Origin of the sequence: Burkholderia sp. AU16741, from assembly GCF_002223345.1 — a bacterium.
GTDB lineage: Bacteria > Pseudomonadota > Gammaproteobacteria > Burkholderiales > Burkholderiaceae > Burkholderia > Burkholderia sola.
In genome coordinates this window covers 401639-457540 of the sequence record NZ_NKEZ01000008.1, presented here as the reverse complement: position 1 = coordinate 457540, position 55902 = coordinate 401639, and the positions used below count along the sequence as shown (strand labels likewise).

Genomic DNA, 55902 nt, shown 5'->3' with positions numbered 1-55902 from the left:
TCAGACCGACCGCCGAAAACCCCTTGTGGAGCATGATCGGCTTCGCGATGTTCAGGATGTGCTGGCGGACTTCGGCGCCTGAAGATGCATTCATGATGGCGTATGGTAACAACGATTAGACCGGTCGTCTAGCAACGTCGAGCCGGCATGTTGAGCGGCACTTTACCCGATCCCTGTCTCCTGCCCAATGCCTGCCCGGTGCTTCGCGGGCCGCGTCACATCGGCGCCTCGAATTCGTCGCGGGCATTTCATCGATTTCCCGCATAAATACGCGCGGCGCGTGTGCCGACGACCCGCAAGGATGCGGCCGGCATTGCACTCGTGTGCAACGCGCCGAACCGTCGTTGCCTCCTCTCGACCCGTGACCAGGAACGCTCCATGACCGCTTCGAAACCCGCCCGACCGACCGCGCCGAATCGCCGCCGCTTCATGCAGCGCGGCGCCGCGCTGACCCTGTCGCCGCTCGTCGGCACGCTGGCCGCTTGCGGCGGCGACGGCAGTCCGGCCGCCGCGTCGTCGTTCGCCGCCACCGGCGCCGCGAATACGTCGGCACGCAGCTACGGCATTGCCGATCGCTCGATCACGATCAACGTCGTCAATGCGATTGCATCGACGACGCTCACGTTCGGCAATGCGTCGAGCCAGAGCGGCTCGACGCCGCAGGCATCGCGAGCGTCGGTCGCGACCGGACAATCGACCGCCGTCAGCGCATCGAACAGCTGGGGCGACTGCACCGGATCGTTCAGCCTGGCCGGCGGCGATGCATCGTTTGCGATCGCGTATACGCATCCGTTCGGCTCGCAGCCGACCACCGTCAGCGTCACGCCGTCGGCCGGCTACGTATTGGGCGCCGACGCCGCGACGTTTCCGGGCCACGACTCCGTCGCGAATCTCAACCTGTACCGCGGTGTCGCGACCGCGAACGGCGCATGGGTCGTCCCGCTCGCGCAGCTCGCGACGCCGCCGGCCAACAACTGCCAGGATTTCGCGAACAGCATGTTCGGCAGCAACGTGCGCACGGCCGCGGCGATCCGGTCCGCGTATCAGGGCACCGGCGCGCTCGGCTACGTGCCGCCCGCCGATTTCACCGGCGGCCAACTGGCGGGCTTCGTCGCGCAATGGGTGCGGCGCTGGCAGAGCGGCGCGTCGTACACGGTGCTGCCCGGCGCCGATGCGCAATTGATCGATGCGCTGAAGCAGTACGTGTCCAGCGCGTCGAACGCCGGCCCGCTGACGATGTGGGTGCCGCAAATCGCGTGGCAGGCCGGCTCCGATCCGGCGGTTTTCTCGCTGACCGGCTATCGCGCGTTTCCGTTCGTCGATGCGCAGGGCAACTGGAACGCCGCCACGCTGTCCGCGTTCCTGACGCTGCTGGCGGCCGGGTCGCACCTCGTCGCGATCAGCGCGAGCAGCGACCTGCCGGCGGGCGTGACGATGCAGGCGTTCGACAGCTTCATGGGCGCGAGCGGGCTGTCGACGTCGACGGATATCGGCAATTCACACTACGCATCGGTCGTGAACACGACGGGGCGTTATTACCTGAGCGTCGGCAACGATTTCGCGCCGGCGAACTGCGGGCTGATCCTGTCGTTCCTGTACGGGCGCACGGTGAACGACCTGCTCGCCGGCGCCGGCACGTACAACACGTTCATCCAGCTCGAAGGCTGGCAGGCCGGCGGCTCGCGCCACAACGCCGACTACGCGACCTATCAGCAGACGCTGTGGAACATCTCGACGTACGGCGCATCCGCGTATAGCGAGAAGCGCGCGACGTCGATCTTCCTCGCGCCGGCGGGCTGGACGCCGCAGGTCTATCAGACGACGCGGATGATGCCGTACGTCGGCGCGTATGCGCAGTCGAATGGCACGCCACAAGGCTGGTTGAATACGTCGCTGGTGACGATTCCGGCGGACGCGCCGCCGCTGCCGGCGCGGTATGTGCTGAGTTGAGTCGAACGGACAGACGGGCGTTCGGGGGCGGCAGACATCCCGCCTGCGTTGCTTCGTGCGGGCGTGCGTCGCCGACGGTCGGCCCACGCACACGGTTTCGCCGTCAGCGCGGCGCCTTGTCGGCGCGCTTTCTCGTGCGCGCCCGCCGCTCGCTCCGCTCGGCGGCCGGGATGGTCTTGACGCCGCGCAACGGCGGCCGGCGCACCAGCGCCGCCATCTCGCGTCTCAGCGCATCGAGCTCGGTGCTGCGCGCCAAGCCGGTCGCCAGTGCGCCGTCGAGCTGCCCTTGAAGCACGCCACAGCGATGCAGCGCGTCGCCGAGTTGTGCCTGCAGCGCGGTCATTTCCTTCCGCTGCTGCGCATCGCGCTGTTCCGCCCGCGAGGTCGCCGCGTCGAGTTCCTTTTGCAAGCGCGCGGCCGCGAGCCGCTCGCGATCGATTTCCTGAAGCGCCCGCTTCTCCGATGCGCGCAGCCGCTCTTCCGCGCGGCCAGCGTCGTCGCGCAACCGGTCGAGCTGGGTGGTGAAATCCGCACGGGCCTGCGCGAGTGCACGGTCGCCCTCCGCGTTGTCGGCCTTCAGGCGTGCGATATCCGCTTGCATGGCTTGCCGCGAGGCATCGTCCGCCGCCCTCGCCTGCTCCAGTTCCTGAATGCGGACCTGCGCGGACAGCAGCGCGGCCGTGCGTTGCTCCAGCGCGCTTTCGGTGCGGGCGAGTTCGGCTTGCAAGGTCGCCACTTCCGTTCGCGCCTCTGCCCGCTCGGCCTCGACTTCCGTGCGCAGCGCGTCGAGTGCGGCGGCTGCGTCGGTACTCGACCGGTTCCACAGCGCCGCGACCAGTTCGCCCGCTGCCGCCTGGAGATCGGCCGGCAGGTCCGGATGCTCGATGCGCACACGGCTCTTTTCCCGCAGCTCGGCCCAGAACTCGCCGAGCACGGCGGTCGGCGTGCTCATGCTGCCCTTGCGAACGAGCTGGTACAGGCGATTGGCCGTCGGCGTGATGCCGAAACGGAAGAACAGCAGTGCGCAGGCTTCGCGGTACAGCTCGCGGGTTTTGGGGAAGTTGGCCTTGAGGCGCTCGATTTCGGCGGTCAGGCGGGGTTCGTCGGCGGCGAGATCGGACATGGCAGGCTTCGAGGGAAATTTCGTAAATAATATAACGTAAACCGTTAAATATCTAATTTCATTAGCGCGTTAATTTGACATTATTTCTATAATGTTGAGAGTTTGTAGGCAGAGACGTGCAAATCCGTTCCGCTTGTTACGGCGGCGTGGCACGGTGCGGCAACCAAACGTTGGAATTCTCTATCGGGTCATGGGGCGTAGATTCGTCGAGGGTCCCGGGGAATCCGCCAGATCGGAACGGCGCCCTTTGCGCGCCGGCTCACCGAGTGCGATGGCGTTACGCGTTACACGCCCCGCCCGGCAACATAGGCATGCATACGATGGCCACTCCGGGCGCGACGCGTTACGGGAGTGGCGTTCAGCACCCCCGGGCGGCCTCCCTGAAGAAATCGGTCACCCGGCTGTCATTCGCGTGCCACCGTCGGCCGGTAGCGTTCGAAGTCGTCCCCGATTCCGACAAGCGATCCGCCATGCAGCGCCCGTCGCGTACCAAGTCCCACGTTTACGCAGCCACGTCTCGCGCCCTCGCCGTCAGTCTTGCGATCAACCTGCTGCTGCTCGCCGCCGAGGCGACGGCGGCATGGTTCGCGCATTCGTCGGGGCTGCTCGCGGACGTCGCGCACGCCGCGCTCGATCTTGCGGCCGATGCGCTGCTCCTCGTCGCCTGCCGGTTGGACGCACGCCTGCCTCCGGAGCGCCGCCCGACCTACGAGCCGCTCGCGCTCGCGGGCCTCGGCGCGTTGCTGGCCGTAACCGGCGCGCAGATGATCTGGCATGCGCTGACGCGGTTCGATACGCCGCCCGCCGTGCAGCCGGGCGCGACCGCCTTCGTGCTGGTCCTCGCCACGCTCGCCGGCAAGGCCGCGCTGTCGTACTGGATGCTGCGCAAGGCGCGCGAGACCGGCTCCGCGCTGCTCGAGGCGAGCGGCTGGCACGTGCGGACCGATGCGCTGTCGTCGTTGCTCGCGGCGCTCGCGATGAGCGCGGCGCTGGTCGGCTTCGGCCGTCTCGACGACCTCGCGGCGCTCGCGATCGGCGCGCTCGTGATCCGCACGGGCGCCGGGTTCGTCCGGCGCGGCTGGGCGCAGTGGCCGGCATGGGCGGACTGGGCGAATCGCTCGACGCGCGGGTCGTGAGCGCCGCAGGTCTCGCCTGACGTCCGGTTCGCGCCGCTGCCTGGACGATCGGCCTCCGCGTAACAGGCTATCGCTTGTTTTTCGTTAATACAGGCTATGATTTGTATTTTCACAATACATGCCATAGACTGTATTTTCCGATTACAAACGATCGCCTGTCATCTCGCGGAGCGCCCGATGGCCTTTCCTGTCCAGACCCTGACCCAGTTGCGCCCGATACTCGTCGGCTTTCGGAAATCCGCGGGGCTCACGCAGGCGCAACTGGCCGCCCGCCTAGGCATCACCCAGCAATCCTATGCCCAGCTCGAAGCCAACCCGTCGGCGGTCAGCATCGAGCGGCTTTTCAAGGTGCTGAACGCGCTCGGCGTTCGCATGATGCTCGGCCTGGACGAACGGGATGCACCGGCGGAAGCGGCCGATTCGACCTCCAGCGCCGAGCCGGCGGCGCGCCGCAAGCCGGTCGCGAACAAGCGCGGCACCACGGCCGCCAACGCCCCGACCGGGGCCGCGGCCGACGCCGCGCGAAAGCGCCCGGCCGCGACGACTCGGGGCAGACCACGCGTGTCGAAGCGGGAGGACTGGTGACGATGGCCGCACGCGCCCGCCACGACCGGCTCGACCTGTGGATGAACGGCATTCCCGTCGGGTACTGGGAAATCCGCCGCGGCGTCGAGCGTCTCGTCTATCTGCCGGACTGGCTCGACGATCCCCAAGGGCGGCCTCTGTCGTTGTCGCTGCCCTTCACGCCCGGCAACCAGCCGCACCAGGGCGCGATCGTGGCCGACTACTTCGACAACCTGCTGCCTGACAGCGAGCCGATCCGCCGCCGCATCGCGCAGCGTTACCGGCTCGGATCGACGGCGCCGTTCGACTTGCTCGCGTCGATCGGCCGCGACTGCGTCGGCGCACTCCAGATGCTGCCGCCAGGCGAGACGCCGGTCGATCTCGAGGCCATCGAAGGCGCGACGCTCGACGACGCAGCCGTCGCCGACGTGCTGCGCCACGCGACTGCCGCGCCGCTGCCCGGCCGCGCGGAGCCGGACGCCGACCTGCGCCTGTCGATTGCCGGCGCGCAGGAAAAGACCGCGCTGCTGCGTCGGCGCAATCGCTGGCTGCGGCCGTCGGGCAGCACGCCGACAACGCACATCTTCAAGCTGCCGCTCGGTCGTGTCGGCAACATGCAGGCCGACATGCGCACGTCCGTCGAAAACGAATGGCTGTGTTCGAAGCTCGTCGCCGCGTACGGCCTGTCGGTCGCGCCGTGCGAGATCGGCCGGTTCGACGACCAGAAGGCGCTGATCGTCGAGCGCTTCGACCGGCGTCCGTCGCGCGACGGCTCGTGGATCCTGCGACTGCCGCAGGAGGACATGTGCCAGGCGACCGGCACGCCATCGGGGGCGAAATACGAATCGGACGGCGGCCCCGGCATCGAGACGATCATGGGCATCCTCGCGAATTCAGCCGATGCGTCCCGCGACCGAATGAATTTTTTCGTCGCCCAGCTCGTGTTCTGGGTGCTGGCGGCGATCGACGGCCACGCGAAAAACTTCAGCATCGCGCACCTGCCCGGCAATGCGTATCGCAGCACGCCGCTGTACGACGTGCTGTCCGCGCATCCGATCATCGGTACACGCCGCAACCAGATTCCGCCGCGCCGCGCACGCCTCGCGATGGCCGTCTGCGGGAAGAACCGGCACTACGTGATCGGCGAAATCCAGCCGCGCCACTGGATCGCGCAGGGCCGCCGCGTCGGCCTGACCGAAGACGACGTGCGTGCCGCGATGGCGGCCGTCGCCGCACGGACGGAGCCCGCGATTGCCGAAGCCGCCGCGCAGATCCCGGCGGATTTTCCGGCGGACGTGGCCGACGCGATCTTCGACGGCATGCGTCGGCACAGCCGCAAGCTCGCGGCGGCCGATCCTGCGTGACGAAGCGACCGGCAGCAACAGGGCGCCGGTCTTCGCTGCGCGAGTTCAATGGCTGTCGGGCCGGTTCCTGTCGCCGCTGTGCAATCACCCGCCGCGGTGCGTACGGCGAGGCCGCGCACCGGCCAGCGTTTCCGGCACACGTGCTGCGCCTGGCCGATGCGGTGGGCCACGATTTCGCCGTGGCCTGCAAGATCGGCGTGGCCGAGGGCGCGCGGCAGCGTAACGGCAGCCGGCGCCTGAACGTTCAGCCGGCGTCGCGTGCGCGGGCGAGTGCCGCGAGGTTGCCCTCGCCGAACCCGTGGTGCCCCTTGCGCTGCACGATCTCGAAGAAGATCTCGCCGGGCTTGCGCTTCACGAAGGTCTGGAAGAACAGCTTCGGCACGCCGTCGCTGCCGATTTCGCCGTCGACCAGCACCGCGCGGCGGCGCAGCGCATCGAGATCGACGCCATGCGCCGGCAGCCGCGCATCGACGTCGTCGTAATAGCGAGCGGGCGGCTCGATGAACTCGACGCCGTTGGCACGCAGCGCATCGACGCACGCCAGGATGTCGTCGGTCGCCAGCGCCACGTGCTGCACGCCCTCGCCCGGATGGTCAGGCAGGTACGCATGCATCAGCTCGGTGCGCCGCGTACCTTCCTCGTAGACCGGAATCCGTACCGCGCCGCACGGCGACACCATCACGCGCGATTCCTCCGACACATGCCAGTGCGCGTCGATCTGGTGGATCTCGCGGAAATGCAGCAGGTCATGGTAGAAATCCAGCCACTCCTGCATGCGACCCGCGCCGACGGTTTGCGTGAAGTGATCGACCTGCTGCAGGCCGACGCCCGCGCAATCGAGATCGGTATGCGCGGTCGCGATGTCGATCGGCCGGAAATCGATATCGAAGATCGAGATGTCGCCGACGCCGCCGCGCTGGCCGTCCCGCCCGCGCCAGCGGTCGACGAAATACAGGTGCGAATCGCCGATGCCCTGGATCGCCGGAATCTTCAGTTCGCCGACGCCGACCTTCTCGCCTTCGAACGCCCACGCACCGAGCTGGATCGCGCGCTCGAACGCACGCCGGGCGTTCGCCACGCGCAACCCGATCGCGCAGACCCCCATCCCGTATTCCTCCGCATAGCGCGCGGCGAACGAATCGGGCTCGGCGTTGATCAGGAAATGCATCTGCCCCTGCCGGTACAGCGTGACGTTCTTGCTGACGTGCCGCGCGATCGCCTTGAACCCGAGCTGCTCGAAGCGCTGTGCAAGCGCATCCGGCACGGGCGCCGCGAACTCGACGAATTCGAGGCCGGCCATCCCGAGCGGATTGGCGGCCGGATCGGCAACGGGCGGCGTATCGCTGGACAAGGGGGGGGGAATTGCCGGGCATTCCAGTCTCCGGGGGCATGCGGTCGATGGGGGGAATGGTGCCTGTCGCGTGCGGCGTGCGCGGCCGATGTGGCGGCCGCGCCTCCGCCCCGGACGGGCGAGTTGTCGATGCAGCAGATTTTAACCAGATCGTTCACGGCGGCACACCCCGGCCGAACGGGATATCGTCGCGCCGCCTAGTGCAAACCCGGAAATCGTTCGATAATCGCACGGAATTGAACGATAATCGCGCACATTATCCGATTGGCTAATTGCCGACCCGCGGCGCGGGCCCTATTCTCCGTTCACCCATCGACTTCAATGCAGCATCGGACGCGGCGCCGCCACGATTCCACGATGCGCCGTGCCAGGAGACATCGCCATGACCCCCACCTTCGACACCCTCGACGCCGCCGCCGGCGCCCGTGCGCGCAGCCAGGCCCGCAAGGCCGCGATCGGCAGCTTCGTCGGCGCCGTCGTCGACTGGTACGACTTCCTGCTGTACGGGATCGTCGCCGCGCTGGTGTTCAATTCCGAGTTCTTTCCGAAAGTCAGCCCGACGATGGGCACGCTCGCGGCGTTCGCCACCTTCGGTGTCGGCTTCCTGTTCCGGCCGCTCGGCGGCATCGTGTTCGGCCACTACGGCGACCGGCTCGGCCGCAAGCGGATGCTCGTGCTCACCGTGATGCTGATGGGGCTGTCGACGGTCGCGATCGGCCTGCTGCCGGCGTTCTCGACGATCGGGTGGTGGGCGCCCGTGCTGCTGGTGCTGATGCGCGCGATCCAGGGGTTCGCGGTCGGCGGCGAATGGGGCGGTGCGGCGCTGATGGCCGTCGAAAGCGCGCCGAAGCAGAAGAAGGCGTTCTACAGCAGCGGTGTGCAGGTCGGCTACGGCGTCGGGCTCGTGCTGGCCACCGGCATCGTCTCGATCCTGAGCCATACGCTCGGCGAGGCCGCGTTCAAGTCGTGGGGCTGGCGCCTGCCGTTCGTGTTCAGCATCGTGCTCGTGCTGATCGGGCTCTGGGTGCGCAAGAACATGGACGAATCGCAGGAGTTCGTCGAGAAGGTCGAGCACGGCAACCGCAAGCTGCGCCTGCCGGTGCTGGAAGCGCTGACGCGCCACCCGAAGGCGTTCATGCTGATCGTCGCGCTGCGGCTCGCCGAACTGTTCACGATGTACATCGTCACCGCGTTCGCGCTCAGCTATTCGACGACGAACCTCGGCATGTCGCGCGACCTGTTCCTGAACATCGGCCTGCTGGTCGGCGCGGTGAGCTGCGTGACGATCCCCTGCTTCGCGTGGCTGGCCGACCGCTACGGCCTGCGCCGCATCTATCTGATCGGCGCGCTGATCGGCCTCGCATCCGCGGTGCCGTTCTTCGTCGCGCTGGAGTCGCGCTCGATCGCGTGGATCGTGATCTTCTCGATCCTGCTGGCGAACGCCGCGCACGACATGGTCGTGAGCGTCCAGCAGCCGCTGTTCACCGAGCTGTTCGGCGCCGAATACCGCTACAGCGGCGCGGGCGTCGGCTACCAGTTCGCGAGCGTCGTCGGCGGTGGGTTCACGCCGTTCATCGCGGTCGGGCTCGTCAGCGTGGCCGGCGGTTCGTGGCACCTCGTCGCCGGCTACCTGGCGATCGGCTGCCTGATCTCGCTGGTGGTCGCCGCGCGGATGCGGGCCGCGCAATGACGTAATGAGCGCGTGGCCGGCCCGATACGCGGCCGGCCATTTCGCCATGCCGGCGCCGGCCGGTACTCCACCTGCTGCATCGCGGACGCGACGTCAAACACTGTCAGTTGCGCGCGCCGATTCCCCTTTTCCCCTCCGAACATTCCACGCCGCGTGCCGACCAATGGCATCATATGGGCCTACGTCAGTCACCGATACGCCCCCATATCATGTCGAATCTCATCGTCCACGGCGGCACTCCGCTGCGCGGGGACATCAAGCCGTCCGCGAACAAGAACGCCGTCCTGCCGATTCTGTGCGCCACCCTGTTGACCGATCAGCCGCTGCGTCTCGTCGGCGTACCGGACATCACCGACGTGCGCAAGATTCTCGATATCTTCCGCACGCTCGGCAGCGACGTGTCGGTCGATTTCACGACGGGCCTGCTCGAGCTTCACCATCGCAACACGACGTTCGATCCGGCCGTCCATCGGCTGCCCGAGGCGATGCGTTCGTCGATCATGCTGATTCCGCCGCTGCTCGCGCGCTTCGGCGTCGCGCGCCTCGAGAACGACGTGAAAGGCTGCACGCTCGGCGTGCGCGAGATCGATCCGCACGTCGAGGTGTTCGAACGTTTCGGCGCGCACATCGAGCGCACGCCCGATTCGCTGATCGTCCGTACCGACGGCCCGCTGACGGCCAACGATCACTGGCTCGACTACGCGTCGGTGACGACCACCGAGAATTTCGCGTTGTGCGCGACGGCCGCGAACGGCACGTCGACGCTGATGAACGCGGCCTCCGAGCCGCACGTGCAGGAGTTCTGCCAGTTCCTCGCGATGATCGGCGTCGCGATCGAGGGCATCGGCACGTCGCGGCTGTGCGTGACGGGCGGCGGCAAGCTCGGCGGCGGCGAGTTCCGCTTCGCCGAGGATTTCCACGAAATCGCGACGTTCCTCGCGCTCGGCGCGATCACCGGGGGCGACATCACGGTGCGCAATTCGTCGCCCGAGCATTTCCCGCTGATCGACCGCACGTTCGCGAAATTCGGCGTCACCGTCACGCACCGCGACGGCTGGTCGCGGGCGGAACGCGACGGCCCGCTGCGCGTACGCCGGCCGTTCACGCAGAACATCCTGACCAAGGTCGAGGCCGCGCCGTGGCCGTACCTGCCGGTCGACCTGCTGCCGATCTTCATCGCGCTCGGCGTACGCGCGGAAGGCAGCGCGATGTTCTGGAACAAGGTCTACGACGGCGCGCTCGGCTGGTCCGGCGAACTGTCGAAGTTCGGCGCGCACGTGCTGTTGTCCGACCCGCACCGGCTGATCACGTTCGGCGGGCTGCAACTGACGCCGGCGCGCGTCGAGAGCCCGTACATCATTCGCGTCGCGATCGCGCTGCTGATGGTGGCCGCGAGCATCGAAGGCCGCTCGGAAATCATGAACGCGCTGCCGATCCGCCGCGCGCATCCGCATTTCGTCGAGAACCTGCGTTCGGTCGGTGCGAACGTCGAGTGGACGAGCAGCGAGTAAGGTCGTGACGGATGCGGCGCGCGGAAGGGTCGCGTCGCATCCGGTTTCTCCGCTTTTCATGCCGTATCGGCCGCTTCCATGCGCGGCCGTACAGCGCTCTGCCATCGCCAGCTTTCCGTTCACGTCAGCACGCTACGTGCTGCTTCACGCCTCTTCCCGTAGTCGGCGCCAGGCTGACGATGCGTCATCGGGACATCGGCTTCCACGACCCATCGGCTTTTTCCCGCTCGCGGAAAACCAGATTCAGACCTGTCCAATTGCCGAAACGTGAGCCCGGCCATAGGCTGCCTTCCTGACCCGGCGGATAGCGCCAAAAACCGCGCACCCGCGCTCCAGCAGGAAAATGCGTAGCCCATGGAACCCCGATTCACCCTGGCGCAGATGCGCGACGTGTGGATCGACGCGTATCGTCACGCCGACGTCGAACAACTCGATTTCGTCGCTAGCCCGGGCTTCTTTGTCCAGCACGAAGCTCGCATTCGCACGAAGGCGCAATTTCTTGCGCGAATGCGCGTAGTCGCGGCCGAGCGCCCGTCGGACAGATCGGGTATCGCATATCGGGACGAAACCATGCAGATTGTCACGCGCGGGCAACGGGCGACGATAACGAACATCGGGGCGGTACGGATCAATCACACAACCGATTCGCGCTTCGATTTCGTCGAGCAGTGGTGCGTGATCGACGCGCGATGGCGCATTGCCGCGCTCTGCCACGAACACAGGTAAGCGCCGACCGCGCCGCAACTGCGCTCCGACGCTTGAATGGGTCGACTCAATCCGACTCGTTTGCGTCGTTCCGCCTGAACCTGAAATCGCCCGGCAGCTTGCCTCTGAAACGCCTCAACCGATCTCCCGTTCCCCCACCGCTCGCGCGATAATCGCCCACTCCTGCGCGAACACCGCGCGCCACCGCTCCCCCGTGATGACGAAAAAGCCCGACCTCGACCGACGCGACTGGATTGCCGGTCTCGAAAAAGGCCTGATGATCCTGGAGGCGTTCGACAGCCAGCACGCACGCATGACGCCCACGCAGGCCGCCGCACGCACCGGCCTCACGCGCACGGCCGCGCGGCGCTACCTGCTGACGCTCGAATCGCTCGGCTACGTGTACACCGACGGCAAGCTGTACGGCCTCACGCCGCGCGTGCTGCGCGTCGGCTGGTCGTACTTCGATTCGGCGCGGCTGCCGCGCACGGTCCAGCCTTATCTGCAGCAACTGAGCGCGTCGCTGAACGAATCGGCGTACGTCAGCGTGCTCGACGGCTGGGAGCTCGTGTTCATCGCCCGCAACGGCGTGTCGCGCGTGATGACGACGGGCTTCGTGCTCGGCGCGCGCGTGCCGGCGCCGCTGACGTCGCCCGGTGTCGTCCTCCTCGCCCATCATCCCGATCGCGAAGCCGTGCGCGCATGGCTTGACGAGACCGAACTGCCGCCGTTCACGCCGCATACGATCACCAACAAGGCGCGGCTGCTCGAACAGGTCGACCACGCGCGCGACGCCGGCTACGCGGCGATCGAACAGCAATTGCAGGTCGGCGTACGCGGGATCGCGGTGCCGCTGAAGAACCGTCACGGCGAAGTCGTCGCCGCGCTGAGCACGAACATGCCGATCGGCGCGGAGACGACCGACGCGGCCGTGCGGCGCGTGCTGCCGCATCTGCAGGAAGCCGCACTCGCAATGCTCAACGTGCTGTAGCGGCCGCCGTCACCCGATCCGCCACCACCGCGGCAGCAGGTTGCGCACCTCGCGCCGTCGGTAACGGTCGTCGATCAGGTGCACGACGCCCTCGTCGTGCTCGGTGCGGATCACGCGCCCGGCCGCCTGCACGACCTTCTGCAGCCCCGGATACAGGTACATGTAGTCGTAACCGTTGCCGAAGCGCGCGTCCATCGCGCGCCGCATCTGCTCGTTGATGTCGTTGACCTGCGGCAGCCCGAGCGTCGCGATGAACGCGCCGATCAGCCGCTCGCCGACCAGGTCGACGCCTTCCGAGAACGCCCCGCCCAGCACCGCGAAGCCGACGCCGCGGCCGCCCGCGTCGAAGCGCGCGAGAAACGCGTCGCGCTCGCTTTCGGCCATGCCGGGCGCCTGCGCCCACACGGGGACGTCCGGATGGCGCATCTGCATCAGCGCGACCACGCGCCCGAGATAGTCGAAGCTGCTCAGGAAGCCGAGATAGTTGCCGGGGCGTGCCGCGTATTGGGCGGCGATCAGGTCGGCGATCGGTTCGAGCGAACGATCGCGGTCGCGCCAGCGCGTCGACACGTGGCTCGCGACGCGCACCGTCAGTTGCTCGGCGCGAAACGGCCCGTCGACGTCGAGCCAGCCCGTATCGCCGGGCAGCCCCAGCGTGTCGCGATAGAAATGGAACGGGCTCAGCGTGCCGGAGAACAGCACGGTCGCACGCGCGGCTTCGTAGCGCGGCGCCAGGAAACCGGCCGGGATCACGTTGCGCACGCACAGCGTCGACTGGACGCGGCGCCGGCGGCCGGCCGTGGCGACGCCATCGAGCGCAGGCTGCCGCGGCATCGGCTCGCCATGCAGCGTCGCGTCGAAGATCGACGCGCTGTCGAACGCTTCGGCCAGCACGCCGAACTGGATCGCCTCGAAATGAAAACGCAGCAGCGCGTCGCCGTTCGCGCGCGGCGCGTCGGTCAGGTGCTCGCCGATCGCCGCGACGAGGTTCTGCACGGCCGACACGATCGGGCCCGGCACCTCGGGATAGGCCGCATAGCGCTCGGCCTGCGCGCGATTGAGCGTGCCCCACGCGCGGGCGAGCCGGTCGAATGCCTTGCGCAGCGCGGCCGGCGCGGCGTCGCGCGCGGCCGCGAACGCGAACGGATCGAGCGACGCGCTGTACATCTTGCGGGCGCGGTCGAGCAGGTTGTGCGCTTCGTCGACGAGCACGCCGACGCGCCACTGGTTCTGCTGCGCGAGCGTGTGCAGCATCGCGCTGCCGTCGTAATAGTAGTTGTAGTCGCCGATCATCATGTCCGACCAGCGCGCGAGCTCCTGCGCCAGGTAATACGGGCAGACGTCGTGGGCGAGCGCGGCGGTGCGCACGGTATCGCGATCGAGCAACCCGGCCTCGATCGCCGCATCACGCGCGGCCGGCAGCCGGTCGTAGAAGCCTTTCGCGAGCGGGCACGATTCGCCGTGGCATGCGAGATCCGGATGCTCGCACGCCTTGTCGCGCGCGACGAGTTCCAGCACGCGCAGCGGCAGCGCGGGTGTGCCGGCGCCGAGCGTCGTCGCCGCGTCGAGCGCGAGCGCGCGGCCCGGTGTTTTCGCGGTGAGGAAGAACACATGATCGAGCTCGCCCTCGCCGCATGCCTTCAGCAGCGGGAACACGGTGCCGAGCGTCTTGCCGATGCCGGTCGGCGCCTGCGCCATCAGGCAGCGTTCGTCGCGCGCCGCGCGATAGACGGCCACCGCCAGCTCGCGCTGGCCGCTGCGGAACTGCCCGTGCGGGAACGCGAGCGCGCGCAGCGCCGCGTCGCGCGCGGCGCGATGGGCCGTCTCGCGTTCGGCCCAGCCGACGAAGCACGCGCACTGCTCGGCGAAGAATGCGGCGAGCGTGGCGGCATCCAGCGTTTGAGTCAGCACGGTCTCGCGCTCGGACACGATGTCGAAATACACGAGCGCGACGTCGATTGCCTCGAGATCGCGCGCGTCGCACATCAGGTGCGCATAGACCTTCGCCTGCGCCCAGTGCAGCGCGCGATGGTTGGCCGGCATCGCGTCGAGGCTGCCGCGATAGGTCTTGATTTCCTCGAGCCGGTTCGCCACGGGATCGTAGCCGTCGGCACGGCCGCGCACGGTGAGCGTGCCCCACGTGCCCGTCAGCGCGATCTCGGTTTCGTAGCGCGCGCCGCGTTTCGACGTGACCGCGCCGTGGCCGGCGATGCCTTCGAGCGCGGTCGGCGCGGGCGTGAAGCGCAGGTCGAGATCGCCGCGCCGCGCGGTGAACTCGCACATCGCCCGCACCGCGACGACGTAGCTCATGCGGACAACCCCGCCGCCTCGGCGTGCGCGACGCCGTCGCCGGCCCACTCGACATCGACGACGCGCACCGGCATCCGGTGGGCGAGGCAGTAGGCGAGCCAGCGCGTCTGGTTGTCCTGCAGCCGGTCGCCGGGGCCCTTCACCTCGATCAACTCGTAACGACGCTCGTCGGGCCAGAAGCGGACGAGATCGGGCAAGCCGGAGCGGTTGCCGCGGATATCCGCGAGCAGGCGCGTGAACCACAGCCGCAAGTGCTCGGGCGGCAGGCACGCGAGCGCTTCGTCGAGCAGCTGGTCGGTCAGCACGCCCCAGAACACGAACGGCGACTGCAGCCCGGCCTTCGTCGCGAAATGCCGGCGGATCGTGTCGCGGTACGCGCCCGACTCGAGCTGCGCGAAGCAGGCGTCGAAGGCCGCCGCGCGGCGCACGGCGAAATCGGGGGCGTGCAGATCGGCCGGGCCGCGCTGGAACGGGTGGAAGAACGCGCCGGGCACGGCCGCGAACACGGGCTCCCAGCACAGCAGCCCGAACAGCGAATTGATCAGCGTGTTTTCGACGTAGTGGACCGGCGACGCCGGCTGCGCGAGATGGTCGCGCACCGCGAATTCGACGCTGACGGATGCGTCGGGGCGCGCGAGCACGAGCGTCTCGCGCGGCACGGCCGCGGCAGCGGCCGCGCGTTCGACGCGCTGGCCGGCGCGGCGCTGCAGGCGCGGCAGCATGCGTTCGACGCGCTGACGCTCCTCGTCGCTCTCGAAGCCGCCGCGTGCGTCGAGCGCCAGCGCGAGCGCGTCGTCGTCGCGCCCGCAGCGTTCGAGCACACGGATGCGCCGATGGCGGCTGCCGGGCCACGCGCTGCGCGCGTACGCGTCGAGTGCGGCGCACCAGTCGGCACGGCGTTCACACGCCTGGCCGAGCGCGAACAGCAGCTTCGCGCGGCGCGTCGCGAGCCACGGTTGCGCGCAGTCGACCGCGTCCAGCGCGCGGATCAGGTCGTCGAACGGCAGATCGTCGGGCCAGGCTTCGAGCGCGTCGCGGCACATCTGCAGCGCGAGATACGCGTCGACGTCGCCGCGCTGCTGGAACGCGCGCGACGACGGCGCGATCGGCACGCTTTCGTACTGGAACACGCCGAGATCGGCGAGCACGAATTCGCTCCAGTCCTGATGCAGATTGCCGAAGAACATCAGCCGCAGCCGGTCGCACAGCGCGCCGACCGTCACGCGCAGCACCCGGTCGTCGGCCTGCGCGCACCACGCGTCGAGCGGTTGCGCGACGTCGTGCGCGGGCCGCAGCCGCTCGAGCCAGTCGGCCTTGCGCTCGCCCGCATGCGCGGCGAGCGCCGGGAAGATGCGCAGCAGATCGGCCTTGGTGGAGAGCGCGAACAACGCGTCGAGCGTGAGCGCGGGCGCCGGATCGACCCAGCCGAGCGCGACGAGCGGCGCGGCGGCGTCGAGCGTGCAGCCGATCTCGTCGTACACGAGCTTGCTCGCGCGGAAATCGGCCCCGTTGCGCATCAGCATCCGCACGAGCAGCGCGCGCGACGCCTGCGGCAGCGTCGCGAATTGCCGGACGAACGCGTGCTCGTGCGCGTCGAACAGGTCGCCGTAACGCTCGCCGAGCCAGGCGAGCGCGCGTTCGAAATTGGTCAGGTAGTAAAACGCCGGAGGCGTCGGCGAGGCAGGCGTCACGGGGATCGATCACTGTACATTTGTACAGGTCGGAATCATATCAAATGTGACGGGCAATGCCGCACGCGGCATCGCCCTTCCGCCGCCCGGCCCCGGTCAGAACTGGTAATTCACCGACATGTCGAACACGCCGTTGGTCGACTGCTGCGTGATCGGGCTGCGCGCCGCGCGGCCGACGAGCTGCTCGAGCGCGCCGTCCACCGTGACGAACCAGTGCTTGTTCACGAACCACACCATCGTCATGCCCACGCCGGCCGACTTGATCCCGGCTCCCGACGAATAGGCCGGCAGCCCGGAGCGCGCGGCCGCGCCCTGGTTCACGCCGAACCAGCTGTTCATGTAGCGGGAGTCGGCGAACGACACGGTCGGCCCCGCGAACCAGAAGAAGTGCTCGTTGCTGCCGGGCATCGGCATGTACGCGGAGAAATCGCCGGTCCAGCCGTTCGAGCCGCCGATGCTGCGCCGGACGTCCGCGCGCAGCACGAGCGGGAAATCCTTCGAGACCACGTAGTCGGCCGCGAGCTTCATCACGGGCGCCGCGTTGATGTTGTCGAGACCGTTCAGATGACCGAGATCGTCGGCCGAACGGCGCCCGAGGTCATAGCCGACCGACAAACTCACGCGCCAGTTCGGCCCGCGCAGCACGTTCGCGCCGAGGCCCTCGCCCGTCGACAGGAAGAACAGGTCGCGATAGCGAACGTCGAAATTCGGGCCGCCCATCACGCGATAGCGGTCGGCGCCCGCGTAGCGCGGCTGCAGCGTCATCGCGGCGCCGACGCTTACCTGCCACGTGGGGATGTTCGGATCGAAGAGTTTCCGCAGCGGTACGCCCGCCGTGTATTGCCATTCGCCGAGCGGCGAAGGCGTCTGGGCCGACGCGTCGCGGGCGCCGGCGGCGGCGAGCGCCGCGAATGCCGAGAGGCTGGATACGAACCGGCGTGCGCCGGGGGACAGCAACAGGCGAGCAACAGTGGTCAAGGCGGTCTCCGTCGGCTGCACGAAACGAACCTGAAGGAAAGCGCGTCGCGCTTCACCGGCTGCAACGGCAGGCAGCCTGTGGCGCGAACGTAGCATGCGCTGAATTAACGGACATCCTACGCGAGGCGCGCGCAGACGCAAAGCGCCCGTTGTATGCGGGCACTTTGCCGGGATCCGGCATGCGCCGGCGGACAATTGCGGAATCAGAAACGCTCGACGTGATAGTCGCCGGCGAGCGCGGCCGGACTGCGGGTCGACATCATCCGCGAGAAACCGTCGGCCAGCCGGCCGAGCGCGAGCTGCTTCTGGCTCGCGTCCCAGTGCGTGTAGGTGTCGTAGGCGGCATCGTCGAACGAAACGGTGACGGCGACCGGACGGCCACTCGCGCGAAAGCCGATCTGCAGCACACCGCCCGGCAATTCCTCGATGTGATAGCGGAGCGAACGCGATTCGAAATAGCGGCCCAGTACCTGAGCGATCGCGCGCTTGTCGGGCGATTGCACGTGAATGTCCATGACGGTCCTCCTTTCAATGTTCGCGCGGCCGGTCGTGGCGCATGGCCCCCGCCCGGCATCCGCATCGGCGGCGGATTCGACGGCGGGTCGCCTTGCGGCAGCCCGTCGGGCACGGGCGGATCGACCGGGTCGTCGTGCCCGGGCGGCGGCGGATCCGGGTCGACGTCGGGTGTCGTCGGTTCGGGACGGTGCAGCATGGATGGCGTGTTCATGTCACTCCTGCGCGACGGCGCGCGCCTTTCGATGAGGCGAGCCCTCGCAAGCGGCGTGCCTGCTGTCGCGCCATGCCCATTGGCCGGTCGGCTCGTCGTACGCCGCCATGACGAGCCACATCGTGCGCCCCTCGGCGGTCAGCTGCACGGCGAGCGCGAACGGATCGGACGGTTCGCATTGCGCGACGAGCGGCTGCTGCGCGCGTTCCGGGCCGTCGTAGACGGTGTCGGTCAGTTCGCGTACCTCGTCCTTGCCGTCGAATCGGCGCCGCTCCGGCCGATAGACCCGCGATTCGCGCTTCCACGTATCGAAACGCTCGCGAACGTGGCCGAATCGCCACCGCGTACGTTCGCGTCGTAACGTATTCTTTCCCTGGCTTCCTTCATCACGATGCCCTCTCGCCCATTCCGGACGCGTGCCGGCCGGTTCCCGCCGGCTTGCAAGCGCCGTGCCGCGGCCGTCGCGGGTACAAGGCTTGCGTCTTCTCATCGACAAGGAGGTTCGACCATGACCGTACACGCCACCGGCCGCCGCGACGCCGTGTCACCGGCCGCCGGACTGCTCCGGTTCGCCCCGTCGCGTCCACCGTCTGAAGACAAGACGGAGGAGCGCATCGACGAAGGGCTCGAGGAGACGTTTCCGGCCAGCGATCCGCCCGCCGTCGGCGGTGCGACGCGTATCGACCCCGCCAACCCGTCCGGCGAGCGCGAACGGCGCGCCCCGCACGTCCCTTCCCCGCCCCGCGATCACGGCTGACGGCGGCACCCGGCGCGCGTGGCGTGGCAGCGCACCCGCGCGTCGGCCCAATCAGGAGCGATTCGATGAAAGTCCTTGAACGCAGATGGCATGAAATCAGTGGCGCGGCCGGCGTTGCGGCGCTGGCCGCGCTCGAAAGCGCGGTGGTGCTGGCAATCGTCACGATGACGGGCATCGGCCACTGACGTCCCGCATCGATCGGCCACGGCCGCCGCCGTGGAAGATGTACAAGCACGCTGGCAAATTGCTCCGTCGCCCGGTAGCCGGTGCAAGCCCGTTATCAGCGCGAACAGGCCCTGGCGCCAGCGTGCGTGCCCCGTGCGCGGCACGCGCGGTGCTCCCTACTCGTCCCGACCACGAAGGAGGCGTTCATGTATCGCGTCAACGAAATCATGTCGCGCGACGTAGTGTGCGTCGCGCCGACCGACACGATTCGCCATGCGGCCGAATTGATGCAGCGCTTCGATATCGGCGTGCTGCCCGTTTGCGACGGCACCGAACTCGTCGCGATCGTGACCGATCGCGACCTGGCCGTGCGCGCGCTGTCGCACGGTCATTCGCCCGATACGCCCGTGCAGGCGGTCGCTTCCAGGCCCGTGCAGTGGTGCGTCGAGGATGACGGCGTCGGCGACGTCCAGCAGCGGATGGCCGACGTGCAGTTGCACCGCTTACCGGTGCTCGACCGCAGCCGGAAGCTCGTCGGCATGGTGTCGCTCGGCGACATCGCGACGCGCGCCGGCGGCCCGGCGCGCGACGAGTTGGCCAATACGCTCGAGGACGTCTCGTTACCGCGCCGCCGCTGACCGATCGGCGTGCCCATCATCCCGCGGCCTGCTGCCCTGGCGCACTATCCGCGCAATCAAGTTGCGCGCGCCGGGGTGCCGCTTCGACCAGGAGGTTTTCGATGACAACGGACAAACCGTCGCGCGACGCCGCGCGCATCGCCGACGCGAATCCTCGCAAGGCCGTCGGCGGGCCGGGGCCCGACGTCATGACCGCCGGCACGCTTGAAGGCGACCGCGTGCTGACGATGGACGGCGACGACATCGGCAAGATCGCCCACATCATGCTCGACGTGCGCGCCGGGCGGATCGCGTATGCGGTCGTGTCGTCGGGCGGCTTGCTCGGCATCGGCGACAAGCTGCTCGCGGTGCCGTGGAACGCGCTCGTCCTCGATGCCGAACGCCGATGCTTCGTGCTGCCCGTGGATACCGCACGTGTGCGCGAGTCACCCGGCTTCGACAAGAGCCACTGGCCGACGATGGCCGACCCGGAATGGGCCGAAGCGCTGCATGCGTATTACGGCCGGTCGCCGTACTGGCTGATCGAGGAAGGCGAAACGGCGCTCGATTCGCCGCCGTACGAGGCGTCGCCGGGCGGCCCCGAAGACGGCACGAGGCGGCACTGAAGCGAGCCGGGCCTGGCCGCCGGAAAGCGGGTCACTGCGCGGCGGCCACCGTCTTCGCGAGTTGCCGCGCGGCGCCCAGATGCGCGTTCAGCATCGGCAGCGTGCGGGCCGCGAACGCGCGAAGCTGCGGGTCGCGGCCTTCTTTCGCCTCGGTTTCGTAAAGCCGGATCGCCGCTTCGTGCGCGCGTGGCCCGGTGAGGGCCACATACGCCGTATCGAACGCGCGTCCGTCCTTCGCCCGCAATGCCGTCACTGCCGGGTCCACCAGCATGCGCGTCTGGACCGGCACGCCCTTTTGCGCGCCGAGGTGCCGCAATTCGTCCGCGATACGGGCGTGATCGTCGACCATCCGGCGCGCGAAGGCCTTTACGTCCGCGTTCGACGAGCGGTCGAGCGCCAGTTGGCCGGCTTGCCGTTCCACCTTGCCGATCATGCCCGCCTTGTCGACGAACTCGGCGTCGATGCCGGTCGGCCGCTGCGTCATGCCGGGCTCGTCGGCGGTCGGGCCGGGGCGGATGACGCCCGGAGCGACCTGCGCGGACGAAGCCGGCGTCTGCGCGTGCGACGACGCGAGCGCCACAACGCCGGCGATGGCAGTCAGCACGCTGACCAGCGGCCGGGGCGTGCGGTGCTTGATCCGGTTCGGTCCTGTCATGCGGGCCTCCGTGTGAGACGACGGAGCGGGCCAGCCGCGCGGCGGGCCATCACGCGGGACGGTGGGACGACGCGAAGAAATCGGTCCACGCGCCGCGGTGCCATGCGCCCTCGGTGCGCTCCACCGACAGCGCGCCGGCGGCGAGCATCGTCCGCTCCGCGAACGTGATCGTGCGCCGCGTCACATGCGCGGCCAGCACGACGCCGTTTTCGCATTGCTTGAGCGCGCCATGCCCCTCCGGCGCATCGCCGCGCATCCGGCCGAGCGCGCCGCACAACGCGCCGACGTAACCGCCCACGAGGGGCACGCCGATCCACGCGAGCGGCGCATGAAGGCCGCCCAGATACAGCAGCGCGGCCCCGGCGAGCCCGACGATCGCGCCGACGGCCACGCCTTCCAGCGCACCGATCCCGCCCGGCCGCGCGGCGGAGTCCGCATAGACGTCGCCGCCGAGCCAGAACAGCGCGTGCTGTCCGGGCGGATTGAGAAAGAAGACCTTCACGTCGTCCCGATGGATAACGTGGCCGCGCAATTGCTTCGCGCAGCGTTCCGCCTGCTCGAGCCGCGAGAAACGGCCCGCGATGATGGTGTCCATGTCGAACTCTCCTGCCCGGTGACGCGCAGGGTCGCCGGCGCGCGACGCCCGATCGGCCCGGCGCTGGCCCGCGCATCACGTTACTTCCGGCGGATCTGCAGCTTGTCGCGCACGCCGCTCACGCCGCTGACGTCGTGCGCGACACGGATCGCGGTCGCGCGCTGCCGCTCGTCGGGGACGTTGCCCGTCAGTTCGGCCACGCGATCGCGAACCTGCACGTCGATGTCGCCGGAGGCCAGGCCGCGTTCGGCGACGAGCGCGGCCCTGACGCGGGACGCGAGCGTCGCATCGCGAATCTGGCCGCCGACGGCCGACGCCTGGCTCGCGAGCTTCGCACGCGTGCTCTCCTCGGCCGATGCGGTGCGGGGCGTCGCGATCCAGGCACACGACAGTATCAGTATGCTCGCGATCGGCACGACCGGCGTCCTGCGTCGGGTGCGTGCCGGCTTGCTGCCCGTGCCGTCGCGCCGCGTATTTTCCGTTGCGTCCATCGTGTCTCCTTTTCGTATGCGGTCAGCGGTCAGGCGAACAGCGCGCCGCATGGTCCGTGTGCGCCGCTACCGCTTGCGGGGCTTCCCGTCGCCCGTGTCGTTCCGGTCCCGCCTGTCGTCGGGCACGACGTCGACGATCACGCTCGCGAGCGTCGGCATGTCGACCGGCTTGCACAGATACGCATCGAACCCGGCGGCCATCACGCGGCGCCGGTCGGCCTTGCCGGCGTGCGCGGTCACCGCGACGACCGGCAGGTGCCCACCGCCGTTCGGCAGGTGCCGGATCCGGTCCAACAGCCAGTAACCGTCGCCGTCCGGCATCGCGAGATCGGACAGCACGACGCTCGGCTGCTGCCGCTCGACCACATCGAGCGCATCGTGCCCCGACCGCGCGGTCGAGACCTGCGCACCCATCGTTTCGAGCGCGGTCGCGAGGCTCGTCCGCGACGTCGGGTCGTCGTCGACCACCAGCACGCGCTGACCGTCGAGCGCGACCGTATCGGACACCCCCTTCGCGCGCGGCTGCTCCGCCGGATCGTCGGCGTCCCAGCCGGCCGGCAGCGTCACGGTGACGGTCATGCCGCGCCCGGCGCCCGCGCTCGTCGCGACGACCTCGCCGCCGTGCAGTTGCGCGATGTTGCGCACGATCGACAGACCGAGCCCGAGGCCGCGCTTGGGCGACGTGAACGCGCCTTCCGGCCGGCTGAACGTCTCGAAGAGGTGCGGCAGGTATTCCGGCGCGATGCCTTGCCCGGTATCGGAGACCGACAGCCGCACCCGCTCGCCGGCGCGCGTCAGCGACACGTCGATGCGTCCGCCCGGCGGCGTGAACTTGATCGCGTTCGACAGCAGGTTCGACAGGATCTGGCGCAGGCGTTCGCCGTCCGCCGGAATCACGCAGGCCGGCATCGCGTACTCCGTCGACAGCACGAGCCCGTTCGCCTCGGCCGTCGCGTCGAATTCACGCGCGGCGTCGCGCACGATCCGCACGAGATCGACCGGAACGCGTTCGAGGCGCAGCCGGCCGGTCGCGAGGGACGATGCGTCGAGCAAGTCGGCGACCATGTGCGACAGCGACCGCGCGCTGCGATCGATCGCATCGACCGCCTGCTGCGTGAAACCCTGCCCGTCGGCGTTGCGCAGCACCTCGACCCAGCCGTAGATCACGTTCAGCGGCGTGCGCAGTTCGTGCGACACCGTCGCCAGCAGTTCGTCCTTCAGCCGGTTCGACGCGTCGGCCTGCACGCGCGCGTCGCGCGCGCCGCGCAACGAGCGAAGGTAATGGCGTTCGTTGTGGCGGCGTTCGCCCGCCTCGCGCAGCGTCAGCGACAGGCCCGCGCAATTGCCCTGCGCGTCGACGATCGGCGACGCGGCGAAGGTGGCACGAAAACGGCTGCCGTCGGGACGCATGCACAGTACGTCGAGCGGCCCGACGAGCTTGCGCAGTTCCGCGAACGACGCGGGCATCGAATGCCGGCGCAACCAGCGCGGCGCGATCATCGTGACGACGTCGCGTCCGTTCGCCTGGACCGCATCGATGCCGAAGATTCTTGCGGCGGCCGGGTTCCAGCTGATGATCCGGCGCTCGGCGTCGGTCCCGACGATCGCGTCCGGCGACGCATCGACCACGCAGCGCAACAGTCCGTCGTCGGACACCCCGGTGACGGACGACGGTTCGCGCGGCGTGGAAGGACCGCCGTCGACGTCGCCGATCTCGCGCGGGCGATCGTTCGCGAGCAGCGGCTTCACGGCCGCCACCAGCACGCATTCGACGAAACCAATCGCAACGAACGCGCCGGCTTGCGCCAGCAGCGTGGCCAGTGGCGCGTCGCGCCACCACAACGCGGCGATCACGCCGACGCTCGCGACGGTCGCGACGAGGCCGCCGCCGAACGAAGTCAGCCACGCGGCGGCGGCCACGCCTGCATAGAAAGGCAGCGGCGCAAACGGCGCGTGCTGGCCGACAACCTGAATCGCCCACGCCTGCAGCGCGGACGCCAGCCCGACGGCCAGCACGACCCATGCACCCTGCCGAAACAACTCACGGGTCAAAGTCCTCATTGCGTCCTTGCATCGCGCCGGCTCCCATCGTGCGGGGAATGCCGCCTTTCGGCCATCCGGCATACCGTCGAGCGCGCCGGGCGAGCGTGAAGACGCCAGCAAACGTCGTGCCCGGTGGCGGGCGCGTGCGGCGTTCGGCCATGGGTGGCCGGGCCCTGCGCCCGTGCGGCCGGAGCCCGCATGGGCGGCTGTCGGTAGTGCCGGGCGCGCCGGCGCAATGTGTCGCTGGCGGCTTTTTCATCGGGTTTCTGTAAAAAAGCGCCGGTTGTCACTCAAAAGAGGCGTCGTGCAAGGGTGCGCGAAACAACGATGGCCTGTTTCTTTCGCTCGCATCCCGCACATTGGAATTTTCTATACCGCGGCACCTTCACCGTCGTTTCGCTGTCGATGATAAATATTGCAATCAACGGGACGTGTGATGCCGTTTTTCAAAACGGCCCGCGAACGCCTATGGGTGAATCCGCCAACCGGACGAAGCAGCGCGCAGACGGTCGCCGGCTGTCCGGCCGGTCCGCCGCGATGCGCACGCTCCTTGGCCGTATCGAGAAAATCGCGCCGACCGACGCGAGCGTGATGATTGCCGGCGAAAGCGGGGTCGGCAAGGATATCGTCGCGCGCCGGCTGCACGATCTGAGCACGCGGCGCGACGGCCCGTTCGTGCCGATGAACTGCGGCGCGATTCCGGCCGATCTTGCCGAGGCGCACTTGTTCGGGCACGAGAAAGGCAGCTTTACCGGCGCGATCGCGCAGCGCGAAGGTTTCTTCGAAGCCGCGCGGGGCGGCACGCTGCTGCTCGACGAGATCGCGGAAATGCCCGCCGCGCTGCAGGTGAAACTGCTGCGGGCGATCGAGTCGAACACGATCGTGCGCGTGGGCGGCACCGAATCGATTCCGCTCGACGTGCGGTTCGTATCGGCCACCCGCCACAATCCGGCCGACGCCGTGCGCGACGGCCGGCTGCGCGAGGACCTGTTCTACCGGCTCGCCGCGTTCGCGATCTACGTGCCGCCGCTGCGCCAGCGCGACGGCGACGTCGAGACGATCGCGCAGGAATTCGTCGACACGTTGAACGCGCGGCATCGCGCGCACAAGCGGCTGACCGACGCGGCGATCGCCGCGTTGCGCGCGTATTCGTGGCCCGGCAACGTGCGCGAACTGCACAACACGATCGAGCGCGCGTACATCCTGGCGGACGAAGGCATCGACGTCGCCCTGCCGAAGCAGCCGATGCCGGTGGCCGACAGCACGTCGGCAGGCGCGATGGCCCTGCCGGTCGGGGCGACACTGCACCACGTGCAGCAGCGCTTCATCGCGGCGACGCTGCATCACTTCGACGGCGACAAGCCGCGCGCGGCCAAGGCGCTCGGCATCAGCCTGAAGACGCTCTACAACCGGCTCGCGCTGATGCGCGACCAGGACGGTTCGTAAGCCGCGCGGCCCGCCTGCCGCGGGCCGCTACCGCGTCAGGCGACCTTGAACTGCCCGACCGTCGTCGCGAGCGCATTCGCCTGCGACTGCAACGCGGTGGCTGCCGCGGTCGACTGTTCGACGAGCGCCGCGTTCTGCTGCACCATTTCGTCGAGCTGGCCGACCGCGCGGTTCACTTCCTGGATCCCGCGCGTCTGCTCGTTCGCCGCATGCGTGATCTCGGAGATGATGGTCGTCACGTTTGACACGTTGGCCACGATCTCGCGCATCGTGTCGCCGGCCTGGCGCACCTGCCCGGACCCGGCCGACACGCTCGCGACCGTCGATTCGACCAGCACCTTCACTTCGCGCGCGGCCTGCGCGCTGCGTTGCGCGAGGCTGCGCACTTCCTGCGCGACGACCGCGAAGCCGCGGCCCTGTTCGCCCGCCCGCGCCGCTTCGACGGCCGCGTTCAGCGCGAGGATGTTGGTCTGGAATGCGATCCCGTCGATCACGCCGATGATGTCGCCGATCCGGCCCGACGCTTCCTCGATCTTCCCCATCGTCGCGACGACGTCCGACACGACCACGCCGCCGTGCGACGCGATCCGTGACGCGGCCGCCGCGCGCTCGTCGGCCTGGCCGGCGGCCGCCGCCGACTGACCGACGGTCGCGGTGATCTCTTCCATCGACGCGGCGGTTTCCTCCAGGCTCGCCGCCGCCGATTCGGTACGCGACGACAGGTCCTGGTTGCCCGCCGCGATCTCGTTCGCGGCCGTGCGCACCGATTCGCTCGCCTCGCGGATCTGGCGCATCACGTCGTTCAGCTTGTCGACGAAACTGTTGAACGAGCGCGCGATGTCGGCGACTTCGTCGCGGCCGTCCGCCGGCAGCCGCTGCGTCAGGTCGCCGGCGCCCGAGCCGATCGCGGCCATCGCCTGGCGCACCTGCGACAGACGGCGGAACGCGGTCGCGGTGATCGCGCCGATGATCAGCGACGCCACGCCGACGATCACGATCAGCGTGATCAGCGACGCGGTCAGCAGCGAACGCATCCCGGCCGTCGCCTCGTTCTTGTCGAGCAGCACCAGCGCGTACCAGTCGGTGCCCGGTACGGGTTTCGCGCGCACCAGCTTCGCGTCGCCGCCGACGCTGACCTGGACCGGCGCGTTCGCCGCCGCGATCGACGCCACGCCCAGTGCGCCGAGTTCGGGCGACACGTCGGCGACCGGCTTCAGCGTGAGCTTCGCGTCCGGGTGGGCGACGACGTGGCCGCTGCTGTCGATCAGCATCCCGAAGCTCGCCGGCGTCGGGTGGATCGACTTCACGTTGGCGATCACGCTGTCCATCGACAGGTCCGCGGCGACCACGCCCTTCAGCGCGCCGTCGCGCAGGATCGGCACCGCGAACGTGACGACGAGGTTGCCCGTGCCGGCGTCGACGTACGGCGGCGTGACGACCGGCTTGCCGGCCTGCGCGGCCTGCTTGTACCACGGGCGGCCGGTGGGGTCGTAGTCGGGCGGGATGCCGGTCGGGTCGGAGAAGTGGAACGTCTTGTCGGCATAGCCGGCGTAGACGTTGGTGAAGCCGCCGGCCGCGGCCATCTGCTTGAACACCGGTAGCGGATCGGGCGTGAGCGCGGCATCCTGCAGCGACGCGATCATCCGGCTGCGGGTCGCGACCCAATCGGCGATCCCGACCACGTGGCCGCTGGCGACGGAGATCAGGTTGCGGTCGATCGCGTCGTCGTTGTACGAGCGTGCGATGAAATAGTTGATCAGGGTCGTGGCGACGAGCGCGAATACGACGATGGCGACGCACGCGGCAAGGATGCGGGCGCGAATGGACGAGAACATGGCAACGACTCGGTAAGAGAGCGGGAATACCCGGTGGACGAATTCACCGGGTAAACGGCAAAACGCACCGCTTCCTTGAGGTCGTTGTGACGATTCAATGAAACGTATGACGACTGGCGTCCGTGACTGTCAGCGGATCGTCAAGATGGCCGGCTTCGACGCGTGAGCTGCGCGCCGGCCACCGCCCGCTATAGCCGGTGACTCGGACGCGGATCGGCGTCCGCGGGCGCCGCATCGGCCCGGGTGTCGCGGTCGAAAACGTCCTTCTGACGCATCCGCTCGCGCAGGTGCCGGATCGCGAATACATGGATGTAGTCGTGCACCCGCGCACCGGACGACAGCGCGCGCACTTCGTCGTCGAGCATCGCACGCAGCTGATCCGCGCCGATCGCGCGCCGTTCGGCGGCTTCCTTGAGTGAATCGAGCAAATTGTCCTTGGACATCGACAGGCTCCTGACGGTCGAGGAACGAAAAGATGACGGTACTGGAAGCTTAAAGACTGGGCAGACGCGCGGCGTACGATGCGCCAGCGCGGGTTTGCGCGCGATCAACGGCACATTGCGTGCCGCCGCTCGGTCCGTTTCCGAACCGTTCGCACAGGATTCGCGTTGCGCGTGGCTCGCGAACGAGACTGGATGGAAGCCTTGCCACGCCACCCCGGGGCGCGGCATGGGCGACGAGCGGCGGGTGAAACGCCGCGCGACGCCGATGCAGTGGGGAAACTTAGACCGTCCGAAATCCTGCGTCAAGCGCCCGCGGCCATCCATTCGCCGGACGAACGCGGCGGTGCGGCCAGTTGGCCGCCGCGCGTGTCAGCGGATTCCGATAGCGTCGCGCAATTTCCTGACAGCGACTTCAGCGCGCGCCGCTTGGCAGCGGGCGGTCGCCACACGATACTGATCACATGAACCAGGCGTTCATACCGGAACATCGCTCAGTCGGCCATCGAGCCGGCACGCGGGGGCCGGCGCAGGAGACCAACCATGGCACATCGCAATTTACCGGGCCGGGACGGCCAGCGGCACGCGTCGGGCAACGCGCGCGCCCTGCCCGCCCGGGCCGCGTCGGCCGGCAACCGTCCGCCCGACGACCTCCACACCTTGCTCGCGCTCGCACGCGAGGCCGGATTGCTCGTCACGCTCGACGGGCAGATCGGCCGCGAAAAGTATCAGAGCGTCGCGGGGTCGGTCCTCGCGTTGCAGCGATTCGCCGCGGCACTGCGCGCGCGCAACGCAGCCGACGCGCCGGCCGAGCGGGAGCCGCGTCGCAAGGCGCGCCCCGGCTGGCCGCATGCGAATCGTTTGCGCAGCCGCACGTGCAGCACGTGTGCGCCGCTCCATGTCGTGCATCCGCATGCGCGAGTACGTCGCGGCACGGGCCGCCGGCACGACTTGCGCTCGATTCTTCGATCCCTCTGATCTGCGTACGTCACCGGCGTACTGCACGGGGGCCGGGCATCGGTTGCGCGTCACGACACGCGCGCCATGCCGGCGCCTCGCCGTGCATGCGCCATGTCCGCCGCGATCCGTATCGAGGTGAGCGCGCGCGATGACGCGCCGCCTTCCAAACCATGCCTGCGGGGAAATGAATTCGACGGGGCCAGGCGGAAAGCGGACGGGGTGACTTCCACCCCGCCCGTCCTCCAAGGCAACCGTTGGTTGCCTACCCTCGTGCCAGAGAGTTTCCGGTTGGATGACGCGCCGGACAAACACGCGGCGCGGCGTCCGAACATAGTGTGGCGGCGAGTGCGACAGCGATCGCCTTTCGCATGCAGGCGCGGCGATGGTCGCGTTTGCACGACAGGCCAGCCGCGCCACGGGACGCTCCGTCACTGTCTCACGCGATATGCGTTGCGTTTCTGATGCAGGTCAATCCGCGCGCGCTTCGATCACGACGACCCGCGACTCATTGCGCGCCGCGCACCAGCAGCACCGGCACCTGCGCGAGATGCGCGACCCGCCGCGCGACGCTGCCGATCAGCCAGGCGGCGATGCCGCGACGGCCGTGCGTGCCGACCACCAGCAGCTCTGCCCGCCAGTGCACCGCATCGCGCATCAGCGCATGGGCCACGTCGTCGCTGGTCGGATGCGTTTCGACAATGCCCCGCTTGGTCGGATTGCCCGTCGCATGAAACAGCGGGCCGATCTTCGCGAGCGCATCCTCGCCCTCCGCGCGGTACGCATCCTCGAGCGCGCGCACCGGCACGACATCGGTCAGACGAACCGCGCGATCGACCACGTACGCCGCATACAGCAACGTCGTCGGCCCCGCGAAGCCGAGCCCGACACGCACCGCATGCAGCGACGGCTCGCTACCGTCGACCGCGAACATCAGCCGCTGCAGCGTGCCGTCCGACGGCCGTACATAGGCGGTCGGCACGATCAGCAGCGCGCAGCGCGCGCGTCTCGTCAGCGCGTCCGACATCGCACCTTCGACGAGCCGCAACAGCCCGTGATGCGGATTCGCGCCGATCGCCAGCACGTCCGCGTGCCACGTCGACGTCTCGTCGACCAGTGCGTCGGCGACCGAGCCGCCCGTGACCGACGTATCGACGACCACCTGTTCGACCTCGATGCCGCTGTCGGCGAACAGCGCCGCGATCCGCGCGCAGGTGGCTTGCGCTTCGCGCATCATGTCCTCGCGTGCCGACGTCAGCAGCGCATCGATGCGCGGAATGTCGGGCAACACGAGGCGCGGATTGTCGATCGCGCAAATGATGCGCAATCGCATGCCGGGACGCAGCAGCGTGCGCACGTAACGGGCGGCGGTCAGCGATTCGGGCGTCGGATCGACGGCCAGCGCGATCCGCGCGAGCGTCGGGATGGGCTGGACAGGCTGCATGGCGAAGGTCTCCGTGCGTGCCCGTCATCGCCGGGCGACGACGGGGCGCTTCGCGCGGTGGCCGGCTAGCCGCCGCGGTCGCAGGGATCGGCGGGATGCCGCGCGAAGCGCGGACAAGCGATGCGTTCGTTCAGCATAGGCCGTCCGGCCCGCGCGTGCATGATCGCGATCAACGATCGCGAACGCTCGCGCCGCCCCCCTGCCCGCGCGGCTTACGACTTCGTCGGCATCGACGCGGCCGGACGGTTCGCGTAGAACAGCGCGTACGCGATGCCGAGCAGCACGATCCACACCGGCCCGATCACGAGCGCGACGCGCGTATCCGGCGTGAACGCCATCAGCACGACGACCAGCACGAGAAACCCGAGCGCGACGAACGACCCGAGCGGATAGAACGGCACGCGGATCGGCAGACGCGCGATCCTGTCGGCCGACAGCGTGCGGCGAAAACGCATCTGCGCGACCAGGATCACGCACCACGTCCAGATCGCGCCGAACGTCGACACCGACGTGAGCCACGTGAACACGTGCTGCGGCGCGAGATAGTTGAGCAACACGCCGATCAGCAGCAGCGCAGCCGACACGGCCACGCCATGCACGGGCACGCCGCTGCGATTCACGCGACCGAGCACGGCGGGCGCCTGGCCCTGCTGCGCGAGGTTGTAGAGCATCCGCGCGGTGCTGAACAGGCCGCTGTTGCACGACGACAGCGCCGCGGTCAGCACGACGAAGTTGATGATGCCGGCGGCGGCCGGAATGCCGAGCCGAGGAACAGGCCGACGCCGATCGTCGCGCCGAGCGCCATCAGGTTGATGTGCCGTTCTTCCAGCCCACGGTGCAACTGTTCCTCTGGTTGTTTCAAATTCGTCTCCTGGCGACCGCGAGCGGGCCGCCGTCATTGCGGCGATGATAATGCGCGGTCGTTCATGCCCATTTTGGCAGCCGAAAACGAAATAATCCCTGCTGTCGATTTCCGAATGAGAAACGACATGGATGCCGTGGCAATTCGGTTGGGATTGCCGCGGATTATCCGTAATTCCCGGAACAATCTGGAAATACGGATAAGGCCTTTCATGGAATACACCCGAGCGGCCCGCGCGACGCGGCTGTGCGCGTGACGAGCGGTAACGGGATCCATCGCCTTCGGCGCGAACGAACGCGCGTCGAATGTGCGCAGTCAAGCGCACGCAATATGCAGGCGGGATTATAGGGAGGATCGGCGGCTTCACGCCAGGCGATTTTGGGGAAAATCGCGGTGGGTGATTGGTGGTTGGATTTGAATGCGTGCGATGCGGCGTGCGTATTAGCGGCACGCGTATTTATTTCGACAACGTCGCCCGCACCGTATATTCGCCTTCCAGCCCACCGTGATCGGGCCGCACGAAATACCGCGACGAATCCAGATCGGCCGGCAGCGGCTCGACCGGATACCCGTGCTTTTCCCACGCATCGAGCCCGCCCTTCAACGCCCGGATGTTGTGGATCATCTTCTTGCGCTGCATCTTCGCGATGAGCCGCTTCGCGGTCGCCTCGTTCGGGCACACGCAATAGACGACGATCGGCCGCTTCAGCACTTCCGGGTCGAGCAGGTCCGGCGAATCGAGATCGACCGGCACCGCGCCGGCAATCCGGTACGGCTCGCGTTCGCGAATCGCCTTGGGGCGCGCGTCGAAAATCAGCGGCGGTTCGTCGGACGTCATCATCTCGACGAGCTGAGGCGGCGAGATGCGCACCTGCGCGAGATAGCGGCGGAACTGCACGCGGCGCACCCAGCGGTACAGCAGGAACGTGATGAAGATCGCGAGGAACGCGTCGAGAATCGTGCCGCCGCTCGCGCGCACCCACAGCACGAACTGGACGATCTGGTCGTGAATGGCCGCGCCGCCGATCAGCCAGAACGCCGCCCACAGCGACGCGCCGGCCAGATCCCAGAACAGGAACACGCCGATGCCGATCGCGGTCGTGCCGAGCAGCGGCGCCGACACGAGGCCGAGGCCCGGCAGGAATTTCGACAGCACGAGCAGCGGCGCGCCATACCTTTCGAATACGTTACGCGCGAAACGCAGCGTCGTGTCGAGCGACAGCGAGAAGCGCACGAGGCCGTTCAGCAGGCGCCGGCCGCGCGTGCGGCCCATGAAGAACCACAGCGAATCGGCCAGCATCGTCGCGCCGATCGCCGCCGCGAACATGCTGACCCAGGACGCCTGCCCCATCGCCGCCATCGTGCCGCCGAGAATCAGCATCGGCACGGCCGGCACCGGCACGCCGAGCTGCGTGATCAACACGCTCGCGAACACGGCCCACGGGCCGAGCGACGATGGAATAGCAATGGGAAAGTGCCACACGGCGGCGCTCCTGGAAGACATGCGGGCCGCGCGACAGGGCCGTCGGTACGGCGGCGCAACGGCCGCCGCGGCATGTCCGCGACCGACCGGTGCATCCTGCGCATTCTAAACGGGTTTGGCCGCGGCCGCGCGGAACACGGGCCGTCCGCACGGGCTTTGCCCGGCGTGACGCGACCGTGACAGTCACACGTCCGGGCGCTGCGCGAGTTGCGCGACGTGTTCCGCGTAGTCGGGAAACTCGGCCGCCAGCGCGGCGGCATCCGCCAGCTCGAATTCCGCGAATTCGAACCCCGGCGCAACCGTGCAGCCGACGAGCGCGACGTGCTCCGGCGACGCACAGCGCGCGCCGAACCAGCTTCCGGCCGGCACGACCGCCTGGAACACGGTGCCCGGATGCGTGAGCGGGTTGCCGAGCCGGTGGATCGTCAGCCCGTCGCGCGCGTCGAGCACCCACACTTCGATCGGATCGCCTGCGTAGAAATGCCAGACCTCGTCGGAGCGGATGCGATGCCACGACGAATACGCGCCGTCGCACAGCAGATAGTAGATCGCGGTCGACGCGGCACGTGGCGCGCCGTCGGCGGGACGCACGACCGAATCGGTCGCGCGGTAGGTTTCACGGAAATAGCCGCCTTCGGGATGCGGCTGCAGGTCGAACTGGCGAATCAGGTCGGTCGCGGAAATCGGCATGGCGGATGACGTCGGTAAGGATGAAAACCGGCATCCGGCGGGCTGTCCGATCCTCATTCTTGCGATCGGGCGCCGCCGGATGTCCCTGCGTCGATCGCCGCGGCCATGCGCGCGGCGAACAAGCGGACACCGGCCGATGCTGCCAGAACTGCGTGGCGGGATGCAACCGCCGACGTGCAATCGCGCACCGGCGCGCGTACCGGTGGCACGGCGCAGACCGCCCGATCGCGCCCGTGTGCGACCAAGCGCGCGACGCCGCGCGGCCCGCCAGCCGGCCGCCGTATCGCGTCGCTTACGCGGCCGCCGACGTCCCGGCCTCGGCGTGCCGCACCAGCAGCACGGGCCGGTCGGCCGCGCGCAGCAGCGATTCGGCCACGCTGCCGAGCAACAGCCTGCGCAGGCCGTGCCGCCCGCTCGTGCCCATCACGACCAGATCGGCGTCGGCTTCGGCCGCCGTGCGCATCAGCACCGTCGCGATGTCCTCGCCGTACGCGTCGAGCGCGCGCACCGTGCCCCGCACATGCTGCTGCGCGAGCGCGGCTTTCGCGTCGTCGAGCACCGGCGTCGCGGCATCGGTCGCGGCGACGTCGCCGTCGCGTTCGGCCGCGAAGCCGGCGTCGACGTCGACGAGTTGCGGCCGATGTTCGACGACGTAAGCACACGTCACTTCGCCGCCGGACGCGGCCGCGATCCGGATCGCCTCGTTCAGCGCGAGACGCGCACTCGGGCTGCCGTCGAGCCCGACGAAAATCCGCTTGTACATGGTCCGTCCTCCGACCGAGCGCGCGTCGCGCACTTGCGCAACGACGGCCCGTTACCGCGAGCCGGCCCGGTGCCGGCTTGCCTGCCGAACAGTCTGCCCCACGTGCCGACGCGTGCGTTGACGCGCGTCAAGCGTGCCGGCGCGCCCGCTGCTTCACGCCGTTTGCCGCAATTTCAACCGACCCCATTACAAAAAATGTGTAAAACGCGCACAATTTCATCTTGAAAATAGTCGTTGCATGCAGCCGGTGCGAGTTTCCCCCGGTTTTGCCGCGCTTGCCCAAGTGCCCCCGGGCAGCCCGAATAACAGAATGGCCATCGAATGACCGCCAGTGGAACCCCGACGCGGGACGCGCGAGAGCCCACGCGCCTCGAGATCATGTTACGCCAGCCGCTCGCGGCCGGCGTCGTTGCGCTGTGCGCGGGCGCCGTGCTGTCGCTCGGCGTCGCGCTGCTCGTGCGCGAACAGTGGCAAACCGCCGTTCATACGCGTTTCGAACGCCGGACGACGCACGTGACCGCGATGCTGCGGCATGAACTGCAGGCCGGTGTCGCCGTGCTCGAAGGTGCGCGCGGCGCCTTCGGCCTCGTCCCGGACATGACGCCCGGCCAATGGCGCCGGTATGCGGAGACGCTCGATCTCGACAGCGGCCGCTCGCCGGTCCGGCAGATCGGCTATGCGCCGCTGACGCGCGCGGCGCGCGGCGCGCTGGCCGGCGCGAAGCCGCTGCCGGCCGATCCGCTCGCGGCAGCGACGCTCAGCGCCCCCGCCTCGAGCTCGCCGGTCGTGCGCTTCGGCGCGTCCGACGCGGCGCCGCTCACGCGCGCGCTGCGGACCGGCGATATCGCGCTCGGCGTCCACCCTGCCGACGACGATGCCTCCCGCGACGCCCGCACCCTGACGCTGTTCCTGCCCGTGACGACCTCGCCGTTGGCCGCCGCCACGCCGTCCGGCACGCGCGAAGCCGGCGTCGACGGGATGCTGTTCGCGGCGCTGAGCCCGCGGCGCCTGGTCGAGCGCGCGCTCGACGCGGAACGCGGGATCGATCTGTGGATGACCGCCAGCGGCGATTCGCGCGCGATCGTCAGCGTCGAGACGACGACCGACGAAGCGTCGGCGTCGCCCGACCTGATGCGGCGCACCGACCTGCTGAATTTCGGCGGCACCGCGCTGACGCTCGCCTATTCCGCGGACGGCCGGCCGAGCGCGACCGGCGCGCAACGTGCGGCCGGCACCGTGCTCGCCGCCGGGCTGATCGCATCGTTCGGGTTCGCGGCGCTCGTCCATGCGCTGTTGCGCAGCCGCGCCGATGCCGGTGCGAGCAGCCGCGGCATCCTCAACGAGGCGCGGATGATGGGCATCATCCGTTCGTCGATGGAAGCGATCATCACGATCGACGAAAAGCAGACGGTCGTGATCTTCAATCCGATGGCCGAGCAGGTGTTCGGCGTGTCCGCGATGGAGGCGATCGGCGCGCCGCTGTCGCGCTTCATTCCCGAGCGGTTCCGCGCGGCGCACGCGAAACACGTCGACCAGTTCGGCGTGACGGGCGTGTCCGAGCGGCAGATGGGCCGCCAGCGCGTGCTGTTCGGGCTACGGGCCAACGGCGAGGAATTCCCGATCGAAGCATCGATCTCGCAGATCCGCGACGCGTCGGGCAAGCTTTATACGGTGATGCTGCGCGACATCACCGAGCGGCAGCGGGCCGAGAACGCACTGAAGCAATCGCGCGAGGAATTGCGCGAACTGTCGGCGAACCTGCAGAACGTGCGCGAAGAGGAAAAGACCCGCATCGCGCGCGAGCTGCACGACGATCTCGGGCAGCAGCTCACCGCGCTGAAGATGGACCTGTCGGTCGTCGAACAGCAACTGCGCATGCCCGGCCGCGCGCAGCCCGACGGCCTGCAGACACATCTGCAAGGCATGCGGCGGCTGATCGACGCGACAGTCGCGTCGGTGCGGCGCATCGCGGCCGACCTGCGGCCGGTGATGCTCGACGACCTCGGCCTCGTGCCCGCGATCGAATGGCTTGCGAACGATTTCACGAACCGCTACGGGATCGATGTCGAGCGTCACATCGAAACGGGCGGCCTCACGTTCACCAGCACGGGCGCGACCACGCTGTTCCGGATCGTCCAGGAGGCGCTGACGAACGTCGCGCGCCATGCGGATGCGACGCGCGTGACGTTGCGGCTCGACATCGAGGAAGGCTTTTGCGTGCTGCGCGTCGCGGACAACGGCCGCGGCGCGTCGCCCGGCGGTCCGGCCCACGAAGACAAATCATTCGGCCTGATCGGCATTCGCGAACGCGCACACATGCTGGGCGGCACCGTGACCATCGACACCGCGCTCGCACGCGGTTTCTCGATTACCGTCGCGTTTCCGCTCGGCGCCGTTCAACAGGACACGCTCATCACATGATCAAGGTGCTCATCGCCGACGACCATACGCTCGTACGCGACGGTCTGCGGCACATTCTCCAGAACGCCACCGGATTCGAGGTGGCCGGCGAAGCCTTCGACGGCCCGTCGACGATCGCGCTGGTGCGGGCGACGCCCGCGCAGGTGCTCGTGCTCGACCTGTCGATGCCGGGCCGCAACGGCGTCGAACTGATCAAGCAGATCAAGGACGAGAAGCCCGCGCTGCGCGTGCTCGTGCTGACGATGCACGCGGAGCAGCAATACGCGGTGCGTGCGTTCCGCGCGGGCGCGTCCGGCTATCTGACGAAGGAAAGCGCGAGCGCGGAACTGGTCGGCGCGGTCACGAAAGTGGCATCGGGCGGCGTCTACGTGAGCCTCGCGATGGCCGAGCAGTTCGCGCAGAGCCTGAACGAGCCGGCCGAAACGCTGCCGCATCAGCGGCTGTCCGACCGCGAATTCGACGTGTTCCGGCGGATCGCGGCCGGCCAGACGCTGACCGAGATCGCGAATGCGCTGTGCGTGAGCGCGAAAACGGTCAGCACCTACAAGACCCGGATCCTGGAAAAGATGCAGATGCCGCACGAAGCGGCGCTCGTGCGTTACGCGATGCGGCACAAGCTGCTCGACGAAACGGACGACGTGTAACGGACGACGTGTAGCCGGCGTGGTGCGGGCCTCGGCGCGCCCGCTCATGACGCGTTACTTCGCGGGCACGGGGCAAGCGAGGTCGCCCTCCTCGCAGGACAGATAGCCCTTCAGCGTTTCGGTTCGCGTTTTCGTCAGATCGTCGAGGCAGGTCGATACGACCATCGGGTACGCACTGCCGCCCTCGGCATTCGCGCTCGAAAAGCGGCATTCGGCGTCGCGGTACGCAATCCACGCACGCTGCGCGTCCACGAGCTTGTCGGCAAGCGGCCGCACGTTGCGCAGGCGCGCGGTGACGGCCTGGTAGGTTCGGTTCAGTTCCCCGTCGGATTTCTTGTACGCGCGATCGGCACACGCCGTCATCGTCGCCTGATCCGTCGCGTCCGCACAGTTCGCCTGCGCATGGGCGACGCTCGTCACCAGCGCCAGCGAGCCCAACAGACCGGTCAAGACACGCATGGATGCTCCTTTGTTGTTCGTTGAAGTGTGGAATCCGGTGCCTTGTTGCGCCCCGTGTGCATGGGCCGCGCTACCGCGGCGACATCGACCGCGATGCTAGCGCACCCGCGGCGGATTGTCAGCGGGTGCGGCGCTGCGAGGGGCGCGACCGTTCACGGCAAGGTGTTACCGAACCGGCGCCGGCCGGCATCCGGCGTTTCGCTTCGCTCATGCGCGCCGCCGAATATCCACGACCGATTCGGCCACCGGAATTCGTGTGGCGGCAATTCGATGAGGAAGACGCAAAAAAGCCCGCACTCGAAACTGAAACGAGTGCGGGCTTTCTCGACAAGCCTTAAAGCCGCGGCCCGAGGACCGCGACACAACGGCCGGTTTAGTGGCCGAAATACACCGACGAGCGGTCGCTGACGGTCGGCACGACCGCGCGCTGGCCCGACTGCGACGTCGCGACCGGATTCGAACCGTAGCCGGTTGCGTCGGCTTGTACACCGGTGTTCTGCGCGGCGGCAATCTTGGCCTGGGCGGCCTGGATGTTTTCCGGATAGTTGATCCAGTCGTTCGGGTTGTAGCCGGCCTTTTCGAGCTGAACCAGCTCGGCGCGCACTTGCGCGCGCGTCAGCGGCTGCGGGTTCGATTGGGCGAACGAGACGACCGGTGCGGCCACGAGGGCGGCCAGTGCAACTGCCTTGATCAGCGATTTCATGATGCGTTACCTCCAGGATTGTTTTGTCAGGCGCTTCGGACTCGGAGTCGTTGCGCATGAGTAGAAGTCTAGGAGGCCCGACTATCAGGGTAAATACTTAAATCGCAAATTTACTGTTGACGGAAACCGTACAATCTCGCGGGAATAACCCGATTCATCAGACGATTGTCGACGCTCGCGCACCGAATGCCGCGACTCGGCATCCGGCACGGCCGGCAACGCATCAGCGCAGCCGATCGGGATCCGCCGACGCCATCTGCCTGTCGAACAGCAACGCCTTGAGGCGCACCCGATCGTCGGCATCGATGTCGCCGAACGCCGCATGATGCAGCGTCAGCGCCGGGGCCGCCGGGTCGCATGCACGGCTCGCACCGTGCACTCGAGCACCAGTTGCTCGACGCGACCGCCGGTTTCGTAGGGAAGCAGCACGTGCGCGAGTGCGACGTAGTCGGTGGAAAGCCGCATCGGAGAGGCGCGGAGCGACCGCGCGAGCTATCGTGACGACTTGACTACGGCAGCATCGCGCGGATCTGAACGGCTTCGCTACTGCGACGCGCCCGTGGCATCGGGCGCGGCAGGCACCGGCACTGGCGGCGGCGGTGGCGGAGCCGGCACGGCCGACGGGGCGGCGCCGACACCGGCGCTGCTTGCGCTCGTCATGCTGGCGCTAGCCGGCGGCTCTGCGGGCTGCGATGCGCCCGCCGACAGCGCCGCGGCCGACGCGGCCACTTCGGACGCCGGCACCCATTCCTCGACGATGCCGCCGGATGCGGCTTCCGGGCCCGATGCGCCCGACGCCTCTGACGCCGCGCCTTCGTCGGTCTCGGCCGGGCGCTCGATGCGCTGCGTCCTGACCGGCGCGGGCGCCTTCTTCGGCTTGGGCGGGAACCACGTGTCGAACAGATCGGTCACGCGCTCGCGCAGCGACCCGAACCAGCCCGGCGACGGCTCGGTATCGAATTTTGCCTTCGTATCGACGATCCGGGCGCGCTGCGCGCGCTGGAAGAAGTCGCCGACGATCGGCAGCGCGCTGTGCGCGCCCTGCCCCCAGTAATCGCTGCGCAGCGTCACGCGGCCGTCGTCGAACCCGACCCACGCGCCGGCGACGAGGCCCGGCTGCATCAGGATGAACCAGCCGTCCGCGTTGTCCTGCGTCGTGCCGGTCTTGCCGGCCACGTCGCCGCGGATCCCGAAGCGCGTGCGGATGCTGCCGCCCGTGCCGCGCGTCACGACGTCGCGCATCACGTCGAGCAGCGTCTTGTCGGTCTCGCCATCGAGCGCGCGCTCGGGCGGCGCCGGTGCGTATTCGGCGAGCACCTCGCCCTGGCGATTCTCGATGCGCGTGACCATCTGCGGCTCGACGTACAGCCCGCCGTTGGCGATCGTCGCGTACGACGCGACCATTTCCTTCAGCGTGACCGGGCTCGTGCCGAGCGCGAGCGACGGCACGCGTTCGAGCGGGCTTTCGCGCACCCCCATGTCGCGCGCCAGCCGCGCGACGGCGGCCGGCCCGACCTTCTCCATCACCTGCGCGGTGATCCGGTTGCGCGACAGCGCGATGGCGTCGCGCAGGGTCATCGGCTTGCCCGTGGGCGGCACGTCGTCGTTCGGCCGCCAGATCTCGCCGCCCTTCAGCGGGATCTCGACCGGCTGGTCGATGAACGTATCCTCCGGCTTCATCCCGCTCGCGAACGCGGCGCCATAGACGAACGGCTTGAACGTCGAGCCCGGCTGGCGCCGCGCCTGCGCGACGTGGTCGAACGGCTCGCGGGTGAAGTCGCGGCTGCCGACCCACGCGCGGATCTGCCCGTCGCGCGGATCGATCGCGAGGAAGCCGGCCTGCACGTCGGTCTTCGTCTTGCACAGCGCGCGCAGGAAGCCGCGGTCGGCCGCGAGCATCTTCATCGCCGCCGCGTCGTCCTTGCCGGCGTCCTGCGCGGCCTTGTACTCGGGCGATTCGCGCATGAAGGTGCGGAACACCTCGTTGTCGGTGCCGCAGCCGTCGCGGCCGCTCCATGCGTTGTTCGCGATGCCCTGCAACTGATTGCCGTGCTGCGTCAGCGCCTGCGTCGCCATCTGCTGAAGCCGCGAGTCGATCGTCGTGCGCACGATCAGCCCGTCCGAGTAGATGTTGTAGTCGTTGCGGTCGGCCCACGCGATCAGCCACTTGCGCAACTGCTGCGCGAAATGCGGCGCGGGCCCGGGCGGCTCCTTCTGGCGCTCGAAATCGATGCGCAGCGGCCGGCGCTGCAACTGCGCGAACTGCGCCGGCGACAGCTTGCCGTACTTCACCATCTGGCCGAGCACCGTGTTGCGCCGCTGCAGCGCGCGCTCGGGGTTCAGCACCGGGTTGTAGTAGCTGTTGCCCTTCAGCATCCCGACGAGCGTCGCGCTGTCGAGCACGTCGAGTTCGTCGGCCGACTTGTCGAAATAGGTGCGCGCGGCCATCTCGACGCCATACGCGTTGTACAGGAACGGCACCGTGTTCAGGTAGGTCTCGAGGATCTGGTCCTTGCTGTAGACGGCCTCGATCTTCAGCGCGGTGATCGCCTCCTTCACCTTGCGCGTGAGCGTCGGCGCGCGGCCGATCTCGTCCGGATACAGGTTGCGCGCGAGCTGCTGCGTGATGGTGGAGCCGCCCTGGCGGCTGCCCGAGAACGTATGGAGCGCGGCCGACGCCGTGCGCTTCCAGTCGAGACCGTGGTGTTCGTAGAAGCGGTGATCCTCGGTCGCGATCAGCGCATCGACCATGTGCGGCGAGATCTGCTTGAGCGACACCCATTCGCGGTTCGACGGCTTGAATTCGGCCAGCAGCTTGCCGTCGGCGGACAGCACCTGCGCGGGCTGGTCGACGCGCGCCTTGCGGATGTCGCCGATGCCCGGCGTGAACGGGATGAGCACGACCACGTACACCGCGAACAACGCCGGCACCGCGGCGGCCGCGAGCAGCGCGCCGCGGCGCGTCGGGTGGCGGACATGGCGCCACGCGGTGGCGGCGAGAGGCTTGACCCGCGCGACGGCGGCCGCCGCGACGGGTTGGGTGCGCGCGACCCATCTGGCACACAAGGTACGCACTGACGACACGTTTCGGCGATTCACGCGGGTGGAGCTCGGCTGAAAAGGCTGCATCGTACCAAACTCGCGCGGCCGGCCGACCCGCGGCGGCCCCGGGCCGGCACACGCGGTGCGGAATGACGACGGCGCTCACGACGCAAAAAAGGCGCGTGCCCGGCAACCGGAGCGACGCGCCAAACCTGGTACGACACCCTGAACGCCGCGCGACGGCTGCGCGAGCGGCGCTGCGGCTCAGCGCACGAGAAATCCGTACGTGAGCGGATCGCGCTCGTCGACGATCCAGTTCGCGAACCCGCAGATATGCGCGCTGCCTTCCACTTCCGGGATCACGGCCGCAATGTCGCCGACCGTCGTTTCGCGCAGCACGCGGCCCTTGAAAACCGTGCCGACGATCGATTCGTTGACGAGCGTATCGCCGGCCGCGAGCAGCCCGCGCTGGTAGAGCTGCGCGACGCGCCCGCCGGTGCCGGAGCCGGTCGGCGAGCGGTCGACCTCGCGATCCGCGAACACGCAGCAGTTCGCCTGCGTCGAACCCGCATGGCGCGGCGCGTTCGCGATGATCGTGCCGTAGATATGGTTGATTTCCGGGATCTCCGGATGCACGACCGGATACGTCGCGTTCGCGGCGGCCTTCACTTCCGCGCCGAAGCGGATCAGCTTCTCGACCGCCGATTCGCGCACCGGCAGGTCGAACGGTGCGCCGTCGACGTAGAAATAGAACGCGCCGCCATACGCGATGTCGCCGGTCACGGTGCCGAACGACGGCGTGTCGACCGACACGTCGCGCCGCCAGATGAACGACGGCACGTTGACGAAGCGCACGGGCCCCGCATGCTCGCCGTCCCACTGGACGAACGCCTCGATGAAGCCGCACGGCGCGTCGATGCCGACCCGCGTCTCGGGCACCGTGCGCTGCACCCAGCCGAGCTCGACGGCCGCCGTCGACAGCGCGATCACGCCGTGTCCGCAATGGTCGCTGTAGCCTTCGTTGTGCACGAAGATCACGCCGAAATCGGCATTTGGCGACACGGGCTCGGTCAGATAGCCGCCGTACATGTCGGCATGGCCGCGCGGTTCGAACATCAGCGCGCGGCGGATCTCGTCGGCGTTCTCCTTGAGCCACGCGCGGCGCTGGACGATCGTGTCGCCGGGCAGCCGCGGCAACCCGCTCGTGACGATGCGAAACGCCTCGCCGCCGGTGTGCACTTCGACGGTGGACAGGGATCGGGAAATTTTCATGGGAAATCGAATGCGTTGAAACGAAGGACGGCGGCCGGGCCGCCGTCCGGTAACGGGCGTACGGCAATTACTTCGCGTACGGTACCGGCAGCCCGTTGCGAATCACGTAGACGGTGGTCGGCGCGCCTTTCAGGTCGCCGTTCGCGTCGAACGAGTAGGTGCCGGCCACGCCCGCGTAGTTCGACTTCGCCAACTGCGCGATCAGCTTCGCCTTGTCGGTGGTCGTGCCGGCCTTGACCATCGCGTCGGCGAGCAGCTTCACGCCGTCGTAGTAGTTGACGCCGTAGACCTGCGTATCCGTGTGATAGGTGTCGTGGTACTTCTTCAGGAATTCGCGCCCGGCCGGCGTCTTCTCGAGCGCGACGCCGCCCTGCGCGCAATAGACGATCGACGCGGCCTCGCCCGCGACCTTGCCCATGTCGGCCGAACAGATGCCGTCGCCGCCGAGCAGCTTCGCCCGCAACCCGCGCTGCTTCATCTGCTTGGCCATCGGCGCGCCCTGCGCCGCATATCCGCCGAGGAAGATCACGTCGGGGTTGGCCGCCTTGATCTTGGTGAGAATGCCGAGGAAATCGCTGGCCGACGAATTCGTGTATTCCTGGTCGACGATCTTGATCCCGTTCGCCTTCGCGACGTTCATGAACTGCTCGGCGACGCCCTGCCCATACGCGGTGCGATCGTCGATCACGGCGGCGGTTTTCGCGTTCAGCGTCTTCGCGGCGAACGTGGCCATCGTGCCGCCGAGCTGCTCGTCGCTCGCGCCGATCCGGAAGATGTTCCTGAAGCCCTGCCTGGTCAGCGCCGGGTTCGACGCGACCGGCAGAATCGGCACGCCGGCGGTGGAATACACGCGCGACGCGGGGATCGCGACGCCCGAGTTGTATGGCCCGAGCACCGCGACAACGCCTTTGTCGACGAGGTTCTGCGCGACCTGCACGCCGGCCTTCGGATCGGCCTGGTCGTCTTCGGAGACCAGTTTGAAGGTCACGGTCTTCCCGCCGACCTTCACGCCGGCCTTGTTGAGCTCGTCGATCGCCAGCCGCGCGCCGTTTTCGTTGTCCTTGCCGTTGGCGGCCTGCGGGCCCGTGAGCGGCGCCGAATGGCCGATCGTCACGACTTCCTGCGCATGAGCGGAAGTCAGCGCGCCGGCGGCAACGGCCACCGAGAGCGCGGTCACGAGGTGTCGCATGATGTCTCCTGATTGGTTTTGTGTGAAACCAATGTAGGACACGCGTGGTTACATCGCAAGCAATTTCAAAATAATTATCAGGATTTTGGTCACGTTAAAGACCAAAGCACGCCCTTCACTTCGGCGCAATGTCGCGGCGCACGCGGCGAATGTGCTGTTCGACATAGAACGCGGCCGCATCGGCATCCCCGGACACGATCGCCTCGTAGATCAACCGATGCTCGGACACGTAGAGCCGGATCCGGCCCGCGTCGTAGATGCCGTCGTCCTTCAGCCGCTTCCACAGCGGCTGGTCCATCGTCTTCGCGACCTCGTCCGCGATCTTCACGATCAGCGCGTCGCCGGTCATCAGCGCGAGCTGCCGGTGGAACAGCCGGTCGCTCTCGTTCCACAGCGCGCGCTGGTGCGGATCGTCGACGTCGGTGATGGTTTCCATCTGCGCGAGATAGCGCTCGGCGCCGGGGTCGGCGCGGCCGTGGGCGGCCGCGAGGCGCGCGATCGCGGGCTCGAGGATCAGCCGCACGTCGAGCGTCGACGTCGGGCTGAAGTCGGCCTCGGATGCCGCGTGCGCGTCGCCGCGCTGCGCGAGCACGTCGAGCGGTGCCGCGACGACGTAAGTGCCCGAATTGCGCTTCGTGAACACGAGCCCTTCGTTCTGCAGCGCGCCGAGCGCTTCGCGCACGGCCGGCCGGCCGACCTGGAACAGCGCCGCGAGCTCGCGCTCGGACGGCAGCCGCGACTCGGCCGCGTAGCGCCCCGCGCGGATCTCGTCGCGGATCTTTTCGGCTACCTGCTCGTAGATCTGCAGCGGCCTGAAACCGCCTTCGAGTGAGTCGGGACGCGCGGACATCATCGGTTGGCTCCTGCCCGTTCGCGGGCGTGGATCTGGAATGGGTTCGCACTATACCGGAGCGGCGCGGGCAGCGCCGCAGCAGCGAACGTTTTGGCCAGATATTAGAACCAAAATCCCCGGCGCGCTTTATTTTCTGGGTTGCCGACGCGCCAGCAAGTGGTATAGATTCGATCCACACTGCCCTGTGTCACGGTACCCGGCAGACCTGCGGCGGCCGCGGCATGCGTCCGCCGCCCACGCTCACCGACGCCCACGACGGACACGATGACCGCCTTTTCCCCGATTCCCGTTTTCGATGCGGCCGACACGGCCGCGCTGCTCGACTACCCGGCGCTGCTCGCCACGCTGAGGCAAGCGGTCGTCGACTATGCGGCGGGCGACATCGTCAGCCCCGAACGCCTGGTCGTGCCGCTGCAACGCGGCGGCGTGATGCTGTCGATGCCGTCGAGCGCCCACGACCTGGCGAGCCACAAGCTCGTGAACGTGTGTCCCGGCAACGGCGCGCGCGGGCTGCCGACGATCCTCGGCCAAGTGACCGCGTACGATGCGACGACTGGCGAAATGCGCTTCGCGCTCGACGGCCCGACCGTCACCGGCCGCCGCACGGCGGCGATCACCGCGCTCGGCATCCAGGCGCTGCACGGCGCCGCGCCGCGCGACATCCTGCTGATCGGCACCGGCAAGCAGGCGGCCAATCACGCGGAAGCGCTCGCGGCGATCTTCCCTGACGCGCGCCTTCACGTGCGCGGCACGAGCGCGGACAGCGCGGCCGCCTTCTGCGCCGCCCACCGCGCGCATGCGCCGCGGCTCGCACCGCTCGACGGCGACACGATTCCCGACGCGATCGACGCGGTCGTCACGCTGACGACGAGCCGCACGCCCGTCTACCGCGAAGCGGCGCGCGAAGGCCGGCTCGTGGTCGGCGTCGGCGCGTTCACCGCGGATGCCGCCGAGATCGACGCGAGCACGGTGCGGAGCAGCCGGCTCGTCGTCGACGATCCGGCCGGCGCGCGCCACGAAGCCGGCGACCTGATCGTCGCGCAGGTCGACTGGCAGCACGTCGCGTCGCTCGCCGACGTGCTGAACGGCACCTTCGCCCGCGGCGGCCCGCTGCTGTTCAAGAGCGTCGGCTGCGCCGCGTGGGATCTGGCCGCGTGCCGCGCCGCGCGCGACGCACTGGCCGCGCGCGAGGCCGGCTGACCCGCCGCCCAATCGTTCGCGCCGCTCGCGCGGCATCGCATCGTCGGATTCATACCGGCGATTTCCCGTACGCGGTGTAGGAAACGCCCTACACCGCGTCGAAGCGGCCTACATGAAGTTCCAATTCGGCCGATTTCAATTTCGGCGGCGCAACACGATACTGCCCGCATGAATGCCAGCCTGTCCCCCGCCGCACTCAGGGTGTTTCTCGTCGATCACGCGGTTGCCGTCCGCCAGCGGATCGCGCTGCTCGTCGGTGCGATCCGCGGCGTCGCCGTCGTGGGCGAAGCGGAAGACGGACAGGACGCGTGGACGCTTATCCGCATCAGCCGTGCGGACGTGGTGATCGTCGACGTGCGGCTCGCGGACGGCAGCGGTCTCGACCTGATCGGGATGCTGTCGAAGGCCGCGCCGCGCATCGTCACGATCGTGCTGACGAACCACTCGGCGCCGGCATTCAGAGAGGCATGCGCGACGGCGGGAGCCGACTACTTCTTCGACAAGACCGTCGAATTCGACGCCGCATGCCGTGTCATCGAATCCCTGGTGCACGCTCGCGTGCGCCGCCCCTGACGAGCCGGAGCGCCTCATGTCCACCGCCACCGCCTTCGCCGACGTGTCCGTCGTACCCCGGCCAACGATTCCGCTGCGCCCGGTCGCGCGCGCCGATACCGCCAAGCACCCGGCCGCACGCTGCTCGGCCTGCGCGATGCGCTCGATGTGCCTGCCGCCGCAACTGACGCCCGCCGAATACGGCCGCCTCGACGCGATCATCTGCACGACGCGGCAGGTTCGCCAGGGCGACGCGTTGTTCCGCACCGACGATCCGTTCCAGAGCATCTATGCGGTGCGCGCGGGTTCGTTCAAGACGGTGATGATGCATCGCGACGGCCGCGAGCACGTGACGGGCTTCCAGATCGCCGGCGAAACGCTCGGGATGGACGGCATCGGCGGCGGCCAGCACTGCTGCGACGCGATCGCGCTGGAGGACAGCGTGGTGTGCATCATCCCGTTCGGCGCGCTCGAAGCGGCGTGCCGCGAGATCAAGCCGATGCAGCACTTCCTCTACCAGATGCTGAGCAGCGAGATCGTTCGCGAATCGAGCCAGATGCTGTTGCTCGGCACGATGTCGGCCGAGCAGCGCGTCGCGCATTTCCTGCTGAACCTGTCGTCGCGGTTCGAGGCGCGCGGCTATTCGGCGACCGAATTCAACCTGCGGATGACGCGCGAGGAAATCGGCTGCTATCTCGGAATGAAGCTCGAAACCGTCAGCCGGATGTTCTCGCGGTTCCATCGCGACGCGCTCGTCGAAACGCGCGGCAAGCGCGTGCGCATCATCGACGCGCAAGCGCTCGCGCGGGTCTGACGCACGGCGCCGGACGGCCGGCGCGGCGTCACCGCGTCGCGTCGCCTGTCGCCGCGTCGCGCAGCGCGACCGTGGCGGCGCCTGCCTGCCACGCGAGCAGCGCCCGTTCGGCCTGCGCGAACGCGCGACGCAATGCGTCGTCCACGTCGGCCCCGACGCACGGCGGCAGCGACCGGAGCGTCGCGTCGCGCATCACCAGGTCCAGCCGCACGTCGTACCGGTGCGCGCCATCGGCCGCCGCGCGCGATTCGATCGCGAGATGGCAACCGTCGATCAGCGCGCGAAACCGTTCGAGTCGCACCAGTTGCGCGCCGGCTTCGGCCTCGACCGCAGCCGAACCCGTGAATCCGAGGCAGGCGATCTGCATGCCCACGCCCATGTCGTCTCTCCTGACGGGGCCGCCCGCTCGTCGACCGCCTTGCATGTACCGTCCGCCTCACGATGGGCGGCACGTGTTTCCCGTGGCGCGGCGCGCATTCTTCGATCGCTGCCGGCCGATAGTCTGCCCGCGCCGCGCTGGCGCGGGGCCGTTCATACGTTGAAGGTCTGCGACGCCTTCATCTCGATCCACGTCATGCCGGCTCGCAGCCCTTCGATCATCGCCTCGCGCTCCGTCGGATACGCGTGGCTGTGCTCGAACGTATGATGAAACCGCGCGGCGCCGGCGCCGTGCTCGACCGACACGCGGCAGCGGAATTCGCCCGATTCGCACGGGCGCGTCTCCACTTCGACCGACCAGTCGCGTTCGTGAATGTTGCCCTGCAGTGTCATGCGCCCTCCTGCGGTATCAGCCTTCGAGCCGGAAGTGCCCGCTATGCAGCAGCACCGGCCGGCCGCCGATTTCCTCCAGCATTCGCCGTGCCATCGCCTCGATGGCCGACCGATGCGCGTCGAATGCGCCCAGCAGATCGCGTTCGAGCAGCGACCGCGCGCCGAAATGGTCTTCCAGCGCCTCGGCCGTGACCGCGCACTGGACGCAACGCCCGTCGACCAGCGCCGAAAACGCGACGACCAGATCGCGCGCGCAGTATTCCGGCGGTTCGGGCGGGAAAACGATGTGCATGTGTCGGCCTGTCATCGTCGTGATGGCTCCATGACGAGAGCATAGTGGCGCGCGCGGCCGCGCGCTTGATTCACGTCAATCGGTTCGCTGCGCCGCACGATCACGGTGCGGCGCCGCGCCGCCGCTTCAGCCGGCGTCGGGCTCGATCGCCGCGCCGCGCGCCGCGAGCAGTTCGCGCAGCACGCCGCGGTGGCAATGGTTTTCGTCGTCGCAGTAGCAGCCGATCGCGAACGCGGTCGTCGCCGACAGCGCGGCCAGCAGATCCAGCACCTTCGCCGCGTCGCCGTGCGCCATCTCCGCGCGGAAGTGGCGCTTGAACGCCTTCCATTCGGCGTCGGTTTCGGCGGCCTGCGCCTGCGCGACGAGTTCGGGGCTCGGCGACAGCGTCGGCAACCATACGTCATAGTAGTCGCGAGATGCGAATTCCGCCTTCGGTACGCCGCGCGGCGGCCGCCGCACCGTGCCGATCCGCAGGCCCTCGCCGGCCGCGCGCGGCGTGCCGAGCTGGATGATCCGGATGCCCATGTCGCTCCTCTGCCTCCCTGTCCCGCATGCGATCCCGTGATCGTACCGCCGCGCCTGCCCATGCGTCAGCCGGGCATCGCACATGACCGCGGCCGCCCAACAAAAAACCGGCTGCGCCCGCGACGGGACACAGCCGGTTCTTCATCTTGGCGCGCCGCCGCGCCGCGCTCAGACGCCGCTCTTCAGCACCTTGCCGATCGCATCCGCGACGATGCCGACGTTCGAGTCGTTCAGGCCCGCCACGCACATCCGGCCCGAACGCAGGATGTACACGCCGTGCACCTCGCGCAGCGCGTCGACCTGCGATTCGGTCAGGCCCGTGTACGTGAACATCCCGCGCTGCTTCACGTAGCGCGTGAGCGCTTCGCCGCTCACGTGGTCGCGCAGGCCGTCATGGATCGACTGGCGCATCCGCGCGATGCGGCGGCACATCGCCGACAGTTCCTCTTCCCACTGCTTGCGCAGCGCCGGCGTGCCGAGCACGGCCGCGACGACTTTCGCGCCATAGGTCTGCGGATTGCTGTAGTTCGAGCGCACGGCGCCGGCCAATTGGCCGAGCACGCGCTCGGCCGCGGCCGCGTCCTCGCAGACGACGCTCAGGCCGCCCACGCGCTCGCCGTACAGCGAGAAGTTCTTCGAGAACGAGTTCGCGACGAGCGTCGGCACGCCGCGGCGGGCCAGCTCGCGCACCGCGAACGCGTCCGCGTCGAGGCCCGCGCCGAAGCCCTGGTACGCCATGTCGACGAACGGCAGCAGCCCGCGCGCCTCGATCACGTCGATCAGCTTCTCCCACTGGCCTTCGTCGAGATCGACGCCGGTCGGATTGTGGCAGCACGCGTGCAGCAGCACGATGCTGCGCGCCGGCAGCGCGTCGATCGCCGCGAGCATCGCGTCGAACTTCAGGCCGCCCGTGGCTTCGTCGTAGTACGGATACGTGTTCACCGTGAAGCCGGCGCGCTCGAAGATGAAGCGATGGTTTTCCCAGCTCGGATCGCTGAGCCACACCTGCGAATCCGGGAAATAGCGCTTCAGGAAATCGGCGCCCACCTTCAGCGCGCCCGAGCCGCCGAGCGTCTGCAGCGTCGCGATGCGGCCGGCCGCGCGGGCCGGATGATCGGCGCCGAACACGAGCGATTGCACGGCGTCGCGATATGCGGCCAGGCCGACCATCGGCAGGTACGGCTTCGGGCCGCTGTCGCGCTGCAGCGCGGTTTCGGCTTCGCGCACCGCGCCCAGCACCGGAATCCGGCCTTCGGCGTCGAAATAGATCCCGATGCTCAGGTTGACCTTCTGGTCGCGCGGATCTTTCTGGAAGTTCTCGTTGAGCGTCAGGATCGGGTCGCCCGGGTACGCGTCGATGTGTTCGAACATGGCTTGAGTCGGTCTCGTTTGGAAGAATGGTCGGTCGTGGCCTGCATCAGCGTGCGGAAGCGCCGTCGTGCACCGCAAAGCCGGCATTCTTCTGACGGAAGCGATACCCGATCGCGAGCACCGCGAGCCATACCGGGATCAGGTACACCGACAGGCGGAGATCCGGCGTCAGGTACATCACGACGAGAATGCCGGCCATGAATGCCAGGCACAGGTAATTCGTGAAAGGATAGCCCAGACTGCGGAAGGAAGTCTGCTCCCCCCGCAGCACGCTTGGCCTGGCGGAACTTCAGGTGAATCACCGTGATCATCGCCCAGTTGATGATCAGCGCCGACACGACGAGGCCCATCAGCACCTCGAACGCCTTGCCCGGCATGAAGTAGTTGACCAGCACGCACACGCCGGTCGCGAGCGCCGACGCGCCGAGCGCGGCGAGCGGGATGCCGCGCTTGTTGACCGAGCACAGCACCTTCGGCGCGTTGCCCTGTCGCGCGAGGCCGAACAGCATCCGGCTGTTGCTGTACACGCCGCTGTTGTAGACCGACAGCGCGGCCGTCAGCACGACGACGTTCAGCACGTTCGCGACCAGGTTGCTGCTCAGCGCGTGGAAGATCAGCACGAACGGGCTGCCGCCGGTGACGACCTTCTCCCACGGATACAGCGACAACAGCACGGCTAGCGCGCCGATGTAGAAAATCAGGATGCGGTAGATGACCTGGTTGGTCGCGCGCGGAATGCTGCGCTTCGGATCGTCCGCTTCGGCCGCGGTGATGCCGATCAGCTCCAGCCCGCCGAACGAGAACATGATCGCGGCCATCGACATCACGAGCCCGGACACGCCGTTCGGGAAGAAACCGCCGTGCTGCCACAGGTTCGCGATGCTCGCTTCGGGCCCCGCATGGCCGCTCGCGAGCAGCCAGCCGCCGAAGCCGATCATCCCGACGATCGCGGCGACCTTGATGATCGAGAACCAGAACTCCGTCTCGCCGTACGATTTCACGCTGGCCAGGTTCAGCAGGTTGATCGCGACGAAGAACACCAGCGCCGACACCCAGGTCGGCACGCCGGGCCACCAGTACTGCACGTAGATCCCGACGGCCGACAGCTCGGCCATGCTGACGAGGATGTACAGTACCCAGTAATTCCAGCCGGACAGGAAGCCGGTGAAGTGGCCGACGTATTTGTTCGCGAAGTAGCTGAACGAGCCGGCGACGGGCTCGTCGACGACCATCTCGCCGAGCTGGCGCATGATGAAGAATGCGACGATGCCGGCCACCGCATAGCCGAGCAGCACGGACGGGCCGGCCATCCTGATCGTCTGCGCGATGCCGAGGAACAGCCCCGTGCCGAGCGCGCCGCCGAGCGCGATCAGCTGGATGTGCCGGTTCTTCAGCCCGCGCTTCAGGCCGTCGCTCTCGTTTCCAGAAACCATGTCTTCTCCATTCTGCCCGCCTCCGCCGGAAGCGGTGCGGCGCGCCTCGGTGTGCCGGGCGCTGTTTTGCTGTGCCGGCGACCGTTCGTGGGGGCGCCGGGTTGGGGACTGCAATCTTCGCGTGCGGCCGCAACCGATCCGCGTCAGCAGGCCGGCCAGACCGCCCGCCGAGTCGCCCGCTCACGCCGCACTGCTGCGGCCGCACACGAAAATCCGGCGTCAGTTTAGCGTCGCGACGGCGAAATCGGGTTGCGTAACTCGCTCATGCAAACCCTACATTATGAGATAAGATTGCATCCGGGAGACGAATGAGGAAACAAAAATGCCTGACCCGGTTCTCGATCGTATCGATCGCCAGTTGCTGTCGGTGCTGCAGGAGAACGGCCGCGCGTCGAACCTCGATCTGGCGAAGGCCGTGGGGCTGTCACCCGCGCAGACGTTGCGACGTCACCGGCGGCTGGAGGAAATCGGCGCGATCCGCCGCTACGAAACCCGGCTTTGCCCCGACACCCTCGGCTTCGGCGTCACCGCGTTCGTGCACGTGACGATGGAGCGCGGACATATCCGCGATTTGTCGAAATTCCAGAAGCTCGTGTCGGATCTCGCGCAGATCCAGGAATGTTTCTCGGTGACGGGCGACATCGACTACGTGCTGAAAGTCGTCGCCCACGATCTGAAGGGGCTGTCGCGATTCCTGCTCGAAACGCTGATGCGCATTCCCGGCGTGAGCGGCGTGCATTCGAGCGTATGCCTCGACGAAATCAAGTGTACGAGCGCGATGCCGGTGGAAAGCTGACCCACCCGGCCGGTGCGTACCAGGCGGATGCGTTCACCGCACCACCTCGAACGCACTGATCAACAACGCGCCCGCCGCGATCACCGCGCAACCGGCCGCCCGGCGCGGCGTCAGCCGCTCGCCGAGATACACGCGCGCGATCAGCGCCGCGAACACCACGCTCGTTTCCCGCAGCGCCGACACCGGCCCCATCGGCGCGCGATCCATCGCCCAGATCACGATGCCGTACGCGAGCGCCGCGAATACCCCGCCGCAGGCGGCCTTCGCCGTCTCGCCAACCGCCTGCGTCAGCCGCAACGGCCCGGCCCGCAGCCGGTAGTAAGCGGCCATCATCGCGCCGGTCAGCACGAACATCCACGCGGTATAGCCGACCGTGCTGCCGCTCTCGCGCACACCGATCCCGTCCACCACGCTATATGCCGCGATCGACACGCCGGTCGCGACCGCGGTCGGCAGCACCTGCATCATCCGGTGTTGCGCGCCGCGTCCGCGCTCCAGCCCGATCGCCATGATGCCCGCGCAAATCAGCACGAGCCCGCATTGCGCGCCGACGTTCAGGCGCTCGCCCGCGAACGCCGCCGCGCCGAGCGTGACGAGCAGCGGCGCCGTGCCGCGCGCGACCGGGTACGCGACGCTCAGGTCGCCATGCTCGTAAGCGCGGACGAGCAGCAGCGTATAGACGACGTGGATCACGGCCGACGCGACGACGCAGGGCCAGCTCGCGGGTGCGATCGGCGCGGCGGCCGGCAGGAACAGCAGCGCGAACAGCCCGATCGCGATCTGCAGCACCGTCGCCGAGCGCAGCCGGTCGCCGCTGCTGCGCACCAGCGCATTCCATGACGCATGCAGGAACGCCGCGCACAGAACGGCAAACAGAACGGGGATCGGCACGCTGAAACCTCGCTGACGGGTGGGAGGGCCGCGCGGTGCGCGGCAGGCGTCCATCGTATGAACGCGTCACCGGATTGTCAAAAACGCGACGCTCGACGCGCCATCAACGTTCCGGCCGCCTGCTCCCATCGCCCGCCCGGCAATGCTTGCGCCGCAAGCAGCCGCCACGCCACGACATGTGACGCGAAGGTTGCGGGCGCCCCATCCCTTTCCATTCTCTTTCGTCTCGCGCCGCACCGTAATGAAACCGATACCGGAGCGCAACCGTCGCGAAAACACTCCGTCCCCATATCTTCACACGCGGCTGTTCCAATGCGCGTGCTCTCTCGCGAGCTTCGCGCCGAACCGACACGGCGACGGGGCCGCTCTCCACCACCGAAGACCTTTTGGAGTTTCCCGATGTTCCGTCAAGCCTTGCTCGTCACTGCCTGCGCAGCCGCAGCGCTGGCGCTGTTCGCCTGCGGCGGCAGCGACGATTCCACGCCGACGCCCGCCGTGTCGTCGCAGGATGCGCTGCAGACCGCCACGCCGATCAAGCACGTCGTCGTGATCTACGGCGAAAACGTGTCGTTCGATCACTATTTCGGCACCTACCCGAACGCGTCGAACCCGGCCGGCGAACCGGCGTTCACCGCAAAGGCCGGCACGCCGACGATCAACGGGCTGACGGGCACGCTGCTCACCGCGAACCCGAACTTCACGAACACGGCCAACGGCACCGACGCGGCGAACCCGTTCCGTCTCGACCGCACGCAGGCCGCGACCGCCGACCAGAACCACGCGTACACGGCCGAACAGCAGGCCGAGGACAACGGCCTGGTAGACCTGTTCCCGAAATACACGGGCAAGGGCTCGTCCGGCGGCGCCGGCGCATTCGGCACGAAGGGCCAGGTGATGGGCTACTTCGACGGCAACACGGTGACCGCGCTGTGGAACTACGCGCAGCGCTTCGCGATGAGCGACAACACGTTCACGACGGGTTACGGCCCGTCGACGCCGGGCGCGCTGAACCTGATCGCCGGCCAAACCAACGGGATGCAGATCGTCAAGACCTCGAAGCAGCCGTCCACGCTCGCCGCCACGTCGTACTACATCAACGACGGCCAGACGGGTTACACGATGATCAACGACGTCGATCCGGGTTACGACGTGTGCTCGAGCAAGACCGACCAGGCGATGATGACCGGCAAGAACATCGGCGACCTGCTGAACGCGGCCAAGATCACGTGGGGCGGCTTCATGGGCGGCTTCAACCTGTCGACGACGAACGGCAACGGCACGACGGGCTGCGCGCGCAGCACGGTCGCCACCGCCGTGAACGCCGCGACGGCCGACTACATCCCGCACCACAACTGGTTCCAGTACTACGCGTCGACCGCGAACCCGCAGCACACGCGCCCGAGCTCGATCGCGGCGATCGGCTCCAGCGTCCAGACCGACGGCAAGACGGCTGAACCGGCGAATCACCAGTACGACAGCGACGACTTTTTCGCGGCAGTGAAAGCCGGCAACTTCCCGTCGGTCAGCTTTCTGAAGGCACCGGCCGCGCAGGACGCCCACGCTGGCTACTCGGATCCGCTCGACGAACAGGTGTTCGTGACGAAGGTGGTCAACTTCCTGCAGCAGCAGCCGGACTGGCAGAACACCGCCGTGATCGTCACCTATGACGACTCGGACGGCTGGTACGACCACGTGTACACGCCGCCGACGCACGCGTCGTTCGATGCCGTCGACCAGCTCAACGGCGCCGGAAAGTGCGGCACCGGCACGGCTGACGCAGGCTTGGCCGGGCAGCCGGTCAACGGCCGCTGCGGCCCGGGTGTCCGTATCCCGTTCGTCGTCATTTCGCCGTACGCCAAGCAGAACTACGTCGATCACACGATGCTCGACCAGGCGTCCGTCGTGCGCTTCATCGAGGACAACTGGCTCGGCGGCCAGCGTATCGGCGGCGGTTCGTTCGATGCGACGGCCGGCGACCTGCGCAACCTGTTCGACTTCACGTCGAAGCCGAACACGTCGCCGCTGTATCTCGACCCGACGCTCGGCACCGCATTGAGCGCGGCCCCGGCGATCTGACCGGTACTGCCTGACCGCATGGCCGGCGCGTCACGCGCCGGCCGTTTCCATTTCAACGCGTCGCTTCGTGCGGCGCCCGATTTTCGAACGACAGCATGACAGCTCGCCCCGCGTTTCCGTCTCCCGATGCCGCCGGCACGCCCGCGCCGCGCGCCCTTTCCCGCCTGCCGCGCCGCGCGGCGCTCGTGCTCGGCGCGGCCGTGCTCGGCTATGCCGCGTTCGCGATCGCGTTTCCCGCGCGGGTGCCGGCGGCGATCGGCACCGTGGTCGCCGACTGGACCGGCGCGAACCCGCATCCGGTCGTGCTGCAGCGGCCCGCCGCGCAGCCGCTGTCGGCGGTCGCGCAGCTCGGGCGCGCGCTGTTCAACGATCCGTCGCTGTCGGCGTCGGGCAAGCAGTCGTGCGCGTCGTGCCACAGCCCCGATCATGCGTACGGCCCGCCGAATGGGCTCGACGTGCAGCCGGGCGGCCTCGCGATGACGCAGCAGGGCTATCGTCCGCCGCCGTCGCTGATGTACCTGTACCGCCAGCCGAACTTCAGCATCGGTCCCGATGCCGGCGAAAACGATGCCGCGCCGAGCGTCGCGCAGCAGGCCACGGCGGCGGCCGGCGTCGTCAAGGCGCAGAAGGTGGCCGGC

Annotated in this window: 51 protein-coding genes and 4 pseudogenes (2 of these 55 only partly in view); 21 read left to right on the top strand and 34 right to left on the bottom strand. The window is 68.4% G+C overall.

Annotation, left to right across the window (positions count from 1 at the left end; all coding sequences use genetic code 11):
• A protein-coding gene (locus CFB89_RS22495; RefSeq protein ID WP_089469790.1) for a TetR/AcrR family transcriptional regulator crosses the window boundary here: on the bottom strand, nucleotides 1–94 show its start. The gene continues 527 nt to the left of window position 1, outside the view; the window shows 94 of its 621 coding nt (coding positions 1–94); its start codon is at nucleotides 92–94; its stop codon lies off the left edge, out of view.
• A gap of 284 nt (nucleotides 95–378) precedes the next feature.
• On the opposite strand from CFB89_RS22495, the gene CFB89_RS22490 reads away from it, so the two are divergent.
• The gene (locus CFB89_RS22490) at nucleotides 379–1950 is read left to right on the top strand and encodes a hypothetical protein (RefSeq protein ID WP_089470575.1); all 1572 of its coding nucleotides are present in this window, start codon (nucleotides 379–381) and stop codon (nucleotides 1948–1950) included.
• Between the two features lie 103 nt (nucleotides 1951–2053).
• Here the strand turns inward: CFB89_RS22490 and CFB89_RS22485 are convergent, their stop codons facing one another.
• The gene (locus CFB89_RS22485; protein WP_089469789.1) at nucleotides 2054–3073 is read right to left on the bottom strand and encodes a DNA-binding protein; all 1020 of its coding nucleotides are present in this window, start codon (nucleotides 3071–3073) and stop codon (nucleotides 2054–2056) included.
• A gap of 470 nt (nucleotides 3074–3543) precedes the next feature.
• Here CFB89_RS22485 and CFB89_RS22480 point away from each other — a divergent pair, with 470 nt between their 5' ends.
• From CFB89_RS22480 to CFB89_RS22470, 3 genes are all read left to right on the top strand, one after another.
• Nucleotides 3544–4209, top strand: coding sequence for a cation diffusion facilitator family transporter (locus CFB89_RS22480; RefSeq protein ID WP_089469788.1), 666 nt, complete (start codon nucleotides 3544–3546; stop codon nucleotides 4207–4209).
• A 177-nt stretch (nucleotides 4210–4386) separates the two neighbouring features.
• Nucleotides 4387–4794, top strand: coding sequence for a helix-turn-helix transcriptional regulator (locus tag CFB89_RS22475; protein WP_089470574.1), 408 nt, complete (start codon nucleotides 4387–4389; stop codon nucleotides 4792–4794).
• A gap of 2 nt (nucleotides 4795–4796) precedes the next feature.
• The gene (locus tag CFB89_RS22470; RefSeq protein ID WP_089469787.1) at nucleotides 4797–6137 is read left to right on the top strand and encodes a type II toxin-antitoxin system HipA family toxin; all 1341 of its coding nucleotides are present in this window, start codon (nucleotides 4797–4799) and stop codon (nucleotides 6135–6137) included.
• 244 nt (nucleotides 6138–6381) lie between these two features.
• Here CFB89_RS22470 and CFB89_RS22465 read toward each other — a convergent pair whose 3' ends face one another.
• Nucleotides 6382–7437 (bottom strand): 4-hydroxyphenylpyruvate dioxygenase family protein, encoded by a 1056-nt coding sequence (locus CFB89_RS22465; RefSeq protein WP_256979768.1) that lies wholly within the window; start codon nucleotides 7435–7437, stop codon nucleotides 6382–6384.
• 433 nt (nucleotides 7438–7870) lie between these two features.
• On the opposite strand from CFB89_RS22465, the gene shiA reads away from it, so the two are divergent.
• From shiA to CFB89_RS22435, 4 genes are all read left to right on the top strand, one after another.
• Nucleotides 7871–9178 (top strand): shikimate transporter, encoded by a 1308-nt coding sequence (gene shiA, locus CFB89_RS22455; RefSeq protein WP_089469786.1) that lies wholly within the window; start codon nucleotides 7871–7873, stop codon nucleotides 9176–9178.
• A 209-nt stretch (nucleotides 9179–9387) separates the two neighbouring features.
• Complete coding sequence (locus tag CFB89_RS22450) at nucleotides 9388–10689, top strand: UDP-N-acetylglucosamine 1-carboxyvinyltransferase (protein ID WP_060310952.1); 1302 nt, start codon at nucleotides 9388–9390, stop codon at nucleotides 10687–10689.
• Nucleotides 10690–11043: 354 nt separating this feature from the next.
• Nucleotides 11044–11415 carry a DUF4440 domain-containing protein gene (locus CFB89_RS35805; RefSeq protein WP_089469785.1) on the top strand — a complete coding sequence of 124 codons (372 nt, stop codon included), beginning with the start codon at nucleotides 11044–11046 and terminating at the stop codon, nucleotides 11413–11415.
• Nucleotides 11416–11611: 196 nt separating this feature from the next.
• The gene (locus CFB89_RS22435; protein ID WP_089469784.1) at nucleotides 11612–12385 is read left to right on the top strand and encodes an IclR family transcriptional regulator C-terminal domain-containing protein; all 774 of its coding nucleotides are present in this window, start codon (nucleotides 11612–11614) and stop codon (nucleotides 12383–12385) included.
• A 9-nt stretch (nucleotides 12386–12394) separates the two neighbouring features.
• On the opposite strand, the gene CFB89_RS22430 is transcribed toward CFB89_RS22435, so the two are convergent.
• The 5 genes and pseudogenes from CFB89_RS22430 to CFB89_RS22410 all read right to left on the bottom strand — a co-directional run.
• On the bottom strand, nucleotides 12395–14695 hold the full coding sequence (locus tag CFB89_RS22430; protein ID WP_089469783.1) for an ATP-dependent DNA helicase: 2301 nt from the start codon (nucleotides 14693–14695) through the stop codon (nucleotides 12395–12397).
• Nucleotides 14692–16386, bottom strand: a complete 1695-nt coding sequence (locus CFB89_RS22425) for a VRR-NUC domain-containing protein (protein WP_089469782.1) — start codon at nucleotides 16384–16386, stop codon at nucleotides 14692–14694. The genes CFB89_RS22430 and CFB89_RS22425 overlap by 4 nt, the downstream gene beginning before the upstream one ends.
• A gap of 96 nt (nucleotides 16387–16482) precedes the next feature.
• Nucleotides 16483–17364 carry a MipA/OmpV family protein gene (locus tag CFB89_RS22420; RefSeq protein WP_089469781.1) on the bottom strand — a complete coding sequence of 294 codons (882 nt, stop codon included), beginning with the start codon at nucleotides 17362–17364 and terminating at the stop codon, nucleotides 16483–16485.
• A gap of 203 nt (nucleotides 17365–17567) precedes the next feature.
• Entirely contained in the window at nucleotides 17568–17879 is a 312-nt protein-coding gene (locus CFB89_RS22415; protein WP_041492268.1) for a hypothetical protein, read from the bottom strand.
• A 306-nt stretch (nucleotides 17880–18185) separates the two neighbouring features.
• Nucleotides 18186–18478 (bottom strand): annotated as a pseudogene (locus CFB89_RS22410) (hypothetical protein); the annotation flags it as partial.
• A gap of 121 nt (nucleotides 18479–18599) precedes the next feature.
• Between CFB89_RS22410 and CFB89_RS22405 the strand changes: the two are divergent.
• The 3 genes from CFB89_RS22405 (at nucleotide 18600) to CFB89_RS22395 (ending at nucleotide 20256) form a co-directional block, all read left to right on the top strand.
• Nucleotides 18600–18848: a hypothetical protein gene (locus tag CFB89_RS22405; protein ID WP_089469780.1), complete on the top strand. Its 249-nt coding sequence runs from the start codon at nucleotides 18600–18602 to the stop codon at nucleotides 18846–18848.
• Nucleotides 18849–19219: 371 nt separating this feature from the next.
• Nucleotides 19220–19651 (top strand): CBS domain-containing protein, encoded by a 432-nt coding sequence (locus CFB89_RS22400; RefSeq protein WP_089469779.1) that lies wholly within the window; start codon nucleotides 19220–19222, stop codon nucleotides 19649–19651.
• Between the two features lie 101 nt (nucleotides 19652–19752).
• Nucleotides 19753–20256 (top strand): PRC-barrel domain-containing protein, encoded by a 504-nt coding sequence (locus tag CFB89_RS22395; RefSeq protein WP_089469778.1) that lies wholly within the window; start codon nucleotides 19753–19755, stop codon nucleotides 20254–20256.
• A gap of 31 nt (nucleotides 20257–20287) precedes the next feature.
• Here the strand turns inward: CFB89_RS22395 and CFB89_RS22390 are convergent, their stop codons facing one another.
• The 4 genes from CFB89_RS22390 to CFB89_RS22375 all read right to left on the bottom strand — a co-directional run bounded on the left by CFB89_RS22390 (nucleotide 20288) and on the right by CFB89_RS22375 (nucleotide 24058).
• Nucleotides 20288–20911: a DUF4142 domain-containing protein gene (locus tag CFB89_RS22390; protein WP_089469777.1), complete on the bottom strand. Its 624-nt coding sequence runs from the start codon at nucleotides 20909–20911 to the stop codon at nucleotides 20288–20290.
• Between the two features lie 49 nt (nucleotides 20912–20960).
• A complete protein-coding gene (locus CFB89_RS22385; protein ID WP_089469776.1) occupies nucleotides 20961–21506 on the bottom strand; it encodes a hypothetical protein in 546 nt (181 codons plus the stop codon).
• Between the two features lie 80 nt (nucleotides 21507–21586).
• Nucleotides 21587–21997 (bottom strand): BON domain-containing protein, encoded by a 411-nt coding sequence (locus CFB89_RS22380; protein ID WP_089469775.1) that lies wholly within the window; start codon nucleotides 21995–21997, stop codon nucleotides 21587–21589.
• Nucleotides 21998–22063: 66 nt separating this feature from the next.
• Entirely contained in the window at nucleotides 22064–24058 is a 1995-nt protein-coding gene (locus tag CFB89_RS22375; RefSeq protein ID WP_089469774.1) for a PAS domain-containing hybrid sensor histidine kinase/response regulator, read from the bottom strand.
• A gap of 387 nt (nucleotides 24059–24445) precedes the next feature.
• On the opposite strand from CFB89_RS22375, the gene CFB89_RS22370 reads away from it, so the two are divergent.
• Complete coding sequence (locus CFB89_RS22370; RefSeq protein ID WP_089470572.1) at nucleotides 24446–25486, top strand: sigma-54-dependent Fis family transcriptional regulator; 1041 nt, start codon at nucleotides 24446–24448, stop codon at nucleotides 25484–25486.
• Between the two features lie 35 nt (nucleotides 25487–25521).
• On the opposite strand, the gene CFB89_RS22365 is transcribed toward CFB89_RS22370, so the two are convergent.
• Nucleotides 25522–27321 carry a methyl-accepting chemotaxis protein gene (locus tag CFB89_RS22365; protein ID WP_089469773.1) on the bottom strand — a complete coding sequence of 600 codons (1800 nt, stop codon included), beginning with the start codon at nucleotides 27319–27321 and terminating at the stop codon, nucleotides 25522–25524.
• 188 nt (nucleotides 27322–27509) lie between these two features.
• Nucleotides 27510–27764, bottom strand: coding sequence for a DUF3562 domain-containing protein (locus CFB89_RS22360; protein WP_089469772.1), 255 nt, complete (start codon nucleotides 27762–27764; stop codon nucleotides 27510–27512).
• 540 nt (nucleotides 27765–28304) lie between these two features.
• On the opposite strand from CFB89_RS22360, the gene CFB89_RS22355 reads away from it, so the two are divergent.
• On the top strand, nucleotides 28305–28739 hold the full coding sequence (locus CFB89_RS22355; protein WP_089469771.1) for a hypothetical protein: 435 nt from the start codon (nucleotides 28305–28307) through the stop codon (nucleotides 28737–28739).
• 487 nt (nucleotides 28740–29226) lie between these two features.
• Here the strand turns inward: CFB89_RS22355 and CFB89_RS22350 are convergent, their stop codons facing one another.
• The 6 genes and pseudogenes from CFB89_RS22350 to CFB89_RS22325 form a co-directional block, all read right to left on the bottom strand.
• A complete protein-coding gene (locus tag CFB89_RS22350) occupies nucleotides 29227–30162 on the bottom strand; it encodes a universal stress protein (protein ID WP_089469770.1) in 936 nt (311 codons plus the stop codon).
• 212 nt (nucleotides 30163–30374) lie between these two features.
• Nucleotides 30375–30929: pseudogene (locus tag CFB89_RS22345) on the bottom strand (amino acid permease); the annotation flags it as partial.
• Complete coding sequence (locus CFB89_RS35010; RefSeq protein ID WP_179233494.1) at nucleotides 30881–31024, bottom strand: hypothetical protein; 144 nt, start codon at nucleotides 31022–31024, stop codon at nucleotides 30881–30883. The pseudogene CFB89_RS22345 and the gene CFB89_RS35010, both read right to left, overlap by 49 nt.
• Before the next feature lie 457 nt (nucleotides 31025–31481).
• The gene (locus CFB89_RS22335; protein WP_089469768.1) at nucleotides 31482–32507 is read right to left on the bottom strand and encodes a DedA family protein/thiosulfate sulfurtransferase GlpE; all 1026 of its coding nucleotides are present in this window, start codon (nucleotides 32505–32507) and stop codon (nucleotides 31482–31484) included.
• Nucleotides 32508–32690: 183 nt separating this feature from the next.
• On the bottom strand, nucleotides 32691–33197 hold the full coding sequence (locus CFB89_RS22330) for a cupin domain-containing protein (protein ID WP_089469767.1): 507 nt from the start codon (nucleotides 33195–33197) through the stop codon (nucleotides 32691–32693).
• A 292-nt stretch (nucleotides 33198–33489) separates the two neighbouring features.
• Nucleotides 33490–33960, bottom strand: a complete 471-nt coding sequence (locus tag CFB89_RS22325; RefSeq protein ID WP_089469766.1) for a universal stress protein — start codon at nucleotides 33958–33960, stop codon at nucleotides 33490–33492.
• 321 nt (nucleotides 33961–34281) lie between these two features.
• Between CFB89_RS22325 and CFB89_RS22320 the strand changes: the two genes are divergently transcribed.
• Together CFB89_RS22320 and CFB89_RS22315 are read left to right on the top strand one after the other, a co-directional pair.
• A complete protein-coding gene (locus CFB89_RS22320; RefSeq protein ID WP_089469765.1) occupies nucleotides 34282–36381 on the top strand; it encodes a PAS domain S-box protein in 2100 nt (699 codons plus the stop codon).
• Nucleotides 36378–37025 (top strand): response regulator transcription factor, encoded by a 648-nt coding sequence (locus CFB89_RS22315; RefSeq protein WP_006479054.1) that lies wholly within the window; start codon nucleotides 36378–36380, stop codon nucleotides 37023–37025. Before CFB89_RS22320 ends, CFB89_RS22315 begins: the two co-directional genes overlap by 4 nt.
• Nucleotides 37026–37079: 54 nt before the next feature.
• Here the strand turns inward: CFB89_RS22315 and CFB89_RS22310 are convergent, their stop codons facing one another.
• The 7 genes and pseudogenes from CFB89_RS22310 to CFB89_RS22280 form a co-directional block, all read right to left on the bottom strand.
• Nucleotides 37080–37484 carry a lysozyme inhibitor LprI family protein gene (locus tag CFB89_RS22310; protein ID WP_089469764.1) on the bottom strand — a complete coding sequence of 135 codons (405 nt, stop codon included), beginning with the start codon at nucleotides 37482–37484 and terminating at the stop codon, nucleotides 37080–37082.
• A 373-nt stretch (nucleotides 37485–37857) separates the two neighbouring features.
• Nucleotides 37858–38187 carry a DUF4148 domain-containing protein gene (locus tag CFB89_RS22305; RefSeq protein ID WP_089469763.1) on the bottom strand — a complete coding sequence of 110 codons (330 nt, stop codon included), beginning with the start codon at nucleotides 38185–38187 and terminating at the stop codon, nucleotides 37858–37860.
• Between the two features lie 223 nt (nucleotides 38188–38410).
• Nucleotides 38411–38616 (bottom strand): annotated as a pseudogene (locus CFB89_RS22300) (pilus assembly protein PilZ); the annotation flags it as partial.
• Nucleotides 38617–38730: 114 nt separating this feature from the next.
• Complete coding sequence (locus CFB89_RS22295) at nucleotides 38731–41316, bottom strand: penicillin-binding protein 1A (protein ID WP_089469762.1); 2586 nt, start codon at nucleotides 41314–41316, stop codon at nucleotides 38731–38733.
• Nucleotides 41317–41493: 177 nt separating this feature from the next.
• A complete protein-coding gene (lhpH, locus tag CFB89_RS22290) occupies nucleotides 41494–42501 on the bottom strand; it encodes a trans-3-hydroxy-L-proline dehydratase (protein WP_089469761.1) in 1008 nt (335 codons plus the stop codon).
• 67 nt (nucleotides 42502–42568) lie between these two features.
• Entirely contained in the window at nucleotides 42569–43690 is a 1122-nt protein-coding gene (locus CFB89_RS22285; protein ID WP_089469760.1) for a branched-chain amino acid ABC transporter substrate-binding protein, read from the bottom strand.
• A 115-nt stretch (nucleotides 43691–43805) separates the two neighbouring features.
• Nucleotides 43806–44543, bottom strand: a complete 738-nt coding sequence (locus tag CFB89_RS22280) for a FadR/GntR family transcriptional regulator (protein WP_069616537.1) — start codon at nucleotides 44541–44543, stop codon at nucleotides 43806–43808.
• A gap of 264 nt (nucleotides 44544–44807) precedes the next feature.
• On the opposite strand from CFB89_RS22280, the gene lhpI reads away from it, so the two are divergent.
• From lhpI to CFB89_RS22265, 3 genes are all read left to right on the top strand, one after another.
• Entirely contained in the window at nucleotides 44808–45743 is a 936-nt protein-coding gene (gene lhpI / locus CFB89_RS22275; RefSeq protein ID WP_089469759.1) for a bifunctional Delta(1)-pyrroline-2-carboxylate/Delta(1)-piperideine-2-carboxylate reductase, read from the top strand.
• Nucleotides 45744–45911: 168 nt separating this feature from the next.
• Nucleotides 45912–46316 (top strand): response regulator transcription factor, encoded by a 405-nt coding sequence (locus CFB89_RS22270; protein ID WP_089469758.1) that lies wholly within the window; start codon nucleotides 45912–45914, stop codon nucleotides 46314–46316.
• 16 nt (nucleotides 46317–46332) lie between these two features.
• On the top strand, nucleotides 46333–47109 hold the full coding sequence (locus tag CFB89_RS22265) for a helix-turn-helix domain-containing protein (protein ID WP_089469757.1): 777 nt from the start codon (nucleotides 46333–46335) through the stop codon (nucleotides 47107–47109).
• A gap of 28 nt (nucleotides 47110–47137) precedes the next feature.
• Here the strand turns inward: CFB89_RS22265 and CFB89_RS22260 are convergent, their stop codons facing one another.
• The 6 genes and pseudogenes from CFB89_RS22260 to CFB89_RS22235 all read right to left on the bottom strand — a co-directional run bounded on the left by CFB89_RS22260 (nucleotide 47138) and on the right by CFB89_RS22235 (nucleotide 51501).
• Nucleotides 47138–47488 carry a metal ABC transporter ATPase gene (locus CFB89_RS22260; RefSeq protein ID WP_089469756.1) on the bottom strand — a complete coding sequence of 117 codons (351 nt, stop codon included), beginning with the start codon at nucleotides 47486–47488 and terminating at the stop codon, nucleotides 47138–47140.
• A 152-nt stretch (nucleotides 47489–47640) separates the two neighbouring features.
• Nucleotides 47641–47880: a hypothetical protein gene (locus tag CFB89_RS22255; RefSeq protein WP_006479066.1), complete on the bottom strand. Its 240-nt coding sequence runs from the start codon at nucleotides 47878–47880 to the stop codon at nucleotides 47641–47643.
• Nucleotides 47881–47896: 16 nt separating this feature from the next.
• Nucleotides 47897–48187 carry a DUF1488 domain-containing protein gene (locus CFB89_RS22250; protein WP_089469755.1) on the bottom strand — a complete coding sequence of 97 codons (291 nt, stop codon included), beginning with the start codon at nucleotides 48185–48187 and terminating at the stop codon, nucleotides 47897–47899.
• Nucleotides 48188–48298: 111 nt separating this feature from the next.
• Nucleotides 48299–48697, bottom strand: coding sequence for a DUF488 domain-containing protein (locus CFB89_RS22245; protein ID WP_089469754.1), 399 nt, complete (start codon nucleotides 48695–48697; stop codon nucleotides 48299–48301).
• A gap of 168 nt (nucleotides 48698–48865) precedes the next feature.
• Nucleotides 48866–50068, bottom strand: coding sequence for an amino acid aminotransferase (locus tag CFB89_RS22240; protein WP_069616531.1), 1203 nt, complete (start codon nucleotides 50066–50068; stop codon nucleotides 48866–48868).
• A gap of 46 nt (nucleotides 50069–50114) precedes the next feature.
• Nucleotides 50115–51501: pseudogene (locus CFB89_RS22235) on the bottom strand (amino acid permease).
• A 322-nt stretch (nucleotides 51502–51823) separates the two neighbouring features.
• On the opposite strand from CFB89_RS22235, the gene CFB89_RS22230 reads away from it, so the two are divergent.
• Complete coding sequence (locus CFB89_RS22230) at nucleotides 51824–52297, top strand: Lrp/AsnC family transcriptional regulator (protein ID WP_069616529.1); 474 nt, start codon at nucleotides 51824–51826, stop codon at nucleotides 52295–52297.
• Nucleotides 52298–52330: 33 nt separating this feature from the next.
• Here the strand turns inward: CFB89_RS22230 and CFB89_RS22225 are convergent, their stop codons facing one another.
• On the bottom strand, nucleotides 52331–53242 hold the full coding sequence (locus tag CFB89_RS22225; RefSeq protein ID WP_089469753.1) for an EamA family transporter: 912 nt from the start codon (nucleotides 53240–53242) through the stop codon (nucleotides 52331–52333).
• Nucleotides 53243–53587: 345 nt separating this feature from the next.
• Here CFB89_RS22225 and CFB89_RS22215 point away from each other — a divergent pair, with 345 nt between their 5' ends.
• Together CFB89_RS22215 and CFB89_RS22210 are read left to right on the top strand one after the other, a co-directional pair.
• Nucleotides 53588–55264: a phospholipase C gene (locus tag CFB89_RS22215; protein WP_089469752.1), complete on the top strand. Its 1677-nt coding sequence runs from the start codon at nucleotides 53588–53590 to the stop codon at nucleotides 55262–55264.
• 95 nt (nucleotides 55265–55359) lie between these two features.
• On the top strand, nucleotides 55360–55902 hold the 5' portion of the coding sequence (locus CFB89_RS22210; protein WP_089469751.1) for a cytochrome-c peroxidase. Its footprint extends 879 nt past the window's final position; 543 of the gene's 1422 nt are visible here — the first part of the coding sequence; it begins with the start codon at nucleotides 55360–55362; the stop codon falls past the right edge of the window.

Excerpts from the sequence above, each read along its gene's own strand:
- CFB89_RS22395 (WP_089469778.1), top strand. The coding sequence starts at position 19,753 with ATGACAACGGACAAACCGTCGCGCGACGCCGCGCGCATCGCCGACGCG.
- CFB89_RS22485 (WP_089469789.1), bottom strand. The coding sequence starts at position 3,073 with ATGTCCGATCTCGCCGCCGACGAACCCCGCCTGACCGCCGAAATCGAG.
- CFB89_RS22415 (WP_041492268.1), bottom strand. The coding sequence starts at position 17,879 with ATGGACATTCACGTGCAATCGCCCGACAAGCGCGCGATCGCTCAGGTA.
- shiA (WP_089469786.1), top strand. The coding sequence starts at position 7,871 with ATGACCCCCACCTTCGACACCCTCGACGCCGCCGCCGGCGCCCGTGCG.
- CFB89_RS22450 (WP_060310952.1), top strand. The coding sequence starts at position 9,388 with ATGTCGAATCTCATCGTCCACGGCGGCACTCCGCTGCGCGGGGACATC.
- CFB89_RS22315 (WP_006479054.1), top strand. The coding sequence starts at position 36,378 with ATGATCAAGGTGCTCATCGCCGACGACCATACGCTCGTACGCGACGGT.
- CFB89_RS22350 (WP_089469770.1), bottom strand. The coding sequence starts at position 30,162 with ATGCAGCCTGTCCAGCCCATCCCGACGCTCGCGCGGATCGCGCTGGCC.
- CFB89_RS22475 (WP_089470574.1), top strand. The coding sequence starts at position 4,387 with ATGGCCTTTCCTGTCCAGACCCTGACCCAGTTGCGCCCGATACTCGTC.
- CFB89_RS35805 (WP_089469785.1), top strand. The coding sequence starts at position 11,044 with ATGGAACCCCGATTCACCCTGGCGCAGATGCGCGACGTGTGGATCGAC.
- CFB89_RS22405 (WP_089469780.1), top strand. The coding sequence starts at position 18,600 with ATGACCGTACACGCCACCGGCCGCCGCGACGCCGTGTCACCGGCCGCC.
- CFB89_RS22280 (WP_069616537.1), bottom strand. The coding sequence starts at position 44,543 with ATGATGTCCGCGCGTCCCGACTCACTCGAAGGCGGTTTCAGGCCGCTG.
- CFB89_RS22370 (WP_089470572.1), top strand. The coding sequence starts at position 24,446 with ATGATAAATATTGCAATCAACGGGACGTGTGATGCCGTTTTTCAAAAC.
- CFB89_RS22325 (WP_089469766.1), bottom strand. The coding sequence starts at position 33,960 with ATGTACAAGCGGATTTTCGTCGGGCTCGACGGCAGCCCGAGTGCGCGT.
- CFB89_RS22360 (WP_089469772.1), bottom strand. The coding sequence starts at position 27,764 with ATGTCCAAGGACAATTTGCTCGATTCACTCAAGGAAGCCGCCGAACGG.
- CFB89_RS22470 (WP_089469787.1), top strand. The coding sequence starts at position 4,797 with ATGGCCGCACGCGCCCGCCACGACCGGCTCGACCTGTGGATGAACGGC.
- CFB89_RS22365 (WP_089469773.1), bottom strand. The coding sequence starts at position 27,321 with ATGTTCTCGTCCATTCGCGCCCGCATCCTTGCCGCGTGCGTCGCCATC.
- CFB89_RS22240 (WP_069616531.1), bottom strand. The coding sequence starts at position 50,068 with ATGTTCGAACACATCGACGCGTACCCGGGCGACCCGATCCTGACGCTC.
- CFB89_RS22320 (WP_089469765.1), top strand. The coding sequence starts at position 34,282 with ATGACCGCCAGTGGAACCCCGACGCGGGACGCGCGAGAGCCCACGCGC.
- CFB89_RS22255 (WP_006479066.1), bottom strand. The coding sequence starts at position 47,880 with ATGACACTGCAGGGCAACATTCACGAACGCGACTGGTCGGTCGAAGTG.
- CFB89_RS22400 (WP_089469779.1), top strand. The coding sequence starts at position 19,220 with ATGTATCGCGTCAACGAAATCATGTCGCGCGACGTAGTGTGCGTCGCG.
- CFB89_RS22260 (WP_089469756.1), bottom strand. The coding sequence starts at position 47,488 with ATGGGCGTGGGCATGCAGATCGCCTGCCTCGGATTCACGGGTTCGGCT.
- CFB89_RS22215 (WP_089469752.1), top strand. The coding sequence starts at position 53,588 with ATGTTCCGTCAAGCCTTGCTCGTCACTGCCTGCGCAGCCGCAGCGCTG.
- CFB89_RS22250 (WP_089469755.1), bottom strand. The coding sequence starts at position 48,187 with ATGACAGGCCGACACATGCACATCGTTTTCCCGCCCGAACCGCCGGAA.
- CFB89_RS22285 (WP_089469760.1), bottom strand. The coding sequence starts at position 43,690 with ATGCGACACCTCGTGACCGCGCTCTCGGTGGCCGTTGCCGCCGGCGCG.
- CFB89_RS22465 (WP_256979768.1), bottom strand. The coding sequence starts at position 7,437 with ATGGCCGGCCTCGAATTCGTCGAGTTCGCGGCGCCCGTGCCGGATGCG.
- CFB89_RS22225 (WP_089469753.1), bottom strand. The coding sequence starts at position 53,242 with ATGGACGCCTGCCGCGCACCGCGCGGCCCTCCCACCCGTCAGCGAGGT.
- CFB89_RS22375 (WP_089469774.1), bottom strand. The coding sequence starts at position 24,058 with ATGAGGACTTTGACCCGTGAGTTGTTTCGGCAGGGTGCATGGGTCGTG.
- CFB89_RS22435 (WP_089469784.1), top strand. The coding sequence starts at position 11,612 with ATGACGAAAAAGCCCGACCTCGACCGACGCGACTGGATTGCCGGTCTC.
- CFB89_RS22270 (WP_089469758.1), top strand. The coding sequence starts at position 45,912 with ATGAATGCCAGCCTGTCCCCCGCCGCACTCAGGGTGTTTCTCGTCGAT.
- CFB89_RS22330 (WP_089469767.1), bottom strand. The coding sequence starts at position 33,197 with ATGCCGATTTCCGCGACCGACCTGATTCGCCAGTTCGACCTGCAGCCG.
- CFB89_RS22385 (WP_089469776.1), bottom strand. The coding sequence starts at position 21,506 with ATGGACACCATCATCGCGGGCCGTTTCTCGCGGCTCGAGCAGGCGGAA.
- CFB89_RS22295 (WP_089469762.1), bottom strand. The coding sequence starts at position 41,316 with ATGCAGCCTTTTCAGCCGAGCTCCACCCGCGTGAATCGCCGAAACGTG.
- CFB89_RS22380 (WP_089469775.1), bottom strand. The coding sequence starts at position 21,997 with ATGGACGCAACGGAAAATACGCGGCGCGACGGCACGGGCAGCAAGCCG.
- CFB89_RS22490 (WP_089470575.1), top strand. The coding sequence starts at position 379 with ATGACCGCTTCGAAACCCGCCCGACCGACCGCGCCGAATCGCCGCCGC.
- CFB89_RS22265 (WP_089469757.1), top strand. The coding sequence starts at position 46,333 with ATGTCCACCGCCACCGCCTTCGCCGACGTGTCCGTCGTACCCCGGCCA.
- CFB89_RS22245 (WP_089469754.1), bottom strand. The coding sequence starts at position 48,697 with ATGGGCATCCGGATCATCCAGCTCGGCACGCCGCGCGCGGCCGGCGAG.
- CFB89_RS22310 (WP_089469764.1), bottom strand. The coding sequence starts at position 37,484 with ATGCGTGTCTTGACCGGTCTGTTGGGCTCGCTGGCGCTGGTGACGAGC.
- CFB89_RS22430 (WP_089469783.1), bottom strand. The coding sequence starts at position 14,695 with ATGAGCTACGTCGTCGCGGTGCGGGCGATGTGCGAGTTCACCGCGCGG.
- lhpH (WP_089469761.1), bottom strand. The coding sequence starts at position 42,501 with ATGAAAATTTCCCGATCCCTGTCCACCGTCGAAGTGCACACCGGCGGC.
- CFB89_RS22305 (WP_089469763.1), bottom strand. The coding sequence starts at position 38,187 with ATGAAATCGCTGATCAAGGCAGTTGCACTGGCCGCCCTCGTGGCCGCA.
- CFB89_RS22390 (WP_089469777.1), bottom strand. The coding sequence starts at position 20,911 with ATGACAGGACCGAACCGGATCAAGCACCGCACGCCCCGGCCGCTGGTC.
- CFB89_RS22480 (WP_089469788.1), top strand. The coding sequence starts at position 3,544 with ATGCAGCGCCCGTCGCGTACCAAGTCCCACGTTTACGCAGCCACGTCT.
- lhpI (WP_089469759.1), top strand. The coding sequence starts at position 44,808 with ATGACCGCCTTTTCCCCGATTCCCGTTTTCGATGCGGCCGACACGGCC.
- CFB89_RS22230 (WP_069616529.1), top strand. The coding sequence starts at position 51,824 with ATGCCTGACCCGGTTCTCGATCGTATCGATCGCCAGTTGCTGTCGGTG.
- CFB89_RS22355 (WP_089469771.1), top strand. The coding sequence starts at position 28,305 with ATGGCACATCGCAATTTACCGGGCCGGGACGGCCAGCGGCACGCGTCG.